Origin of the sequence: Glutamicibacter nicotianae (genome assembly GCF_002797775.1) — a bacterium.
Lineage (GTDB): Bacteria > Actinomycetota > Actinomycetes > Actinomycetales > Micrococcaceae > Glutamicibacter > Glutamicibacter nicotianae.
The window spans coordinates 3266734-3324404 of the sequence record NZ_PGEY01000001.1 but is presented as its reverse complement, the minus strand read 5'-3'; the positions used below and the strand labels follow the sequence as shown (position 1 = coordinate 3324404).

The following is a 57671-nucleotide window of genomic DNA, read 5'->3' as shown; positions in this document are numbered from 1 at the left end:
CCATCTGAACGGGCGCCTACGGCCCAGATTTCGGAGATATCGAGCATGGGTGTACCGGAGGCGTCTTCGGTGATGCGCCAAACGATGCGCCAATCCCGGTCGCCGACAACTAGCTTCCGAAAACCAACCAGGGCGCCAAGCAGGGGTTCGTCGGCTTCGGGTGACTTTTCCAGCAGCAGCATTTTCTTGAACACCGCGCGGACGATCTGGGGGTCTATCTTGTGAAGACGGTGCAGGTCGGCCACTGCGTCTTCAGTCAGCCGGACAATGCACAACCGGTCTTCAGATGAATTCACGAATCCTCTGACTTAGCTTCTTCGGCATTTTCCGCTTCAAGCTCTGCACGGTCTAAGTTGAAGAATTCCATGGCTTGATCGAGGGTTGAGCGTACGCCGCTATCGGTGGCGAAGCGGGCCATGACCAATGCAGCATCGCGAAGTGTCTCCCGGTCCTGGCGCAGCTGAGCGATTTCCTGGGCTGACACCACTTCGGCTACGACCTTGCCGTGCCGTGACAACGCCGTATCGCGCCCTTCTTCAGCTGCTGCCACCAACGCCGAAAGGCCGGAGCGCGAAGCTTCAGTGATACTCAGAGTAGTCATACAAAAACTATATAGATTTCTGCCTAGAATTCCAATCACGCCCGAGCTATCAGGCTCGCTCGTTGCACTCGACGGCACTTCCGCTCCCCTGGATTAGAAGCCGATAACCTCCGTTATGTAAAGTAGAACAGCAATTATTGCATCAGATGCACGATGGACCCCCGCCGCCGGTTGACCAACTGCGTCTCTTCACTTCTCTCGTGCATTGAGCAGCACGATATTTTAGAATGCGCAGGAATTAGCTGAATCAAAAACTTCCTGGGCTTCTTTCGATTCAAGTGAGGGAACTTGAACATCGGGATTACCTTGAAAACGTCGAAATTTACCCGAACGGTTTGACCGCACCGACATTTTCAGCCCAGACGCCGTCTTTTTTGCGTCAACTCGGATGCAAATATTATCGTCCACGTTTTTCCGGGCTTCCCACGACGACTCATCGGTTTGCTTCCACGAAGCAATTCTGACTTTAGAAAGAGCGAGATCCATATCTTTCGCGGAGGTGAAACGTTTGCTTGGATCACTTTGGAGTGTTTTTGAATAAACCCTTCGGAGAGCTTTTGGCGCCCATAGGGGTAGTCGGAGATCTTGCGATGACAGAGGAATCTTACCCCGCTGCAGAGCATTGATTACTCCTTCGCGCGTGTATTCTTCATAAGGGAAACGCCCCCCGACAAGCTCGCGAAGAACCAGACCCATCGAAAAAAGGTCACTCCCTGCAGTTAGAATACCTGTCGTGAAAAGTTCAGGTGGACTGTATAAAGTGGGATTATTTACAGCCTCAACTTCTCCATTTAGGTCGAAAAGTCCTGCCACTCCTAAGTCTGCTATTAAAGAATGTATCGGCGGCTCAGTCAGAAGTATGTTTCCGCTCTTAATGTCCCTATGACAAATCCGATGCTTCGTATGTAACTCTCGTAGGCCACTAAGAGCATTACGAACGATAGCTACCGCTTCGCCTCCCGAAAAGCTGTCTCCTCTCAACAGCGCATCTGTAATACTTCCTCGCGGATAATAGTCCGTGACTATTTCGATAATCCGCATCGTGGGGTCATTCACATATCCGTCTACATGCGATGCGCTACGGACTGTCACCACGTTGGGATGAGAGATGCTCTTGAGCGTACTAGCTTCTGGCAACGTTTTTTCGTCAACCATCGAAAGATCAAGGCGTTTTCCGACCACCTCACAGTTTAGGATTTCATCCCGGTATAGGCGTACCTCGTTGATTCCCTCTGGCATACTGACTATTGCTTCGTAAGGAAGTCGATGCACTACACCAGACATTTCAGCCTCCCATGGGTTTTGATGAACTTTGCTGTAAACACACTGAAGCGACAGCAAACGCTTCACCCAGCCCTGCGCTCCAGTACGTAGGTTTTTCAGTGAACCCGAAAATCTGAGGATCGATGGAATCGAGTTTCGGTGAACTTACTGCGCGACCAACAGCTGATGGTTTTACCACATTGTAGATAACAGCTTCCTCAGCGCATGCGATCATTAGTGCGCCAATCGACAGGATCCGGTTTTGTGCATGGGAGTATGTCCATTGCGAATACTTTGCTGTGTCTAGCAGTGTCACCGCAGTCGCGTCCCATTCTCGAATGTCCGCGCCAATGCGTTTCTTGGTATCGAGCAGCTGAACTTCGCCTGCAAGGTTTGTACTTGGGGATAATTTTCCAAATGATCCTGGCAACGCACTTTGATAGTGCCCCTCCTCCTTTGAGTAGGTGATGGCCGCCAAGTACAGATCTGAACCTTTAATGCTTACTCCGATTGAAATCATGACCACATCTTTTCAGCTCTTATGGATTAAAGGGTAATTTGGTGCCCGATTTACTCGAGGATCATTCCCTGTTCAATACAGCCATTTCTTGTGGTAACCACGGCCTTTCGAGATAGGTAAGACGGCGACGGGTACCGCTATCACGGTGGCCGCGAGTGTAATCTTGCGTCTTCGTGGACACCGGATCTCGCCAGACCGTAGGCAAGCGACCTCAGTACATTGTGTTTGGTCACCCGTCGTGATGTTCCAAATCGTCGTGGTTAAATCTTGCATCTCAAGGGTTGCGATACGTTTCGAGATGGTATCTAAAACGTTCGTTTGTGACACACCATCCTGTCTTCTGGGCGGAAAATCTTCGAGAGTTGAAAACTCAACGGATTTCTAGTGCCACTTCGTCGCAAAACTCAGTCTCACAAACTATGCATCGAAACTATGACCGCGAGACGAGTATTGATACATTTCAAACCATGGGATACCTCCTCGGATACGCCAGAGTCTCCACAGGTAACCAAGACGCGCAACTTCAGCTCGGCGCACTCACCAAAGCCGGTTGTTATCGCATTTTCACCGACACCGCTTCCGGCGCCCTCAAATCTCGGCCCGAGCTAGATTAGCTCGTGGAAGGCCGGATGTAGCAGATATAGCTTGCGGCAAGATGTGGCCACCGCACTTGGCAATAGAAATATGAGGTACTCCTTTATGCGAAGAGACCGGGCTTCCACACCTCTGGCATTGGTCATAGCAATGAAAAATGTCAGGGCCATGCAAGCGGCACTTGCACCGTCGAAGGCTATTGTTCAACATGACAACTTGGCGACGCACCGTGCTCTGCTGGAAGAAATCAATCCCAACATCATGAGGCAATAGGGCGACCAGCAAGTCTGGATTGACGGAGGGAATCTAAGCCCTCATGCAGCCCAGTCCGTTCCCCCGCATCATGAGCGAGTTGCCGAACTCATGGACGACTTGGTTAAGTTCGCCAATCGTGTCGATCTTCCAATCCTCGTGCAGACAGCAATCGCTCATGCCCAGTTCGAGACGATTCACCCGTTTCCTGACGGCAACGGCAGGGTTGGCCGGGCGCTGATCCAGGCAATACTGCGCGGTACGCAATTGACGCGCAGTGTCACCGAGCCGGTCTCTGCCGGCTTGCTCCACGACACCACCAGCTACTTCAACGCACTGGATTCTTACCGTTCCGGAGACATCGCGCCGATAGCAGCAGCAGCCGCCAACGCTTCTTTCGCGGCGATCAGCAATCGCCGGCTTCTGGTAAACGATCTTGACACTGTCCAGAAGCAATGGCGAGAACAGGTCAAAGAACGACGGGATTCGGCAGCGAATCGGCTAGTGAGCATCCTGCTTCGCCAACCAGTCATCGACAGCTCATCCGCTGCCGCAGAACTTGGGATCACGACCGTCAATGTGCAGATTGCTATTAACCACCTGGTTGATGCCGGGATCCTCGTGCAAATCACGAACAGGAAACGCAATCGCATTTGGGTAACCAAGGATGTTGTGAGGGGGCTAGACGAATTCGTGGCCAGAGCTAAAAGGCGCCGGTAGAGGAAGCGATTGAGCATCCACGCCGGCAGTCCAGTTTCATCGATTTCAGGGCTACTGGCGGCATCAAGCGGCAATTTTCGCTTCCCCGAGACTTGCAGGAACCACGACGCGAATTTGCACCGTATTCGTTTGAACTAGTGAAGTCCCCGAACTGTCGAGTCCAGAACGTAGTATCGATTCCATGAGTGATGTGCTTTCCCGGTTTGGTGCGGCCACCCGCAAGTGGTTCACCGACGTCTTCTCGGCGCCCACGGTGGCGCAGAGCGGCGCCTGGGAATCCATCTCCGACGGGAAGCACACGCTGGTCATCGCCCCCACCGGGTCAGGCAAGACCCTGGCCGCGTTCCTCTGGGCCCTGGACCGGCTGCACCATGCGGAACCCGACGCGCCGGCGCTGCCCGGCATGGAATCCGATGCCGACCATCCGGCAGGCACCGGAACCAAGGTCCTCTATATCTCTCCGCTGAAAGCCCTGGGCGTTGACGTGGAGCGCAACCTGCGCTCACCCCTGGCCGGCATCCGCTCCACCGCCCACGAGATGGGGCTCTCCCAGCCATCGGTCACCGTGGGCGTGCGCTCGGGAGATACCCCGGCCAATGACCGGCGCAAGCTGCTCAAGGACCCACCCGACATCCTGATCACCACGCCCGAGTCGCTGTACCTGATGCTCACCAGCCAGGCCCGCAAAACCTTGGACCAGGTGCATACCGTCATCATCGACGAGGTCCACGCCATCGCCAATACCAAGCGCGGCACCCACCTGGCCCTTTCCCTGGAGCGGCTCGACGCGATGCTTGCTGCCCCGGCCCAGCGCATCGGGCTCTCGGCCACTGTGGAACCGCCCGAAGAAGTCGCCCGGTTCCTGGCAGGCTCGGCACCAGTAAATATCGTGCGCCCGAAATCCACCAAGAAGTGGGAGCTCGCGGTGCGGGTCCCGGTCGAGGACATGACCGACTTGCCGTCGGCGGCCGGCGCCCACGACCTGGGACCCGGTTCCTCCCCGGCGGCCTCAGCCAGCATCTGGCCGCACGTGGAAAACCAGCTGGTGGATCTGGTGCTGGAGAACCGCTCCACGATCATCTTCGCCAACTCCCGTCGCTTGGCCGAACGCCTGACCGGGCGGCTGAACGAGATCTATGCCGAACGCGAGGGGTTCAGTGCCGAGGATACTTCCACATCCACCCCGGCAGTGCTGATGGCCCAGGCCGGATCCACCGCCGCCGCGCACCCTGAGGCACCGCTGCTCGCCCGAGCCCACCACGGCTCGGTCTCCAAGGATGCCCGCGCGGCGATCGAAGAGGACCTGAAACTGGGCAAGCTGCGCGCCGTGGTGGCCACCAGCTCGCTGGAACTGGGCATCGACATGGGCCTGGTGGATCTGGTGATCCAGGTCGAATCACCCAATTCGGTCTCTTCCGGGCTGCAGCGCGTGGGCCGTGCCGGTCACCAGGTCGGCTCGGTCTCCCAGGGCATCTTCTTCCCCAAGCACCGCGCGGACCTGCTCTCTACCGCACTGGTGGTCACCCGCATGCGTGAAGGCAAGATCGAGAAAATGGCCATGCCGGCCAACCCGCTCGATGTCCTGGCCCAGCAGACCTTGGCCGCGGTGGCCATGGAGGACCTTGAGGTCGAAGCGTGGTACGACACCGTGCGCAGGGCCGCGCCCTACCAGCAGCTGCCGCGCAGCGTGTACCTGGCGACCTTGGACATGATGGCGGGCAAATACCCGTCGGACGAGTTCGCCACCCTCAAGCCGCGGCTGATCTGGGACCGCGATGCCGGAATGCTCAGCGCCCGCCCCGGCGCCCAGCGCCTCGCGGTGATTTCCGGTGGCACCATCCCGGACCGCGGGCTGTTCGGCGTCTTCCTTGCGGGATCCGAGGATGACAAGGCCCCCAAGCGGGTGGGCGAGCTCGACGAGGAAATGGTCTACGAGTCCCGCGTGGGCGACGTGTTCGCGCTGGGCGCCACCAGCTGGCGCATCGAGGACATCACCCACGACAGGGTGCTGGTCACCCCGGCCTTCGGCCAGCCCGGCAAGCTGCCCTTCTGGCACGGCGACGGGCTGGGCCGCCCGGTGGAACTCGGAGCGGCGCTGGGCGAATTCACTACCGGGCTGCTGGCCGGCGAGCGCAGCGCCTCCGCCGCCGCGCTGCGCGAGCACGGGCTGGATCCCTTCGCGGCCGAGAACCTGCTGAACTACCTGGGCGAGCAGCGCCAGGCCACCGGGCAGGTGCCCAACCACCAGAACTTCGTAGTGGAACGCTTCCACGATGAGCTGGGCGACTGGCGGGTCATCCTGCATTCGCCCTTCGGCCTGGCGGTGCACGCCCCGTGGGCGCTGGCCATCGGGGCGCGCGTGCGCGAACGCTGGGGCCTGGACGCCTCTGCGATGGCCGCGGATGACGGTATCGTGCTGCGCATCCCGGCCATGGATGATGAGCCGCCGGGTGCCGACCTCTTCGCCTTCGAGGCCGATGAGATCGTGGACGTGGTCACCTCGCAGGTGGCCAACTCGGCACTGTTCGCCGCGCGATTCCGCGAATGCGCGGCCCGCGCCCTGCTGCTGCCGAGGATCAACCCGACCAAGCGCACCCCGCTGTGGCAGCAGCGCCAGCGGGCCAGCCAGCTGCTGGACGTGGCCCGCAACTACCCGGATTTCCCGATCATCCTGGAGACCGTGCGCGAGTGCCTGAACGACGTCTACGACCTGCCGGCCCTGACCGAGATCCTGGGCCAGGTCTCCTCCCGCGCCATCCGGCTGGTGGAAGTCACCACCGAGCTTCCCTCGCCCTTCGCCCAATCGCTGCTCTTCGGCTACGTGGCCCAGTTCCTCTATGAGACCGACGCCCCGCTGGCCGAACGCCGCGCCGCCGCGCTGAGCCTGGACCCGGTCCTGCTCGGCGAACTGCTGGGCCGCAACGATGTGCGCGAAATCCTCGACCCGCAGGTCATCGCCGCCCTCGAACAGCAACTGCAGCACCTGGCGCCGAAACGCCGGCTATCCGGGATGGAGGGCGCCGCGGACCTGTTGCGCCTGCTCGGCCCGCTGAGTGCAGAACAATTGGCACAGCGCCTGCGCTCCCCGGACGATGAGCAGCAAGCCCTTGATGCCGAGTCCGCACGGGACCATGCAGAATCCCTGGTGGCCACCCGCCGCGCCTTCACCCTGCGGGTGGCCGGGCAGCTGGCCTATGCGGCCATCGAGGACGCGGGCAAGCTGCGCGATGCCCTGGGCACCCCGCTGCCCACCGGCATCCCCACCGCCTTCCTTGAACCGGCGGCACAGCCAATCGAGGACCTGGTGTCCCGCTTCACCCGCACCCATGCCCCGTTCACGCTGTCCGAGCTGTCCGCCGCGCTCGGCCTGGGCGTCGCGGTGCTGCGCCCGGTGCTCGACCAGCTGGTGGCGGCCGGCCGCCTGTCGCTGGGGGCGTTCCGTCCGGTGGAGCTGATCCCGCCTGGAATCAGCGGGGATGAATACTGCGATGTTTCGGTGTTGCGCACCATCCGCACCCGTTCGCTGGCCGCGTTGCGCGCCGAGGTGGAGCCGGTGGACCAGCCAACGTTCGGACGTTTCCTGCCCGCCTGGCAGCAGGTGGGGTCCCGGCTGGAAGGCAGCGACGGGCTCTACGAGGTGCTGACCCAGCTGGCAGGGGTTGAAGTTCCTGCCTCGGCGCTGGAATCATTCATCCTGCCCGCCAGGTTGCACGGCTACCAGGCATCGTGGCTCGATGAGCTGACCAGCAGCGGGGACGTGCTGATCTGCGGGGCCGGGGCCGCCGGCGGCAAGGACGGCTGGCTTTCGCTGCACACCGCAGAGTTCGCCTCGCTGAGCCTGCCAGCCCCGGACATATCCCAGCTGGAGTCGCTGGCCCGCCGGGTGCTTGATTCCTTCGACGCTACCGGGGCCTACTTCGTGCAGGAACTCGCCGCCCGGCTGCACTCGGAAGAGGGGCTGCCGCCCACCGAGCAGGAGATCACCGAGGCCTGCTGGCAGCTGTTCTGGGCGGGGTTCATCTCCCCCGACACCCTCGCTCCGGTGCGCGGCTACCTGGCTGGCGGCACCACCGCGCACAAGATCGCCAAGCCGGCGCCGCGTGCCCGTGCCGCCCGGCTGAATCGGCTATCCGGGCTTACCCGGCTAGCCCGGGAACAGACGGCCGGACAGCTGGCACGCAACACCCGCGGCTCGGCCCGCTGGTCGCTGCTGCCCGCCCCTGCGCTGGACCCGACCATCGCAGCGCATGCAACCGCGGAAATCATGCTTGAACGCTACGGGGTGCTCACCCGCGGTTCGGTGGCCGCCGAATCCGTGCCCGGCGGCTTCGGCCAGCTCTACCGGGTGCTGTCCAAGCTGGAAGAGGAGGGCCATGCCCGCCGCGGCTACTTCATCGAGAAGCTCGGCGCCGCGCAGTTCTCCACCGCCAACACCATCGACCGGCTGCGCACCTTCACCCTGCCCGATGACCCGCAGCGCCAGCCGCAGGCTGTGGTGCTCGCCTCCACGGACCCGGCCAACCCCTACGGCGCGGCCCTGCCGTGGCCGGCCACGCAGACCGGGCACCGCCCGGGGCGCAAGGCCGGGGCGATCGTGGGTCTGCTGGACGGAGAATTGGCGCTCTACCTGGAGCGCGGCGGGCGCACTGTGCTCGCTTTCGGCGAGCCAAGCGAAGAGTCATGGCGGCTGCTGGCAGGAAATCTGGTGGCCGTGCTGCGCACTGCGACAGTGGACAAGCTGGCCATTGCCACGGTCAACGGCGAGCCGGTCCTTGAGCACCCCCTCGCCCACGCGCTGCTGGCGGCCGGATTCTATTCCACCCCGCAGGGGATCCGCTTCCGGCGCTAAGCTGCAGCGCAGTCAAGCACCGGCGCTACTTGCGCGCCCTGCCCCAGATCCAGGCAGCATTGGTGACCTCGAAGAGAACCTGCCCATCGCAGCCGAGCGAGCCATGCAGAGTCACCAGGGCCCGGTCCTCGCGCTTGAACTGGATATCGGTGATTTCCAGTTGCCCGTGCAGTTCCATGCCGGGACGCACCGGAGCATGGAACTGGATATTCTCCATCGCCCTTCCGGCCACCACCCACCAGTGCCGGTAGGCTCCCAGCACTGCCAGGCGCTGGAAGATCGCCAACGAGTGGATGCCGCTGGCGATGATGCCGCCGAAATGCCCCTGCTGCGCGAACTCCGCGTCGGTGTGGAAACGCTGCGGATCCCACTGCATGGCGAACGCGTGCAGATCCTCGTCGGTCATCTTGTACGAGCCCAAATCAACTACGTCCCCGACTGCCAAGTCCTCGGCATAGATGGTCGGTTCGGTCGGCTCGATCTGTTCTGTTGCTGCAATGCCCATGCGCCCAGCGTAGGCGACGGCTACGGCGAACTGCGCTTCGTTACGTCCGCACCGTACGATGGGTTCCTGGATTGATTCGAGGGAGGATGCATGCCAGAAGGAGATTCCGTCTACCGGGCCACCGCCCGGCTGCACCGCGCGCTGGCCGGAAAAACCATCGTTCGCTCGGACTTCCGGGTTCCGTCGCTGTCCACCGTGGACCTGGCCGGGTACATGGTGTCCGAAGTCGTCCCGCGCGGCAAGCACCTGCTGGTGCGTCTGCATCCGCCCACGGACCCAGACCCTGCCTTCAACCATCCTCCCCTAACCCTGCATTCGCACCTGTTGATGGAGGGCCGCTGGGACCTCTACGGCTCCGGCGACCGTTTCAAGCGCCCCGCCCACACTGCCCGTGTGGTGCTGCAATTCACCGGGATCACCGCGGTCGGATTCGACATCGCCCAGGTCAAGCTCGTGCCCACCGCCGACGAGCAGGAACTTGTTGGCCATCTGGGCCCGGACCTGCTCGGCACGGATTGGGATGCGCAGCAGGCGGCCGCGAACTTCCGCGCGCAGCCGCAGCGCGGCATCGGCGAGGCGCTGCTGGACCAACGGCTGATGGCCGGGGTCGGCAACATCTACCGCAGCGAGGTCCTGTTCCTCACCCGGCTGCATCCGCTCACTCTGGTGGGGCAGGTGGTGGGCCTGGAGAAAGTCATCGAGATGTCCCGGCGCCTGCTGGAGGTCAACAAGGACCGGCCGCGCCGGGTCACCACCGGCCTGGCGCGCGCCCGCGAACCCTATTGGGTGTATGGACGCGCCAGCAAGCCCTGCCTTCGCTGCGGCACCACCATCCAGGTCTTGAAGATCGCCGCCGAGGACTCGGGGCTGGAACGCGACTGCTACCTCTGCCCGTCCTGCCAGCCGGCACCGCGCAGCTGAGGCCGCGGATCAGCGTGCTCCCGGCAAAGATGGGAGAATATCCCATATGGCTATGGAATCCCCGCTTCCCGTTCGCAACGGCGTCAATGCAACTCGGCTTCGACTCCCGCGGACCGGTTCATGGGCAACTGTCGCCGATTATCTGCTCGAACGCTTTGGCCATGTCGATCCCGAGGGCATTCTGCGCCGCTTCGATGAGCAGCAAATCGTTGGCCTGGGCGGCACTCCGCTCACCCGCCAGACTCCCCTGGGCGAGCATGAATTCATTTGGTACTACCGCTCCTTGCCGGAAGAAACCCCGATCCCCTTCGAGGCCAGAATCCTGCACCAGGACGAACACCTGCTGGTCGTGGACAAGCCGCACTTCCTCCCCACCACACCCGGTGGACGCTTCATCCAGGAATCCGCGCTGGTGCGCTTGCGCAACCAGACCGGCATCGACGACCTGGTGCCGATGCACCGGCTGGACCGTGCCACCGCCGGCGTCATTCTTTTCGCGGTGAATCCGCAGACCCGAGGTGCCTACCAGATGCTTTTCGAGCGCCGGGAAATTGCCAAGCGCTACAAGGCGGTCGTCGCCCTGCAACCCGGTGAAGGACTGGAAACCGGACGCGTGCTGCAACCCAACGGCGGGCATTCGGAGGTCAAAACCGAAACAGAACTGCGCGATCTGCTGCAGCGCATGCCGCTCGTTTTCGAAAACCGGATGTCCAAGGTCAAGGGCCAGCTGCGTTCAATTGTGGAAGAAGGCGAGCCGAATGCCCAGACCCTGATCAAGGTCGAGACCATTGGAACCAGCCATGGTTTCCATTCCGGGACCGAGGTTGCCTTGATGGATCTGGAACCGCATTCGGGCAAGACCCATCAGTTGCGGATCCACTTGGCTTCCCTGGGCCTGGGCATCATCAATGATGCGTTCTATCCACGGCTGTGGGATCTGGCTCCTGATGACTACCGGCGCCCGCTGCAGCTGCTGGCGCACACCATTTCCTTCACCGATCCGTTGACCGGCGCCGAACGCAGCTTCAGCAGTGAGCAACGGCTGGCGGAAGCCCCTTCAGTTCAATAACCCCTTCTCATGTGGGAGGAACTGGCCTAAGCTGGTGCCCAATATCCCGTGACACATAAGGATGAAGGCAAGATGGCCGAACACGAGTCGACCCCGCAACTTGATTCCCTCGTGGCCTCGGCCCGTTCCGCCATGGCATCGGCCAGCGAACGGACCTCCTTCGAGTTGCCCTATGCACCTCCGGATCATTGCCCCAACCCTGTGGTGGAGCCCTTCGACAAGATCCGCGGATATCTGCTGGGCGCTTCGGGCCTGCTGCTGTTGCTGACCACGTTGGCGTTGTCTTCCGGATTGCATGCACGAGCCCAAGCCAGCTTGCTGGATACCAGCCTGGTGCACTCGGTGCTGTGGCCGGCACTTGCCATCGCGCTGGTCCTCAGCGCAGCGTTCTCGCTGCGCAGCGACCAGCTGTCGGCCCGGCGCCAGCGGATCATTTCCATCTACTCGATCCCGGCAACAGCGTTGATGGCGTGCGCCATCACCCTGGCGTCCGGCTTCATGCCCGTCGGCGCTGCCATCCTGGCGACCATCGCTTCGCTGCTCTCCCTGTACGGCGTACTGCAGCTGAACAAGAATACTGCGCGCAACCGCTTGGAGCGTTGGGCCACCGACGCCCCGATCAGCTTCTTTGCAGGTGCCAGCATGGTTTACGCCCTGCAGCTGTGGTTTGCCGCGGCCGGCTGGCATGACGGCGAGCACGGAATCCAGGCCGCCCTGATAACTGCCGGAATCTCGGTGGCCGCCGGCGCTTTCGCCCATTCGGAGCGCGGCCGCCATGCGCTGGCCAGCGGCTACGGGATCTGCATGATTGCTGCCGCCATCCAGGGCTGGCTGAAAGATTCAGCGCCGCTGTGGGTCTGCGCGGTCTGGATCTTCATGGCCCTGCTGGTGTTCCTGATGGCCGAGAACCGCCGGTTCCAGATCAGCCATGCCGAGCACCGGGCGCAGCGCGGCAAAACCGTAGAATTCTAGGTTCTGCCACGCCCGCCACAAATGCTTAACGCGGTGCCATGCGGATGGCGCCATCAAGGCGAATGGTTTCGCCGTTGAGCATCGGATTGGCCACGATATGCTCCACCAAAGCCGCGTATTCTTCCGGACGTCCCAAGCGCGATGGATGCGGCACCTGGGCACCGAGCGAGTCCTGGGCTGCCTGCGGCAATCCTGCCATCATCGGCGTATGGAAAATGCCCGGCGCGATGGTCATGACGCGGATCTGGTGGCTTGCCAGCTCTCGGGCCAGGGGAAGGGTCATCGCGGCTACGGCTCCCTTGGACGCCGCGTAGGCGGGCTGTCCGATCTGGCCGTCAAAGGCGGCCACCGACGCGGTGTTGATGATGACGCCGCGTTCGGTGGTTCCCTGCTCGTCGTTCAGCGCTTCGCTATGCGCCATGGCTTCTGCGGCCAGGCGGATCACGTTGAAGGTGCCGTTGACATTGATGTCCAGCACCTTGGCGAAGCGTTCCAGCGGCAGCACCCCGTCACGGCCCAGCACCTTGCCAGGTGTCGCAACGCCGGCGCAATTGACCAGCACGCGCAGGGTGCCCAGTTCCTTGGCACGTTCGATGCCGGCGGCCACCTGCTGCGCGTCGGTGACATCGGCAGGCACGAAGCGGACATTCGACCCGATCTCAGCCGCAATTTCATCGCCGTCCTCGCGCGGCAGGTCGAGCACCACCACGTGCTTGGCCCGGGCGGCCAGCGTGTGCGCCGTGGCACGCCCCAATCCCGACAGGCCGCCGGTGACGAGAACGACTGAATCCTGCAACTGCATGCTTGCTCCTTCGTAGACAGTGAACCTGTGATCTACATTACTGGCCAGTTGCGCCCAGGCGAAGAAGCTTGCCAGCAGGCACGGAGAAACCGCTGGATCCCATGATGGGATCCAGCGGCTCTCGTACGCTTCCGCTGCCTAGTGGCTCGGAACCTTTGCAGGTTCGGCTTCAGCGGCAACGGACTTGTTCTTCCCGCCGAGCAGGAAGCCGATGACCACGATGCCCACGCTGCAAGCAGCACCAACCAGGAAGCCAGGCTGGAAGCCTTCAACCGAAGCGGTTAGCGGGTCGACGCCGTCCGCGATCTTCGAGGCGGTGGCCGCGGCGACAACGCCAACGAGCAGCGCGGTCCCCATGGCGCCAGCCAACTGCTGCAAGGTGGACAGCAGGGCCGAACCATGCGAGTGCAGGCTGTGCGGCAACGGGTTCAGCGCAGTGGTGAACGCCGGGGTGAAGATGAAGGCCAGGCCCAAGCTCATCACCAGGTGCATGACAACCAGCAGCCAAATCGGGGTATCCGCGTTCAGGATCATGGCGTAACCAAGCAGGGACACCAGAAGCACCACGGCGCCGGGAACGATCAGCGGACGGGCGCCGACCTTGTCGTAGAGCTTGCCGACCATCGGTGCCAGGATGCCCATCAGCAGTCCGCCCGGAAGCATGATCAGGCCGGTGGTCAGGGTCTCAATGCCCAGCACGCTGGTGAAGAACATCGGCAACAGGATAATCACGCCGAACAGCGAGATCATCGAGAACATCATCAGCACCAGCGAAAGGGTGAAATCCTTGTAGTTCAGCGGACGCAAATCCAGCAGCGCCTTGTCCTCCTTCTGCAGGTTCAGCTGCAGGAAGACGAAGGCGACCAGGCACAGGACCGCGCCGACCAGGATGCCCAGGTTCAGCGGGGTGATTCCTGCCGAGAGGCCGCTCAGTCCGTAGACCAGGCCGCCGAATCCAGGGATCGCCAGGATCAAGGAAGGAATGGACAGCGGAGCCGAGGCGCCGTCGACGTCCTTGGACAGCCGCGGGGTACCAATCAGCAGGGCTGCTACCGCAATCGGGATGATCACGATGAACATGAAGCGCCACGAGAGGAACTGCAGGATCAGGCCGGAGAGCGTCGGGCCGATGGCCGGAGCTACGGAAATCACGATGGAGACGTTGCCCATCAGCACGCCGCGGCGCTCGGCCGGGACCAGATGCAAAATGGTGGTCATCAGCAGCGGCATCATGATGGCGGTGCCGCTGGCCTGGATGACACGGGCCAGCAGCAGGACGCCCAGACCCGGCGCGAGTGCAGCCAGCAGGGTGCCGAGGGTGAATAGGCCCATCGCCAAGACGAAGACATTGCGTATGCTCAGCCGCTGCAGCAAGAAGCCGGTCATCGGAATGACCACGGCCATGGTCAGCATGAAGATGGTTGACAGCCACTGGATTGCGTCAGCGGTGACATTGAATTCAACCATGAGCACAGGCAGAGCCACGTTCATGATGGTTTCGTTCAGGATGACCACGAAGCTGGAAACAATCAGCACCGCAATCGTGGTGAAATTCTGTTTGCTCAGTCGTTCTGGAGCGTTCGTCACGGCAGGAATCTGCTTCCACGAGGATTCGGAAAAAGGAAATGCCATTTGATGCCTGCAGCTGTTCGCCGGACTAGAAATTCAAATAGCTCTACCGATTTTATCGCTTGGGAATGCGGCGCACTAGGGTTGCGGGAAATCCGCATCAGTGAGTTCGGCAACACAGATCCAGCCTCATGGAATGTCGAGGGTTTGTGTACCAAGATAGAACCATGAACGTGCGCACACCTGACCCATACCCTGGATGGCTCTCCGAGGAAGACCTCTACGAGGCACGCCAGCGCCTGCCGATGCTCTACGTCGAGGCCATTCCCGTGCGCCTGGATCCACTGGGCTATGTCAACGAGGTGGGCCTGCTGCTGACCGGCGATGACGATGGCCGCATGCTGCGCACCTTCGTTTCGGGCCGGGTGATGTACCGCGAGACCATTCGCGCAGCGTTGATCCGCCACATCGAAAAGGATCTGGGCACCATGGTGCTGCCGCAGCTTCCGGCCTCACCGGTGCCATTCACCGTTGCCGAGTACTTCCCGGCGCCGAGCGAAACCGGCCTGACCGATGATCGCCAGCACGCAGTGTCCATGTGCTACATCGTGCCGGTCCGCGGCGAGACCAGCCCGCGCTCCGACGCCTTGGAACTGACCTGGCTTTCGCCAACCGAAGCGCTCAGCTCGGATATCCAGGGCGAGTTCGCGGGTGGCCGTGAAAATATTCTCCGTCAGGCATTAGCCCACGTCGGAGTGAATATCTAGTTCTGTTTTCCGCCCTTGGGGACGATTCCCTGACGACGCTTGAAGATCGATCCGACCCAGCTTCCCAAGAGCACGCCGAGCATGCCCACGATGCAGCCGATCAGTGTTTCGACCACGCGGTCGTACATCACCGAGCCGCTCAGGCCTGTGGCCAGCGAGACGCCGACAAGCGCCATCGGGGTAATGAAGACCTGCGCCAAGAAGTAGTTGCGCATGACCAGCAGCTCGGCCATGAACTGGCAGAAGCCGATGAAGGCAAGCAGGATCCACACCTGCGGATTCAGGAAGATCAAGATCGCCATCAGGATCACCCCCACCAAGGTGCCGAGCATACGGTGCACGCCGCGCCGGATGCGCAGGCTAGTGGTGTGCCCAACCAGGGGAACCACCGCAGCCACCATCGCCCAGTAGTTGTGCCCGGCTTCCAGGCTGTTGCCCAAGGTATTGGCCAGGGCACCGGCGACGCCGGCCGTCAGGATATAGAACAGCCCTTCCCACCAGATGGCTTTGCGGACGTTATCCGACAGCGGCGGCAACGGGGTGCGCTTCCACAGGCTGGTCCACTGCCCGAGCGCCCCGGCAGCGCCGATGGCTATCGACAGCAAGATCGTTAAGCCCGCCACGAGCAGGGCCTCGCCAAAGGGCGCGGGCCCAGGAATCGAGGCAATCGCCGCAAAAGCGAAGATGTGGAACAGCGAACCGCCAGGCCGCAACCGCATGAAACCGACCAGCACCGAACAGGCACCGGCAACGAGGGTCGTCGCGCCAACGACTTGCCACTGCTTGATCCCGGGGTCCGAATGGTCGATCCACCAGTGGGAAACGGCCAGCGCCAAGGCAATCACCGCGAAGAACAAGGCACCGGAACGGACCTGCATCCGCAAGCGGTTCCAGTAGCCATCCACGCGCCCATACACGCCGGTGAAGGCACCGAAAACGGCAAAGACCACCAGGTCCAGCCGGTCAATCGCGAAAAGGGCAAGCAGTGGCGCAAAAACACCTACGCCAGTGCGCAAGCCGATCCAGTGGTCTTTGCGGGCAGGCCCCAGCGTCACCAGCGCCTTGGCGGACTCCTTCAGATTCTGCAGGGCCACATCTTCCTTCCGTCGCGTTGGACACAACACGTATGCCCATTATTCGCGCTTTGCCTTGTGACACGTTAGGTTTTGGCGCACATTGACCCTGTCGTTTTCCTCACCGCGCAATTAATACGGCAAACTTGTTACGTGCCCGAAAAGAACTTTGACCCCAGTGCCCCGCATGCCCGCCAGAACGAATTCGGCTTTGAAGTCGGAACCCGGCTGACCGCTGAAGACGGTTCCCCGATGCTCGGGCGTACCGGCGTGATCCGTACCCCGCACGGCGAAATCAAGACGCCAGCGTTCATTGCCGTAGGCACCAAAGCCACCGTCAAGGCGGTCACCCCCGTTCAGGTCGAGGAGCTTGGCGCGCAGGCAGTGCTGTCCAATGCCTACCACCTGTACTTGCAGCCGGGGGCGGACATCCTCGATGAGGCCGGCGGCCTGGGCAAGTTCATGGGCTGGGAAGGTCCAACCTTCACCGATTCGGGCGGATTCCAGGTCATGAGCCTGGGTTCGGGCTTCAAGAAGGTCATCGACATGAAGTCCGTCGACCAGTCGGGTCCGGATGATGCTGTGGCTCCGGGCAAGGAACGCCTGGCCAATGTGGATGAGGACGGCGTCTGGTTCAAGTCCCACCTCGACGGCACCAAGCACCGCTTCTCCCCTGAGATCTCCATGGGCGTGCAGCACCAGATCGGCGCGGACATCATGTTCGCCTTCGACGAGCTGACCACCCTGCAGAATTCCCGCGGCTACCAGGTCGAGTCCCTGGAGCGCACCCGGCGCTGGGCCGAGCGCTGCATTGCCGAGCACTTCGCCCTGACAGATTCCCGGGCGGGCAAGGATTACCAGGCGCTGTTCGGAGTCATCCAGGGCGCCCAGTACGAAGACCTGCGCCGCAAGGCCTGCCAGGATCTGGGAGCCATGGCCTTCGACGGCTTCGGCATCGGCGGCGCCTTGGAAAAGGAGAACCTGGGAACCATCGTCGGCTGGTGCGCCGAAGAACTGCCCGAGAACAAGCCACGCCACCTGCTGGGCATTTCCGAGCCGGATGACATCTTCACCGCCATTGAGAACGGCGCTGACACCTTTGACTGCGTCTCGCCCACCCGCGTGGCCCGCAACTCGGCGTTCTATACCCCCTGGGGCCGCTTCAACCTTTCAGGTGCACGCTACAAGCGCGACTTCACCCCACTGGTGGAAGGGTGCGAGTGCTATGCCTGCAGAAACTTCACCCGTGCCTACATCCACCACCTGTACAAGTCCAAGGAACTGCTCAGCCACACGTTGATTTCCATCCACAATGAGCAGTTCACTGTTTCGCTGGTCGAGTCCGCGCGCCAGGCCATCGAAGACGGAACCTTCTTCGAACTGAAGGACAAGGTGCTCTCCAGCTACTACGCTGGCAAGCCCGATCCGCAGGGCCAGCCGGTTACCCAGTAGGCAAGGACTGCAAGAACAGCCAAGGCATCGGTTCTCCACGCGTCAGCTAGCGCACGGAAAACCGATGCTTTGGTCTTTTCTAAGCTGGAATGCGCTGCCCTGCGCGGATCATCGGCAAATGCATGATCCCGTCGTCGTCATAGTCTTCCCCGGAACGCTGGAACCCGAACTTCCCGTACCAGCCCTCCAGCTGGGTCTGGGCGCTGAGCTGGAACCGGGATAGCCGATAGCCAGGCCCCTGGTTTCCAGCTCGAATGTGTCGTCTTGACCTGCCTGCATATCCTCGACTCTAATGTCCGGATACAGCTGCGGGCATCGCTCTCACGGATGATGCCCACAGGATGATCAGCTTTCGACAGCCGTTTGGCTGTAGCCGGGCTCGCGCTTCTTGAACCATTTGATGACCATTGAGGTCACCGGAACGAACAGGATTTCCACTGCAGTCTTGTAGATGAAGCCCACCACCACATAATTGATGAAGCTCGGTACATCGGCGATGCCGATCACCGGCGCGGCAATGGCGCAGAAGATCAGGGTATCCAGGAATTCTCCAACACCGCTGGAACCGATAAGCCGGAGAATCAGTCCACGCTCGCCGGAACGTTCCTTGAGTTTGACCAGCACCCATGAATTGGCGAACTGGCCCACCAGGAAGCCGCAGGCCGAGGCGACGACGATCTGCCAGATCGGGCCCAGCGTGCGTTCAAGAGCTTCCTGCCCGTCGTAGAACTCGGCTGCCGGCAGCTGGATCATGATCCAGAAGCAGAACACCGCGAAGAATGCCAAGATGAACGTCACGAGGATCGAACGGCGGGCTGCCTTCAATCCATACACTTCCGAAATGACGTCGCCCAGGATGTAGGCCAGCGGGAAGAGGAAGAAGCCGCCATCGGTGATGAGCGGTCCGAAGCTGACGCCTTTGGAGGCGCCGATGTTCGAGAGAATCACGACAGCGCCCATCAACGTGAGCACAGTGGAGAAGTAGGGGGAACCCGAAGAAGCGAATACCGCGTTCTTGGTTCGGATCAAATTGTTGCCGGCGGTGGAATCGCCCATGAAATTTTCCTTGTCAAAGTGGTTCGCCAGAACATCGTCCTCATGGCACGGCCCGACCCATGAATCAACAGGGTGGGGTTGCATGCCTACGCACTGTCCCGCTGTATTAGCACTTACGCAACAAGTATCCCACGCACAGCTGGGGCCAAGTTCTCACCTGTTGCCCGCCAACCATGTTTCGAGAATCAGGATTTTCTGAAATTCATATCTCACTAGCCACTCTTCGGACTATGAATTCGAGGAAACAAATGGAGCAGTGACCGCTCTCCCGTACTTGAGCGTTAAATTTTTCCTTTTTTGAACGCGTTCAAATAATTGCTAGAATCGAATCCAACCGCTTTCCGTTCAAAGGCCCTATGACAACGCAACCCCGCACCGAAAAAGGTCAGCAGACCCAAGCCAAGCTCTTGGCTACTGCTTTGGAGTGCTTTGCCAAGGATGGGTATAAGGCCTCGAGCATGCGTGCCATTGCCGCGAAGGCAGGGGTTTCCCTGTCACATGCCTACTACTACTTCAAGTCCAAAGAGGACATCGTTGCCCAACTGCTGCTCAACCTGCGCAGGGAGCAATATGAGCAATGTTCGGGAATGCTCAATGAAGGCAACACGCTCGAAGCCAATATCCGCGCCGTGCTCGATTCGGGCGTCGAAGCGTTGGCCCAGTATCACGATTTCGGGCCGGCATTCCTGCGCTTGATACTCTCGCGCGACATGGGCAACGACGAGATCTCGCGCATCGAGTTGGAGCTCTGGGAGAAAGTCGTTGCCGGATCCCGCCCATTGCCGCCAATGGGCATCCGACGGGATCTGCCGAAGTTCCTGCTGCTCGTCTCCCGCCAGATCTTCTCCGCATGGGCCTTCGACCAGTCGCCGCAGCAGCGCCGCTCCAGGCTGCTGATGAAGAATATGGCACCGGTTGCCGCCAAGTTTGCCGTGCTCTGCCGTTTGCCCGTGGTGCGCTCGCTCTTTGAAGATGTCCTCGCACTGATGGATCCCGAACCAGCAGAACTCGCCGCGGCAGCCGAGTCGACGCCTGCCCAGCTAAGAAGGCCCAAGGCCTCCTGAAATGCTGCGCATCGCGCTAGCTGGCAAACACCCAGACACAGAGTTCCGTATCACCGCGGGTTAAGGCGTAAAGTCAAAGATGCCGATAGGTGATCCCTAGCGAACCAAAGGAGAGCGCAGCACTATGAGCGCAACGGCACGAGCACTGCCAAGCTGGACCCACGACTACGCCACGCTGCGTGATCGCATTGCTTCTTTCCCGAACCAGCATGAGATTCGCTCGGTCAACCAGGACGGCGAGGACGTGGAAATCCTCCGCTACTGGCCTGATGCTTCCTGGGCAGTGCCAAAGGATGCGCAGCGCTTGATCCTCTTGGGCCCGCCCAACGACAGCACCGCTGCAGAACTCGCCAAGGCAGGCTGGCAGCAAAGCACGACCATGCACCTGCTGGCCGGCAAGCCTGACGATGTCGAGCAGGTAGTCAAGCTCGCCGACACATCCGGGCTTTTCGAAGCTCCCATGGACAACTACGACGTCGTCGAGGTGACCGACTTCGACCGCCCGGTAGCCCGAGGACGCATGCGCTACGGCGAGAACTACGGCTTGCTCACCGACCCGGACCTTTTCTCTCCTGCAGATCCCGATACGGCCCGCCGTGCAGTGCTGGCAAACTTCGCTGGCGCCGCGTTCGGCCATGGACTGCCTTGGCTGCTGCTGGTGGCCACCGCAGAACATGCCCAGCAGCTTCCAGAAGGCTGGTCCAAGGCAACAACGCTCAGCTTCTGGCAGCACGACTAAACCCATTCCCTGCCCGCACTACCCGCAATTGAGACAATGACTAATACAAACACCGCTTCTCCAGCAATGACCCTGACCATCGCCGGTTCCGAAGCCACTGGCGGCGCTGGCGCCCAGGCCGACCTGAAGACCTTCCAGGAACTGGGAACCTACGGCATCGTGGCCTTGACCTGCATCGTCTCCTTCGACCCGAAGGATTCCTGGAACCACCGCTTCGTTCCAGTTGACCAGCAGGTCATTGCCGATCAGCTCGAAGCCATCCAGGCCTGCTACGAGGGCAAGCTCGGCACGGTCAAGCTGGGCATGATGGGCTCTCCAGCAACGATCAACACCGTCGCCACTGCGCTGAAGTCCCGGGACTGGGAGAACGTGCTGCTGGATCCGGTGCTGATCTGCAAGGGCCAGGAACCAGGCCACGCACTGGACACCGACGAAGCGCTCAAGTCCACCCTGCTGCCGCTGGCCACGTTTGTCACCCCGAACCACTTCGAGGCCGAGCAGCTCTCGGGAATCAAGATCACCACCGAAGATGACCTGGTCGAAGCCGCCAAGAAGATCCACGAGGCCTCCGGCGCAGCGGTCCTGGCCAAGGGCGGTGTCCGCATCGCCGGCGAAGACGCCGTGGACGTGTTCTACGACGGCAGCACCCTTGAGGTCCTGCGCGAGAAGAAGATCGGCGAAGTCGCGGTCTCCGGCGCAGGCTGCTCGCTGGCCGCCGCCGTCACTGCAGAGCTGGCCAAGGGCGCGACCCCGCTGGAAGCTGCCCGCACCGCCAAGGCGTTTGTCACCGAAGGCATCCGCAACCGCGTGTCCGGCAAGACCCCGTTTGACGCACTGTGGCAGGGCGGCCGCCGCTAGGCCCCAGCCGCTGGACTTGTTGCTGGCCAGTGCCGTTCACGACAGTGGCCAGCAAACTGCTTTAAGCGTGATCACAGTCGTTGGCCTAAGCCCACCGCACTTGTTATCGGTATTTCGGAAGTGCTCGAAATCAATGCGTGGAGAACCACAGGAAGGGGCGGTCGGCTATGCAAGCCACTTTGACGCTCTGCCCGTTCGTCTGCGCATCGAACGGGGTTGTCAACGCATTTTCCGCTTAGGGCACCTGCCTTGGGCGTTGTTCTAGCGCCCCAATTTCTCGATGTCTCGCAGACCTCAAAACCTTTGACGATTAGAGACTCCGCGCGCCGGTAAAATGCCCGCGGACCATTTGAGGATTTCCCATGCAGCCATTGACCGAAAAAACCATCCGCTCTTCCTTCATCAACGCCAGCCGCCAGGAAGCGAAGAAATTGACCCTGCCCGAAAACTTCGACTCCCTCGATTGGGATTCGCTCGATTACCTGGGATGGCGCGACCCGAAAATGATGCAGCGCGGCTACCTGCTCCACACCGATGGAACGGGCCGGACCCGCGGCATCCTGCTGCGTCCCACCGACGGTGGCCGCAAGCCGAATAACGCCACCATGTGCGAGATGTGCCGCGATGTGAATATCCCCTGCGCAGTAGGCATGTGGACGACCAAGCGCGCTGGCCAGGCCGGGCGCGACGGCAACACCTTGGGGACCTTGATCTGCCTGAGCTTCGAGTGCTCCCGCAACGTGCGGATTCCGCCTCCGAAGAATCCGATCTATCCGGATCCGATGGTCGTCGTTGCCGAGCGAATCCAGCTGCTCGACGAACGCGTGCATAGCTTCCTGAACCGCCTCTAGAAGGCAGGAGGAGCCAAGCCGATTCCGGCTCAACCCGCCCAGCAAGTAGTGAACTGATGAGTAACAAAGCGTCTAAAATTTTCTCAAGGATTAGCGCGCTCATCAGGCCTCGCTGGGCGGGTTTGTCGCAGTGGTTCGCGGATTTCATTATGAAATTCCCAAGCCAGCTCGATATCCGGCCAAAGGTCACTATTCAATAACCCCTTGATATATGAGCTGGGTCACCTAAGATTCCAGCTAGGGGTATACGCACTAGCGGACGTTTACCCCGGACGATCATCAAGGCTCGCACTGCTTTAATGTCGCCCGCCCATGACGGGAGCAGTACCGCTATCCAGCCCAGCTAGGAGAATCATGGTCACTCGCCGCACGCAGAGAGTGCCGCGCCTGATTTTGGGATCAGCCACTGCACTTGCATTGGCCGTTACCCTCTCAGGACCGGCAAGCGCAGCAGGAATCCCCCAACCAGGCGACGGCGAAAACGCCGCTTCCCTGCCAATCACCAATTCACCAGCGCTCTCCAATTTGAAAGTCTCCGGACCGCTTGCCAAAGCTACTGGCGAGGTGTCGGTTTACGTTCAGCTCCAAGGCAATGGCGCCTTCGAGACGGTGAAGAAGTCCGGCAAGAAGAAGGATGCCGCCAAGGTCAAGAAGATGGACAAGGAGGTCAAGGCCAAGGGCAAGAAGCTGGCCGCCGAGTCCAACTCGAAGGTCATCTACACCACGCATAACGCACTGCAGGGTGTCGCCCTGACCGGCGATGCCGCAGACTTGCGCAAGCTGGCCGAGCGCAGCGACGTTGCCAAGATCAGCTCCATCGTTCCCAAGAAGCCTTCAAACCGCAGCTCGGTAGTTGACACCGGAGCCCTGGAATCCTGGAAGGCCCTGGACAAGACCGGCGAAGGCGTCAAGGTGGCCGTGCTGGACACCGGCGTGGACTACACCCACGCCAGCTTCGGCGGCCCGGGCACCCTGGAGGCCTACAAGGAAGCCCAGGCCTCTGAAGAGCTGCCCAGCGCAGACTCCGGCCTGATCGACCCCGACAAGTTCATTGGCGGCTGGGACCTGGTCGGCGACGACTACAACGCAAACTCCGACGACCCCACCTACCAGCCAATCCCCCATCCGGACCCAAACCCGCTTGACTGCCAGGCCGCCGGGCACGGCTCCCACGTTGCCGGCACCACCGCAGGCTACGGCGTCAACGCCGATGGCTCGACCTTCACCGGGGACTACTCCTCGCTGGACGCCGACGCACTGGCGAAGATGAAGGTCGGCCCTGGCTCGGCTCCTGACGCACAGCTCATCGGCATCCGCGTCTTCGGTTGCGGCGGCTCCTCCGCCGTCGTCGGCCAGGCGCTGGACTACGTCCTCGACCCGAATGGCGACGGCGACTTCTCCGACCGTGCCGACGTGGTCAACATGTCCCTCGGGTCGGATCATTCCCCGGCCAATGACCCTGAAAACGACATTGTCGATGCCCTGAGCGCAGCCGGCATCCTCTCGGTTGTCGCTTCCGGCAACGCCGGCGATGTCACCGACGTGGGCGGTTCCCCGGGCAACTCCCGTTCCTCGCTGACCGTCGCCAACTCCGTCGGCTCGCACGTCACCTTGGACAAGATCCAGGTGGACGCTCCAGAAGATGTTGCCGGCTCGGCCTCGGGCCAGTACTCGGCAAACTTCAACTACACCAATGCTGATCCGGCTGCCCTGTCCGGAGAAGCTGTGATGGCTCCGGCCGATAACGCATTCGGTTGCGAGGCGTTCGAAGAGGGTTCGCTGGAAGGCAAGTGGGTTTGGCTGCAGTGGAGCGAAGGCGGCGAGTTCCCTTGCGGTTCCGGCGTCCGCTTCAACAACGCTGAAGCCGCCGGTGCCACCGGCGTCCTCTTGGATGCAGAAAGCAACCTGTTCGATGCGGGCATCGCCGGCAACGCGACCATCCCGGGTGCGCAGTTCACCTTGGACGAGTCGAATCGGCTGCGTCCAGCAGCTGAAGCGGGCACGCTGAAGGTGACCCTGTCCCCTGAATTCGTTGGCGGTTCCTCCAGCGAGTCCGGCGTTGGCGACACGTTGAATTCTTCCTCCTCGCGTGGCGTCCACGGTTCCAACGGCGTGGTCAAGCCGGATGTGGCTGCCCCAGGCACCCAGATCGGCTCGGTTGGCGTCGGCACCGGTACCGGCACTGCCGTGATGACCGGTACCTCTATGGCGACCCCGCTGGTCGCCGGCATCGCCGCGCTGGTGCTGGAAGACACGGACTACACCCCGTACGAAGCCAAGAGCATCATCATGAACACCGCGGCCACCGACATTAAGGACGCCGACGGCGAAGCCTACGGTCCTAACCGTGTTGGTTCCGGTCGCGTCATGGCCGATGCGGCACTGCAGACTCCTGCCTTCGCCTACGATTCCGAAGCAGCGGACCTGACCAGCGTGGTCTTCGGCGTCATGGAACTGGACGGCAAGAAGCCGTTCACCGCGAAGCGGGAAATCACCATCGAGAACACCAGCGGCAAGGCGCAGACCTACGATGCCAACTACGTGGCAGCTACCGAGATCCCGGGTGCAACCTTCACCCTGGATCGCAGCAGCGTCACCGTGCCGGCCGGCGGCAGCGCCAAGCTGAATGTCACCCTGAAGGTCGACCCGAAGCAGTGGGCCAAGACCATCGATCCGACCATGGCTACCAGCCAGTCCGGATTGGCCCGTGCCTGGGTCGCCGATGCAACCGGCCGTGTCGAGCTGACTGCGAACGATGCCCCAACCCTGCGCATTCCAGTCCAGGCAGCACCAAAGCTGGCTGCTGACATGGAAGGCAAGCTCAAGAAGCTGAAGAAGGGCGCGGACACCACCAGCCTGAGCCTGAAGGGCAAGGACATCACCGCAGGCGAGGGCGCTACCTCGGTCACCTCGCTGCTCGGCGCTTTCGAGCTCGGCGCTTCGAGCGCACGCGGCGATGACTCGCTGGACAGCATCCCAGCTGCCCGCTCGATGGACCTGCAGCATGTTGGCGCTTCGAGCACCGCAGGCCGCACCGGCATCGCTGACGGACTGCTGAATATCGGCATCTCCACCTGGGAAAACTGGGCCCACCTGGCCGGCGGCACCGAGCTGGATGTCGAGATCGATACCAATGGCGACGGCAAAGCCGACTTCGTGACCTTCAATGCGGCATTCGATGAAGTGGACCTGGACCTGGCGGCGACCTTCAATCTCGCCACCGGCGAGCAGGTTGACCTGCAGCCGGTGAACGGCGTGCTGGGCGATGTCGATACCAACACCTTCGACACCAACGCGGCGATCTTCCCGATCTCTCTGGCGGCACTGGGACTCGATGAGGATTCGGCAGAGATCTCCTACCGTGTTCTGGGCTACTCCTGGTACAACACCGATGAGAACGGTGCAATGATCCCGGTTGACCAGACCGACTGGATCGATTTCAACGTGGCGACGCCACAGGTTGATTTCGGTGCGGAGGGGACCCTGTTCACCGATCTATCCGGAACCAGCATCCCGGTAACTGTCGCTGACAGCTCCAAGGCATCGAAGGCGCTGCTGCTGCACCTGCACAACGGCAGCGGCGACCGCGCCCAGGTTCTGGACGTGACTGACGGAAAGACGAAGGGCAAGAAGTAGGCCTTACGTCTCCCAAAACCAGGCCCGGGGCACTTCCTAGCGAGTAAGGAAGAGCTCCGGGCCTATCTCTTTTAAGATTCCGTCCTATGGCCTATTGGCTGCGCAGCTTCTCTTCCAGGACTAGCACCGCCGCTTCCCTGACTTTGCCCGCGAATTTGCTGTCGGATTTCGCTTCGGCAGCCAGCGCCTTCGCCATGGTGATGGCCGGAGCCGAATTCACGCATAATGGAACCGTTCCGCCAGCGGCAATGAATTTCACGGCACGCTCGCCCACCGGCACGTGGCCGACCTGCTTGGCTTCGCAGAGATCATCGGAAATCACGATACCGTCGTAGCCCATTTGCCCACGCAGCAAACCGGTGATGATCTTCGAGGAGAACGGCGCATCATTTTTCGTATCGAGCCGGGCATAGCGGGCATTGGAGACCATGACCCAGGACTTACCCTGCTCGATAGCCTGCTCGAATGGCTGCAGATCGCTGGAGCCCGCACCGATCTTCGTATCTGTCACCCCGGTATTGGTATCAGTATTCTCGGCAACCCTGCCCAGTCCTGGGAAGTGCTTGACCACCGGTTGCACCCCTTGGGCGTGCAGCGCTTCATTGACCATTACGACGGCTTTGGAAACACCGGCGGCGTCATGGGCGTACTCGCGGCCGAAGTAGCCGATGGGTGCGTTGCTGGTGCCGATGCTGGATGGAACTACGTCAGCCACCGGAGCCAGATTGACGTTGATGCCGGCTTCAGCCAGCTGCTTTCCGGCGGTTCCCACTTCGCGTTCCAGCTTTGAGGTGGACCACTGGCCCTGCTTCAACGCCGTGGGCAGTTCGGCAAAGCCTGCTCCCTGGAGCACCCGGACAAAGCCTCCCTCCTGATCGGTGGCCACCCAGACCGGCAGCTGCCCGGGAATGCTGGATTCCAGGTCCTGGGTAATTTTTCGGACCTGGGCAGCAGTCTGCTTGACCGCCAGCTGGGAACGCCCGCGCAGGAAGACATTGGAAATCCCCTGCTTCTTCATCGCTGAAATTTCCGCGGCGGATGCGCCGGTTGCCGGAACACCCGCCATCACCAGGCTCGCTGCCTGTTCGCTGGCGCTCAACTCGTCAACCAATTCTTCGGCTTGCTGGCGCAGCGAACGTTCTTTGCTCTGGCTAGGGGTTGAACTCTCCTCAACGCCGGCAGTGCTCGACGGGCTTGGAGAGTCCCGCTGCGCGGGCGCACTCGTGCCGCTCGGGCTGCTGTCGCTGGGGGCGGGCGTGCTTGGAGCTGGTTCTCCGGCATTCGGCGCACTGCAGCTGGCGAGCATCGCTGTCATCAGGATTCCGGCTGACATGATCTGCATGGCACGGGTCATCATGAATTCATCCTCCCACCGGAAACTGCGAAGTTCCCGTAGAGCCGCCATTTTTTGCCGTTGGCCGGCCTCAGGCGCGCACCACCAGCAGCTCGTCCCAGTCGGTGGTGTAGCGCTGCGAGATATGCTCCCGTTTCATCGACCATTCGGGACTCCTGGCCAATCCAGCATGCCCCAGGCCGATGGACTTGGCGCCGAATCGAAGCGAAATGTCCTGGACAACCGAGGAGACATTTTCCTGTTCCTGCGCAGCTGGGTCAACGTTCTGGCCAAAGAGATCCAGCTGCTGCTCGCCGGGGGTGTCGCTGAGCCCGGAGAGGATCACTCCCCCGCGGACGTAGTCCATTCCCGGTTGCATCAGATCCCGCATCGCGGCGATGGCCAGCTTGCTGAGCAGGATCGGATCCCGGGTCGGCCGTGGCAGTCTCACCTGGGCACTGGGGAATGACGCCTCTCCGCGCGCGAAGCGGCTGGTGCCTGCGGTGACGGTGAGCAGTGAAGCGTAGCGGCCTTCGCTCGCCAATCGGCTGGCGGCCTTCTGCGCATAGATGGACATGACTTCCTCCATCGCCTCATAGGTGCGCACCGGCGTGGAGAAGGAGCGTGTGAACATGACTTGGCCGCGGTCCGCGCGTTCTTCCACCGGACCGATGCAGCGTTGCCCATTGAGCTCGAATACCGTGCGCTGCAGGACAACCGAAAATTTCTTGCGGATCGCCAACGGGTCAGCCGCTTGGAGGTCAGCGATGGTTTCAATGCCCATGGCCGCAAGCTTGGCACCGGTTTTGCGTCCTACGCCCCAGACATCGGTCACCGGGACCCGGTTCATGATGCTGCCCAAAACCTCGGGATCCATGAGCTGCTGGACGCAGACGCCGCCAAGTCCCGGATTGTGCTTGGCGATGTGGTTGGCCAGCTTCGCCAGGGTCTTGGTGGAAGATACGCCCACGCAGACCGGCACGCCAATCGTCTTGTCGATGGCGGCACGGATCTGGGCGGCGGTGCTGCGCACCTGCTCCAGGTTGCCTTCCAGCCCGACGAACGATTCATCGATGGAATACACCTCATGCCAGGTCCCGAAGCGCCCGAGCAGCTCCATGACCCGGGCGGACATGTCGCCGTACAGCTCATAGTTGCTCGACCGCACCGCAAGGTTGTGCGAGTCCATGTAGCGCTGGATCTTGAAGAACGGCTCGCCGGTGGGAATGCCCAGGTCCTTGGCTTCCTGCGAGCGCGCCACCACGCAGCCGTCGTTGTTCGACAGCACCACTACCGGGCGATTGCGCAGCGAGTAGTCGAAGGCCCGCTCGCAGGCGACGTAGAAATTATTGACGTCCACCAGGGAGACGTGATCAGCGGACATGATGCAAGCACCTGGTGATGACGCCGAAGACGCTGACTTCATCGCCTTCGGCCAAGATGACCGGCAAGGGCGATTCATCGCTGAGCAACCCGACCTGCTGGCCGTCGATCTGCCAGCGGCGCACCAGCATCTGGCCATTCAGGTTGACGATGACCACCGATCCGTGGCGCACGGAAAGGGACCGGTCCACAATCACCTCATCGCCATCGAAGATCCCCGCTGACTGCATGGCATGGCCCGAGACGCGCATGATGAAGGTGGATACACGGTCGCGGACCAGCAACCGGTTCAGGTCCAGTCCGCCGTCGAAGTAATCGCGCGCTGGCGAGGGGAAACCCATAGCCGAAACCGCTTGCACCGGCCCTTGGGTTGCTCCCGGAGGCATCAGCTCCTGATCTTCAGCCACACCCCACCACCTTCTAGTACAAATATTCGAATACTTGAATTGTAGCGCGTTAACCAGCGTCATGCTTCCGGCGAGCGCCTACCCCACGGACTCGGCCACGGCGCGCTGGCGGCGAACGCCGCCCCGCGCCGTGCGGCCCAGGAGCACCGCGGACAGGATGATCGCCAGCAGCGTCACGGCACCGGAGATTACGATGATCGTGCGGGCGGGGCCCACGAGCAGTCCCGGGGTGCCGATCAGGTAGCCCAGGGCAACCATGATGTTGATGAGCATCCGCAGCTGGGCCCAGGCAGCGCCATGGCGGCTTTCCGGCACATGCTCGTAGATGGCAGTGCGCACACCGGTGTTGTGCAGCCCGTTGCCCAGGCCGCCGGCCAGGAACACCATCGCCAAGCCGACCGCGTTGGACCAGAGCCCTTCGATGAGGATCGCTGCACCCACCAGCCCGCCACCGAGCAAAATCGGCAGGGAGCTTCGGGCACCGAAGCGCCGATTGCCTCCCAACAGGGAACCGAGCACCGCGCCGACGGACCAGGCAGCGAGCAACACCGCATATCCCGTGTCGCTATCGGTGATCTCGCGCAGGTAGAACACCCCCGCAACCCCTTCTGCTGCGGTAAACAGGACGATCGCCGCTACTGGCAGCAGCAGGATCCGCAGTCGCGGATGGCGTACAAGCGCGGCACCGCCACCAGTAATCCTGGCATTGGGAGCGGGCCCAGAACCTGTCTGAACCTCATGCCCTCTGGCTGCCAACGAGCGCGACAGGACCACGGCCGCCATTGCCAATCCCAGGAATCCGGCAGCCGCGCACCACAGCACCGCACCGATCCCTGCCCTCGCGAAGGCGATCGAAGCGATTGCCGGCGCAATAATCCCGGCCAGGGAGGTAGCCACGACAAGGAAGCTGCTGGCACGGGCAAGGCTGAAGCCACCGCGGATGCGCGGAATGACCTTGAAGACCACCGCACCGTTGATCACCGCGCAAACACTGGCCACCGACATCAAGGCAAGGCTCAGGAGAATATTGGAGAAAATAGCCATCACCGCAAAAATTCCGATATGCACGCAGAGGTTCAGGATCCACACCCGGAACAGGGCAGCACCGTCGACCCAACGCCCAATGGCGGGAGCAGCAAGGATCGGCGGAACCAGGCCAATCAAAAATAATGCTGTCACGCCCCATGACCCCAGCTGGTCCGCGGATTCAAGGGTCAAGGCAAAGAGCGCCATCCCCTCACCAAGCATGGATAGCAGCGCAATCACGCAGAACAGGACGCAACGCACTGACGACCGCACCCGCACCCCGCCCCTTCGCACACGCCGCATGGATCTGGAGGTTCTATCCTATGGGTAGGAGGATCCGCCTCCAAGGACATCTCTCACCCAAGGAGTCTCGTGAAAGTTTTACTTGTCAGTTGCGGAGATGTCGCCACAGAGGCCGGACTGCGCTTCGAGCAGGCGGGCCATCGCATCACCGCTTGGCGGCGCAACAGCAGCAAGCTGCCCGCCGGATTCGACGGACACAGCGCAGATCTGCTCGATGCGTCCCAGTGGCCAAGCATTGATCCCGGCACCGAGATCGCCGTACTCACCCCCGTACCGGCAACCCGCGATGCCGAGGGCTACACGCGTAGCTATCTGCAGGTCGCCCAGGAACTGGTTTCCCGGCTGGAAACGCAATGCCCCGCTCTTCGCCGGCTGATCTATGTCTCCTCCACCGCGGTCATGGGCGGCGGCAACGGAGAGCTCGTCGACGAATCGGCGCCGCTGTCACCAGCCACCCCCACCGCGAAAGTCCTTGCGCAAACCGAGGAGGCGCTCGCCGGAAGCGGCCTGCCGGTCACCATCCTGCGGGCCTCCGGGATCTACGGTCCGGGTCGCACGCGCTTGATTGACCAAGTCCGCGCGGGCACCGCTCAACTGCCTACGCAGTCCCACTGGACCAACCGCATCCACCGCGATGATCTGGCAGCGGCGATTGTCCACGTCGCGGGGCTGGGCGAGCATGCTGCCGGGCTCTATCTGGCCAGCGACAGCACCCCCGCCCAGTTGGGCGAGGTCTACCAGTTCCTGGCCAAGGAACTTGGTCTTCCGGAGCCGGACATGGCGGGACAGGCCCCAGCTCGAAGGGCCGCCGACCGCAGGCTCGATAATGCCAGACTGCTCGCCAGCGGGCTTGAACTGCAGTATCCGGGATATGCAGAGGGCTACCGCGCGATCCTTGCCGGGACGTCAGTCCGACATCCGTAAAGGGCAATCAAGGACAGCAATAAAAGCAAACCGGCTTGCGGCGCATCTGCACGATGCACCGCAAGCCGGTTCCCTTATTTCGTTCCGGGTGTGGACCGAAACGCCTAGAAACCCTTGCGCAACGGGTTGAAGTGCCGGGCAATGCCGGGAACCTGCTGGCCGGCAATCTGGGCGGCCAGGATCTTGCCAGTCAGCGGGCCGAGGGCAACGCCCCACATGCCGTGGCCGCCACCGACCGAAACCCGCGAAGATGCGGTCTGGCCGATCAACGGCAGGCCGTCGGCGGTGCATGGGCGTCCGCCCACCCATTCCTCCTTGCGGTTCTCCCAGTTGATGCCCTTGTAGACCGGGGTCGCCGCGGCAACGATGGCCTCGATGCGCTTCGGCTCCAGCTTGTGGTTGGCGTCGCGGAACTCCATGGTTCCGGCGATGCGGAAGCGATCGCCCAGCGGGGTGCAGGCAACGCGCTGGGTCGGGAAGTAGATCGGATGCGTTGGCATGTCCTCTGGCTCAACGGTGAACGAGTAGCCGCGGCCCGCCTGGACCACGACGTTCACGCCGAACTTGCTGGCCATGTCGGTCATCCACGCGCCGGTTGCCAGCACCACGTGATCCGCGGTGATTGCACGGCCTTCGGAACCGATGACGGTGACCGAGCCGCCGTTGTCGCGCACATCAGTGACATTGAACGCGCCAATGATGTCGCCTCCGCGGGCAATCACGGACTCGGCCAGCGAATCCATGAACTTCGGCGGGTTGATGTAGCGCTGGTTCTTGATGGCCACACCGGCAGCGACCTTATTGGACAGGGTCGGTTCAATGCCGCGCAGCTCATCGCCGGTGAGCAATTCGTACTCGACATTGCCGCCGGTCTTCTCGATCATTTCGAATTCGTGCAGCAGCGCATCACGGTCGCTGAGCGAAGTGAAACCGGTCAAGAATGGTTCAGCGGGCTTGGTCAGCTCCTGCACGCCAGGTCCTGCTGTGGTCGACTGCGCGATTTCATCAAAGGCATCCAGACCGGTTGCGCCGATTTCCGAGAAGACCCGCATGGCTTCTTCCCACTTCTTCGGGGTCGAGTGCCATGCGAAGCCGATGAGGAAGCGCAGCAGCTTGGCGTCGGCTTTCAGCGGGATGTAGAGCGGCGATGCAGGGTCAAGCATCATCTTCAGGCCGTTCTTGAAAATCGACGGCTCGGCGATAGGCAGGGTCAGGGCCGGGGTCAGCCAGCCGGCATTGCCCCAAGAGGATCCGGATGCGACGCCGCCACGGTCCACAACGGTGACTTTAATGCCCGCTTCCTGCAGATACCACGCGGTCGACAGTCCAACAAAGCCGGCGCCCACAACAACTACATGATCTGGCACGTTTCCTCCAGCCATGATCCACTCTCCTAGCATTTCGGCGGGCTCTCCACACGAGCCCGCATGTGTTCACTGTCGCGCGATCCCCAGGGAAAATCAACGCGTGCTGACGATTCGACGGTGAGCGCCACCACAGTGGCGCCAAGTTCGCTCTTTTTGCGGAAAATTATGGCTTACCCCGAATTTCCAACAAAGACTTGGCCGTGCATGACAACTTTCCCCATTGACTGCGTCACCATGGCGCATCGGGAACTTTTGCCGAATCGCGTACTGCGTAGACTGGAGGCAAGCGATTTGCCAACCCTGCCGATCAGCCATTTCTAAGGAACCGCACCACACTTATGGCCTCACGTAAACCAGCCAAGAAGAAGCCTGCCCAGGGCCACCCAGCCCGCCGTACCGGCGCCAGCAACGTGCCTTTCGAGTCGGAAGTGCGCCAAGCTCTTCAGCCATTCAAGTCCTCGCTCTTCCGCCACTTCCATGAAGAGGGCCAATCAGCCAGCGAGACCCGTGCAGCGCTGGAAGGCCTGACCACCCTGCTGACCGTTCATGCCCAGCTGCGCAAGAGCGTTGACGTCAAAACCCTGGATCCGACGATTCTGGGCGAGCAGCTCGGCCACCTGACCTCGCTGGGCAAGGAAGTTTCGGAAGCCAGCGCTGCGATCCTCAAGCATTACCTGACCTTCCTGGGCACGACCGCTAATTTCGGCGGAAGCGTGGATGAGTTCAAGCAGACCTTCGAGTTCCTCTCCCGCATGGCTGGGGATTCGCCAATTGTGGCCCCTTACCTCGAAGATGACGAGGCCAACGGCAACCTCGAAGCGATGCCTTTCGTTTTCGCGGCTCGCGAATTGATCGACTGGGTTGGCGAAGGCAAGCCAACGACCCCTGCTGGAGTGCTCACCGGGGAGACCTTGCAGGATGCAGCCGGCGCACTTGGCTTATTCGTCAAGGTAGATGAGTCAGCCGGCATTCCAGAGGATTCCCAGTGGGAGCCGGAAGACGGCACGGTTGTTTCGTCGCTGGCCGACGTTCCACGCCTGTCGGCATATTGGGATGCCTTGATCGGCACGGCCATGCTGCGCTACGAGGCACCGAACGCGACCCCCACGGAGTCGCTCAGCGATGCACTGCTGGCATCCAGCGGGCAAGGCGCACGCCTGGTCAAGGAGCTGATTGCCGAGGTTCTCTATTCGCATATCCTGATCAACACCTTGGAGGAGCCGGGCAAGGCGCAGATCGCCGAGATGGTAGCCGGCGTATTGAGCAATGCCGCATCATCAACCCCGCCGCGTGCCGAGTTTGCGTTGCAGGTTCCAACCGAAGAAGACCTGCCCGCCGAGCAGCATCACCTGATTGCCAGCCTCGAAGAGGTGGTCCCCCAGGTCGAGTCGCTGCTGCGGGTTTTCGAACGCGAAGGCCTTGTCGAGATCAACGACGAGATCACGGTTCCCGTTGTCTTGCGTTCTTCGCTGGAACGCGCTCTGGCCAAGGTTTCGGATCACGTCTTGAAGGGCGCCGAAGAAGCAGCAAATCCTCAGGCTTAGGGCTCCAAAAACGACCAAGGTGCGGGAACGATCAAGTTCCCGCACCTTCGTCGTTGAATCATCGATCAGATGCTGCGCGTCGCCAACTCGGAGTCATGCCGTGGCAGGCGATCAAACCATGGGTTCTCGCCCGGCTTGCCAACATTGACGACCAGGAAGGACTTATGGTTGTTGTCTGCGTTAATCGCGGCATCTACCGCATCGCTGTCAAAGCCACCCATCGGGCCAGCCGCCAGACCAACTGCGCGGACAGCCATGATGAAGTAGCCAGCCTGCAGCCACGCATTATTGCTGCCCACTGCGGTGCGGACTCCAGCGTCCTGGAACATCTCCTTGCGTTCCGGAGCGTGTGGGAAGAAATTCGCGAATTCCTCGTGCCACTCGGTATCGAACGATAGAACAGCCAAGGCAGGTGCCGAAAGCGCCTTCGCGGCATTGCTTCCGGGCATGGTGCTCGCTACTGCCTGACGCGCTTCAGGACTCTTGATCCAGGTGATGCGCAACGGCTGATTGTTCATCATCGTCGGCCCCATTTTCATGGCCTCATAGATTGCGTCCAGCACGTCGTCGGTCACCGGTTCATCGCTGAACGAATTGGCGCTGCGGGCTTCGAAGAACAGCTGATCTGCGGCTGCCTGGCCGATAGCCATCGATTCGTAAAGGTTGGTTTCTGCCTGGACGCTCATGCGGACTCGCTTTCAAGACGGGAAGTTCTCTCCCTAGGCACAACGCCACGTCCTTCAAGCCAATTCCAAGCTAAGATGTGAGTCAGAGCACAGAACTGTGGTCTGGAGTTAAGTTATAAAAGGTACGTTGCATTACTGACAGACAGCGGCGTGCGATGGGGGCACAGCGCCGATGAAAGATCAGTCCGTTTACGCAATGCAACGTACCTTTTAATCACCCTTGGATCCTCAGTGATGCCACTCGCAAAACACCACCGAGTACCTTCTCGGTGATCGGTCTTCACCGATACATGTCTAACTTATCGCGTCCTGCAAAATTCCGAAATCATACTTTAGTAGGAGGGCAGGAGTCAGAACGGGATACTTGCGCGCAGTCTCCAAACACCATTTTTGGAATCGGTTGCAAACTTTCCACCGAATGCCCGCATTCTGTCACCCATGCCGATCAGCCCCGTCCCGCCCTCCGGAAGGCCACTCGCTTTCTTGCCAGAATTCTCTATCTGATTAGTAATTTCCAGGACAGCTTCAGCTCCGACGACCGTGAGGCGGAAAGTGCACTTCGCGCCTAAAGCCCCGTGCTTTATCACATTCGTTGTACCTTCTTGCATGACGCGGTAAATCGCAGTCTGGGCAGAACGGGGCAATTCGGAAATTTTCTCATCCGTGGTGGAGCTCACCTTGAAATTTGCATCCTTTAGCCTCTGGACAAAAAGTTCGGCGCCCTGAAGCGCATACACAGTTGTAGCGGCCGGCTTGTCATTGCTGCGGGACAAAGGATCAGCCATGGTTCCGTCGGCCCTCAGGACATTGAGCATCAGGCGCAGGTCATGCAAGGTTTCCGTACTCAGCTTGGCGATGATATCGAGCGCTTCAAGAGCCTTCTGCCCATCGTTGGCGAATTTCGCGGCCTTCGACTGCATGGCCACAACCGTTATGTCATGGGCGACAATATCGTGCAGGTCCCGGGCGATGTTCTTTCTCTCCCGGTCGACAGCAAGACGAGTCTGTTCCTCGACGGTTTGCATTTGCCGAAGCGCAAAAGCGTTCTTCTCGCGCAAAAGGTAGATGCTTCTGGTCACGACATAGGCCATCGCAGCCAAGGGAACCACCGCGATCAATAGCACCGCATCGCCATGCGCCTGGAATGCAAATTGCACGGCCCATGCAGCACAAAGCGTCAGGTAGGCAGCGCGGATGCTGCGCGCCGATGATGTGGCAGCCAGCGCGGAGAATGCCATGAAGGCCACAATGGTCCAGAAGAACATTGCGCCATTGGCCAGGAAAAAGAAAGCCACGGCAATGAAGAGCCCCAACGCCGCAGCTGTCCAGCGCAAACCCAGAGCGAGAATGATACACAGCCCGAGGCCAACCAAAGACCCTTGCACCGAAATCTCAGGTGAGCCCGCCAGGCCGTCTTGCAACAGCGTGATGACCTCGCTGCTGGACACTGCCAGCAGCACTACGATCCCTACCCAGACAATGACACCCCGGCCAGCGAATAGCCTGGCCAGGGTGCCTTTGAGTCGTTCATTCATATGCCGAATAATTCACGGCGACGTCAGTCAAGTCAAATGTCGATGCTCTAGGAGCAGGCCACCCCATAGTTCCTGCAGAACCAAGCGGCGAAGTCAGCTCCCCAACCAGCAGGCGTGGCAACCGAACCGCCGTTAATGGCCGATGTCGGAGCAGCGGAGGCCGGAGCAGCAACCACTGCTACAGGCGACAGTGCCAATGCGGCGATTGCCAGCATTTTAAGACCTTTCATAACAAACCCCCATCACGTCTACTTATATACTTTCAGGTGAGCAGGACGTCGCAGGGACTTCACCATCGATCAAAGGAATCAAGTGGAAAAGATCAAGGTTCTTATCGTCGATGATGAACCCCTTATTCGTCATGCGTTGGGCACAATCCTAGCAACAGATAGCGGAATTGTAACGGTTAATTCTGTTGAAAATGGGCTGGCCGCCGTCGATTATTGCAAGGAGCATCAAGTAGACGTTGTGCTCATGGATTTGCAGATGCCAATTATGGATGGAGTTAGTGCGACTAAAGCCATCAAATCCGTCGAAGACAGCCCATCAGTGCTTGCTGTTACCGCCTTTTCCTCCGATGAATATCTGGTTCCTGTTCTGAGCGCTGGGGCCAGCGGATACTTGGTCAAGGATTCTGAGCCGGATGAAATTATCCGCGCGGTTCATGCCGTTCATCAAGGAACGGCAGCCATTTCCCCGTCGGTTTCTTCCGATCTCGTTTCTGCCGTTCGCGAGGCTTACCGCGACAATTCCCAGGACATTCAAGATCTTGCCTATGATCTGGGAATCACCAATCGGGAATTCGAAATTCTAAAGTTGCTGGCCCGGGGTCTAAACAACACCGAGATTTCAAGAACTCTGGCTATTTCCGAGACAACGGTTAAAACCCACATGGCCAAGATTTTCGTTAAGCTGGATGTTCGCGACAGGGTCCAGGCGTTGGTTGCCGCCGCCCGCATGGGACTCATCGAAATCCCGAAGGACTAGCCGCTGGCTGCCTGCCATTTGTGTGAACTCAACCTCTTTGGCACCTCTCCCGCTTGGTCCGGGAATATTTGCGCGCCGTATGCGTTGAACATGAGCATAGACCGCTCAAGTTTCTATTAGGAGGCTCACTTGCCAGCATTCTTCGGCGCACCATCAGATGGCTCGTTTGAGGAATTCCTCTCTCGGTTCCTGTCGTCGCGAGCTCAAGCTGCGCGCCCCATCGACATCACGCGTCTGCTTTCTGCCCGTACCCACGAAGCGGTAGCCACCGCGGCGGCGATTTCCCAAGAGCACGGCCATGACGAGATCGATTCGCTGCATCTGCTGATGGCTCTGCTGCGCACCGAACCAGTTGGCGAGCACCTGACCGCCATGGGAATCGACATCGAGGCTTTGAGTGCCGACGCCATCGCACGCATGCCCAAGGCACAGGAGCGGGACGAGAAGCCGTCTCGCCTCTCGTCGGCAGCCCAGCGCAGCCTCTTTGACGCCTATCAGGTTGCCCGCAACTACGGCTCGACCTACATCGACCCGGATCACCTTTTCCTGGCCTTCGTCTTCAATCCGGAATCGCCGGTCAGCCAGCTCTTGGCCCAGCATGGCGTCACCGGACAGTCGCTGCAACAAGCTGCCATGGAGCAGGCTCAGCGGGGCAGCAATGATGCCCAGAACCAGAACGATGCCGAGTCCGACGTGTCCATGCTCGAACGCTACGGAACCGATCTGACCTTGCTCGCGGCCGACGGCCAGATCGATCCGGTGATCGGCCGCAAAGAGGAACTGGACCAGGTAATCGAGATCCTGGCCCGCCGCACCAAGAACAACCCAGTGCTGATCGGCGAGGCCGGCGTGGGCAAGACCGCCATTGCCGAGGGCCTGGCCCGCGCCATCATCGACGACGAGGTTCCAGCGCAGCTGCGCAATGCGGCCCTGATCTCGGTGGACCTTCCGGGCATGCTCGCCGGCACCCGCTACCGCGGCGATTTCGAACAGCGGCTGACCGGCCTGCTCGACGAGGTAGCCGCCGCCGAAGGCCAGGTGCTGCTGTTCATCGATGAGATGCACCTGCTGGTCGGTGCTGGTTCCGGCGAGTCCGGAAACATGGATGCCGCGAATATCCTCAAGCCGCGCCTGGCGCGCGGCGAGCTGCACATGATCGGCGCCACCACGCTGGATGAATTCCGCAAGGTGGAGAAGGACAGCGCGCTGGCACGGCGCTTCGGCAAGGTCACTGTCGCCGAGCCATCGGAGGAAACCGCGTTGGCCATCTTGGAAGGGCTGCGCGAATCCTACGAAGAGCACCACCAGGTGCAGTACACCCCCGAAGCGCTCAAGGCCGCGGTCACGCTCTCTGCCCGCTACCTGAGCGACCGGCAGCTTCCGGACAAGGCCATCGACCTGATCGACATCGCCGGCGCCCGCCGCTCCATCGCCGCGGGAGATGCCGAAGACGTGCAGTCCTTGCGCGCCGAATTGGTGGATGCCGAACGCGAGAAGTCGCGCGCCATCGGCGAGGAGCGGTTCGAGGACGCTGGCGCATGGCGCGACCACATCGCGGAAATGACCGCGCGGATCAAGGCCGCCGAGGAATCCGGCGATGCCGAAGTGACCCGCGTGGTGGACGAAATGCAGATTTCGCAAGTGATCTCCCGCTCCACCGGCATTCCGACCTCGCGCATCTCGGGCGACGACAAGGCGCGGCTGGCATCACTGGAAGATTCGCTGCATGCTTCGGTCATCGGCCAGCACGATGCCGTCGCCGCGGTGGCTCGCGCCGTTCGCCGCAACCGCACCGGAATGTCCCCGGCTGGCCGCCCGATCGGCTCGTTCCTGTTCCTGGGTCCAACCGGTGTCGGCAAGACCGAGCTGGCCAAGGCCCTGGCCGCAAACCTGTTCGGCTCGGCTGATTCGCTGGTGCGCATCGACATGAGCGAATACGGGGAGAAGCACACCGTGGCACGCCTGATCGGTGCGCCTCCGGGCTACGTCGGCCACGACGAGCCCGGCCAGCTCACCGAGAAGATCCGCCGCAACCCGTACTCGGTCGTCCTGCTCGATGAAATCGAGAAGGCCCACCCGGACGTGTTCAATGTGCTGCTGCAGGTGCTCGATGACGGCCGGTTGACCGATTCGGCCGGCCGCACCGTCGATTTCTCCAACACGCTGATCCTCATGACCAGCAACCTCGGCGGCGAGTACCTGGCCAACAAGGCCGGGAACTTCGGCTTCACTTCCGCGAATGCGGCCAGCGAAGCCGGCGAGATCCGCGCCAAGGTCATGGGCAAGGTGCGCGAGTTCATGCGTCCGGAGTTCCTGAACCGCCTGGACGAGGTGCTGCTGTTCTCCAAGCTCTCGCCATCGGAAATCGGCCAGATCGTCAAGTTGGTCATCGCCGAGACCGAGGCGCGGCTGGCAGACCAGGAGCTGAAGCTGGAGGTGAGCGACGCTGCCGTGCAGTGGCTGGCTGGCGAAGGCTACGATCCCGAGTTCGGCGCCCGCCCTCTGCGCCGGCTGGTGCAGCGCAAGGTGCAAGATGCCATTGCGGACCTGCTGATCAGCGATGCGCTTGCCGCGGGCGATACTGTGTCGGTGGACTATGTCGCGGACAAGCTGAAGGTGCAGAAGAAAGTCGACCTGCCGACGCCACCTGCCCACAGCGAGCATGCGCCAAGCTACTTCGATAGCTGAGTCGGCGTCGCCAGTTGAGGCGCTGGTTTGGCTGGGACTGGAATCCCAGCCAAACCAGCGCCTTTTGCTTTCCGCATTTGGCCTCGTCGACCCGCGGATTGCAGGCGGCCTCTAGCTAAGCGGAGAGACTGGCGGTACCTTTGTCAGCATGGCGAACATTGGAATGATCACCCTCGATGCCCTTGATGAACGGTCAGCGTCTGCCTGGTGGAGGGCGGTCTTGGGCGGGCAATATCTGGGCCAGTACCCGGGATTCACGATGATCAGCGTCCCTGGCTTCAGCGCGCGACTGGGGTTCCAGAAAGTCGATGAGGTAACCGCAGGCAAGAATCGCGTCCATCTGGATTTGGAAGCCGGCTCGAGCCGTGAACAGGAAGTCGCCCGTTTTGTTGCCGCCGGCGCAACCCGCGTTGAGGACCATACCGACGATCCCTCTTTCGGCTGGACCATACTGCGTGATCCCTACGGCATCGTCTTTTGCGTTTCAGACCCGCACGAGGATTGACGCCATGTCGCTGTTCGCCAGGAAAACATCAGAAGCCTCAACGCACCGGGTGCACATCCATTTTGCCCAGCCAATGACCGAACGGCTGCGCAAAGACCATGAGGCGGGCCTGATCGATACGCTGCTGCCCGCATGCAACTCTTCCGGGTCCATCACCAACGCCAAGTCCACGCTGGACGCTGCCGAAGAACCGATCTCCAGCGACATTGAACTCGAAGTGACCACCTCCGATCCGAAAAAGCTGTTTGCCAAGATGCTCTCTTCGCTCACCGCGAGCGGGTTGGGGCGGGGTTCCTGGCTGATTATTGATGGCCAGCGCACCGATGTGGGCAGCAGCGAGTACGTTTTGCTGAGAACCAGGCTCGCAGGCGAATCGGATTCGCACTTGGAGCCAACTGTCCGGGCCCTGCAGCATGCCTTGGGCGACGGCAACATCGGATGGCATGAGGATGTCTATTACCGTCACGATGGCCCGGTATTCGTCTACAACGGCGACTCCGCCCAGGCCATCATCCAAACCTTGGAAGCCGAACTGGTCAAGCATCCGCTGCTCAGGAAGGCCGAAATCGTTTCGGTTTCCCCTCAGCATTAAAAGGACTCGATGGAACTTTCTACCACCAAGGTGCCTTCCGAAGAAGAAGTGCTTTCGCTCTATAACTCAGTTGGCTGGAGCGCTTACACAGACCAGCCAGAAGTGCTATTCGAAGGCCTGAGGAATTCGGCCTGCGCGATCTATGCCTACGATGACGACCACCAGCTCGTTGGCCTTGTGCGCGTGGTCTCCGATAACGCCACCATCTGCTATGTCCAGGACATCTTGGTGCGTCCGTCTGCGCATCGCGCTGGCGTGGGCCGCGCTTTGTTCTCTGCCGTTCAAGCGAAGTACGGGCATGTGCGCCAGCTGGTTCTGATCACTGATGATGAGCCCGTCCAACGGGCTTTCTACGAATCCATGGGACTCACCGAGGGGTCGGACTTCCGTCCCGGCGTCATTCGGACCTTCGCCAAATTCTCTTAACAGATCGTTCCTCGCTGCCTGGCCTGTATAGACTGGCCATTCATCACTTGTGACGAGTTATTCATGCGCGCCAGGTCGGTTATTGCCCTATCATCGTTGGCGTTGCTTGCAGCTGGGTGCAGCGCCGCTCCTGAGCAAGCAGCGCCCGCTGATTCGACGGTATCTGCGGTCGCTGAATCCAGTCCAGCTGCGAAACCCACGGCAGCATTTCGTGAAACTGCTGAATCTGCTGAAACCAGTTCTGCTACCGTCGCTGAAGCCGACGCCAACGTTAATTCAGGACAAGCCTGGGCAGATTCCAAGATTGAGATGTGGAAAGAAAACTCCGGTATCAAGTCCACCAAGGGCTTCTCGTATCCCTACAACCTCATGACCTCCTGGACCTCGCCCGAACCGGGCGTGATCGACATCAAGCTCCCCAACCACATGGTCTTCAACCGCGACGGCATGCAGGAGCCTTACCAAGGACCCGAGGACGAGCTGCGCACGATGGGACGAGTCATGTTCGAGAACATCGGCGAGGCTTCGCCGGAGCTGGAATCCGTCACTTTCGCGACTGAGAACGGCAAGCATTCCGGAACTTATACGCGTGCCCGAACCGGCGCCGACCCTACTGACCGCGAAGCCTGGGCGAACGAAATATATGTCCAGTGGCTCAGCGGCATGAACGATATCTACGAGTCAATGTGCCATGCGACGATCACCAAGCTGGAGGTCTATCGCGACTGCATACCGTCGGACCCGCATGCCTATGTGAGCAAGGTCGAGTCCCCGGCGCCCGGCGAACTCGTAGTGACCTTGGGCGACGGGCCGTGGATCGACGGGGAATACGACTCCTCGCAGATTCCGGGCCTCGACTTCGTTGCGGGAAACATGATCCTCAAGATCAACCAGAAGGCCCATGGCGACGAACAAGTCAAGAAAATCACCGTTACCGCGAAGGACGGCAAGGAATCGGACACCGAGCTCCGCGAGAACTGGCAGCAGTAACAGTTCGCGCCATTTCGCCGGATGCCTCCGACGGACCTACGCTAGGTCCCATGAGCACGCCCTACTCCATTCCGTACAACGACTCCGAGCTCAGCGCCCTCTGGGACCGCGCAGAGAATGCGAAAGCTGTTGTGGTGCTCGCTCACGGTTCAGGTGCCGGCAAGGATCACGACTTCATGGCTGGCTTTGCGCTAGCCGTTGCGAATCTCGGTGCCAGCGTCCTGCGTTTCAACTTCCCCTACATGGATGCCGGAAAGAAGTTTCCCGACAAGTCTCCCGTAGCGGTTGCAGTTTGGCACCAAGTCCGCCGTTGGGTGGAAGAAAACCTTGCTGAGGGCCTGCCCATCTTCACTGCAGGAAAGTCCTTCGGCGGACGCATCGCCTCGCTTGCAGTTGCCGAGGGCATGCCATCGGCAGGCTTGATCTTCCTGGGTTACCCGTTGCATGCGCCGAAGAAGGAAGAGAAGCTGCGCGATGAGCACCTTTACCCGCTTGAAGTGCCGATGCTCTTCCTCGAAGGCACCCGTGATCCGTTTGCCAACCCCGAAAAGATGGAGAACGTGGTCAGCAATCTGAACTCGCACAGCGAACTTTCCTGGTTCGAAGGTGGCAACCATTCCTTCAAGGTCGCCCGTTCCGGCCGCACTGTGTCCCAGGACGGCGCATGGCTCGCGGATCCTGCTCTCGACTTCATCGCCAAGCACACCGCGTAGCCCAGCAGCCCTAGTCCACCTGCTTTTCCAGGAATCGATAGACCTCGGTTTCATCCACGCCGGGAAAGGCACCGGTCGGCATGGCCGCCAGCAGGTGCGTATTGGCACGCGTTGCAGGCCACGCATTGCCGAACCATTGGCTGGACAGGTCGGCAGGTGGTCGGCGGCAGCAATTCTCGTCTGGGCAGGTGGACTGGCAGCGTTCCTTGGTATCGCGTCCCCGGAACCACTTCACGTGTTCAAAAGGCACGCCAATGGATAATGAATACAGTCCCGAAGAGTGGCGCTCGGTGCGTGCGGTGCACCAGAAGGTTCCATTGACGGTATCGGTGTACTGCTCGAAGGAGCGGAACTTGTCCATCTGCTCGAACACCACTCGGCTTGTCCAATAGCGGCAGATGGTCTGCCCTTCAATGGCACCGGTGTGGTCGGCCGGGAAATTCACCCGATCATTTTCATAGGCCTTGTGCAGAATGCCTGATTCGTGGACTTTCTGGAAGTGGCAGGTCATTCCCAGATGCTCGGTGGCAAGGTTGGTGAAGCGGTGGGCCGCGGACTCATAGGACACGGCGAAGGCATCGCGCAGATCCTCGACGGCCAATTCACGATTGTCTTTGGCGCGCCGCAGGTACTCCACCGTGGACTTCTCCGGCATCATCAATGCCGCTGCAAAATAATTGGTCGCCACTCGCTGCGAGAGGAAATCGAAATAATCGGTTGGCGGCTTATGCCCCAATACATGATGCCCTAGCGCCTGCAACAGCACCGAGCGGGGATCATGTTCCGAGCGGTTGGTCTGGGTCAGGTAGATGCGCTTGTTCTTCTGATCAGTCACCGAACGCGTGGAATGCGGAAGATTGCCCACGAAGCGCAGGCTGAATCCCAGATGCTCGGCAATATCCGCTGCTCGATGATGCGAGAGCGGGCCTGCATCGTGCCCAACTGCCGCGAGGACTTTGGCGGCTTCCTGCTCAATGTCCTTGAAGTAGTTATTGCGCTGGCGCATCTCATGGCGCAACGCGGTATTGGCCCGCCGCGCTTCCTCAGGGGTAGCGGCCTGCTCATTCAAACGGCGTTCCAATTCATTCTGCAAACCCACCAACGACTCGAGAACATCCATCGGCAGGCGTGCGCCAACGCGCACAGTCGGCAATCCCAAGGAAGCGTACAAGGGGCCGCGCTGGGCACGTTCCAATTCGATCTCCAAGGCAGCGCGTCGCGATGGCGGTTCGGTCCCCAGAAGATCATCGACGCCGACTCCCAAAGCGCCTGCCAAGGATTTGAGCAAAGAGAGCTTCGGTTCGCGCTTTCCGTTTTCAATCAACGACAGTTGGCTCGGCGCGGTATCGACCAGGGCCGAAACATCATCCAAGGTCAGTTGCTTACTTTTGCGCAGAAAACGGATTCTCCGGCCTAGGGCGATGGAGTCGAGTTCCGTATCTTCGCTGCCAGCGTCGTTGCCCGCTGAGTTCACTGAGCGATTCCATGTGGTTGCAGTCACATATCAAGATTAGGCCAAGAACCAGGAAATTTTCCAGATCTTCCTGCTTTTGACGTTAATTCTTTGACTCATCCTGAGTTCGGCATCAAAACTTTCCAGTTCTTCTTTCATGCCGGGACGAGCTTCTCTCATCAAACACACAGCCGTTCCGCGGAATCATCGTTGCCGCACACACGTTGAAACTTCAAAGACGCTTTCCGAGGAGCAGCATGCACGCAATTTCCACCAGCCCGCTACCCGTCACGAGCCCTGCCCACGACCCACCCCAAACATTGGTCATCGTCGGAACGGATGGCGCAGGCAAGAGCACCAGCATCGATGCCCTGGTGCATCAGTTGCGCAACGAACGCATTCAAGCACGCAAGCTCGCAAACGTCGCCGCCCGAAGCTGGCTGACCAAATTCTCCCGCGCGGCGGGAATCGCCTTCCCGACCTTCATCCAGGATTTCCTCGAAACGTCCATCCGCTGCTTCAACGTTGCACGCAACACGTTCATTGCCGCGCATTCCCCCGGGCTCAGCGTGATGGACCGCCACCTTTATTGCCAGCTGGCGCTGCGGCGCCTGCGTGGACATCCTGACGGATTGCTCCTGCCCTGGCTTGCCCGGAAAAGTACCGAGGAGGCGAGAATTGTCCTGCTCGATGTGGATCCCCACCTTGCCTTCAAGCGAATCAATACCCGCGGCACAGATGAAGAGAGCTTGGAGTACCTTGAAGCGAGCCGAGCTGAATACCTCCGCCTGGCGCAACATCATGGCTGGATCATCCTTGATGCCTCGATGCCCACACCTCAATTGGTTGAACAGCTTCGCATGATCGCCGGCAAGTAGACTCATCCTATGAGCGAAGCACAGGCATCTCTAGCACCAGGTTCCATCCTCGAATTGGCGCAGAGCACCAAGAAGCAGTGGGAGCTGGGCCAGGTCCGGCTCATTGCCAGCGGCACCTTGGCGCAGGACGGAACTTTGCAGCCCAGCAGCCTGCACGAAGCCACCTGGCAGCTGTCGATTCGTTCCATAGAGAAAGCCGCAAGCTTCACGCCGGCGCTTTCGGCTCAAGTGTTCACCTTGATCGCCGGCGACTTCGCGCAATTGGAAGTTGATGGGCACCAGCACGGACTGGAACCTCTGCGCCCCCTGAAGTTCGACACCGGCAAGCCCGTCGAGGCGAGCCAGCCCACCGAGGAATTGCTCATCGTCCACGTGGCTGCCGAACCGGCGCAGGTGCGGGCCACCGTTCGCATTGTGGAACTGTCCAAGAAACGCGAGCAGTACCTCTTTGACGGGCAGCTGGGCATCATGGTTCAAGGTTCTGCCAAGCTCTTGCTCGGCGACAACGAACAGCAGCTGAATCTGCGCGACACCGTCGTAGGCTCCGATGCCGCTGAACCACGCATCTCGGGCCGCGGTTTCATGGCCGTAGCCTCTTTCGACCAGCGTTAGCCTATTCCGGCGCTCGCATCCGTTTTCGCAAGATCCGTAGATCTTCGCGCCCCGCCATTCGCTGTTCCGGCCAGCAATGCCTGGGCATAACAGCAATCCCGGTTGTTCACCCGGCAGCGACCGCGACCCGTCCGAAACTCGAACATTTCACATTTCCTGGCTCGTTCCACGGCGACCTAATGGGCGAGCCAGCACCTGCGGATTGCCGGAAATGCCAGCTCACCGGCGATTCATGGGCTTCTGCGAAGGTCCGTTTTGAGAGGCCCTTCACCCTTCAGCTGCCCGAGATTTGAGTTAAATTTCATTCTTCTTCGCAGCCGAATCGGTCACTTTCACTAACTTTCCATGTTTTGGCTCACAAACACCGCAAGAACCCGAAAATTTTCATTTTCGCGAAGAACCGCAAATCTTAATTCAAAAAACCTCTGGTGAACCCCTTACCCCTGCGGAAAAGTAGTTGTCACGAAGAAGTTCACAAGATCACCTTCCGATCAACATGAACCCGCAGCTTGTGCGAAGGAGCCAAGGCAATGACTACCGAGAACACCAACGAAACCTCGATCGACAACCGCATCGCAGCCATCGAAACCGACTGGGAAAACAACCCCCGCTGGGCCGGCGTCACCCGCGATTACAGCGCCGCAGACGTTGTGAAGCTCCAGGGCCGGGTCCAGGAAGAGCACACCCTGGCCAAGCGCGGATCCGAGAAGCTGTGGAAGCAGCTCACCGAGGAAACCCCTACCGGCGGCTACACCAACGCATTGGGCGCACTGACCGGCAACCAGGCAGTGCAGCAGGTCAAAGCCGGCCTGCGAGCCATCTATCTTTCGGGCTGGCAGGTGGCGGCAGATGCCAACCTCTCTGGCCAGACCTACCCGGACCAGTCGCTGTACCCGGCGAACTCGGTGCCGCAGGTTGTCCGCCGCATCAACAACGCCTTGCAGCGTGCCGACCAGATCGAATTCTCCGAAGGCATCCAGACCGTCGAGGACTGGATGGTCCCGATCGTCGCCGACGCCGAGGCAGGCTTCGGCGGCCCGCTGAACGCCTACGAGCTGATGAAATCCATGATCACCGCCGGCGCCTCGGGCGTCCACTGGGAAGACCAGCTGGCATCCGAAAAGAAGTGCGGCCACCTCGGCGGCAAGGTGCTGATCCCGACCCAGCAGCACATCCGCACCCTGAACGCGGCCCGCCTGGCTGCCGATGTGGCTGGCACCCCTTCGGTGGTCATCGCCCGCACCGACGCCGAAGCGGCAACGCTGATCACCTCGGATGTCGACGAACGCGACCAGGAATTCATCACCGGCGAGCGCACCCCCGAAGGCTTCTACAAGGTCCGCAACGGCATCGAGCCATGCATCGCCCGCGCCAAGGCCTACGCACCGTATTCGGATCTGATCTGGATGGAAACCGGCACCCCTGACCTGGAGCTGGCCCGCAAGTTCGCCGAAGCGGTCAAGAAGGACTTCCCGGACCAGATGCTTTCCTACAACTGCTCGCCATCGTTCAACTGGAAGAAGCACCTGGACGACGCAACCATCGCCAAGTTCCAGCGCGAACTCGGTGCCATGGGCTTCAGCTTCCAGTTCATCACCCTGGCCGGCTTCCACGCCTTGAACCACTCGATGTTCGATCTGGCCCAGGGCTACGCGAAGGACGGCATGAGCGCCTACGTCGAGCTGCAGGAACGCGAATTCGCATCCGAGGCTGCCGGCTACACCGCCACCAAGCACCAGCGCGAAGTCGGCACCGGCTACTTCGATGCAATCTCCACGGCGCTGAATCCCAACGCCTCCACCCTGGCCCTGGTGGGATCCACCGAAGAAGGCCAATTCCATTAGACCCTGATGGGTCGATGGTGCTAGCCGGCAAAGGCGCCGGCTAGCACCAACACCATTTACAAGTTTTTAAGGACGCTGCCATGAACTCCCCCATCACCCTGAACAACATCACCATTACCGCTACCCCCGTTCGCTACCAGGAGCAGATCCTGACCAGCGAAGCCCTGGACTTCCTTTCGGCCCTGCACACCGCATTCGAACCGCGCCGTGCCGAACTGATGCAGCGCCGCCAGGTCAATCGGGCCCGCATTGCCAACGGCCGCGATCCGAAATTCCTGGACGAGACCCGCGCAATCCGCGACGATGAATCATGGCAGGTGGCCCCGATTGCACCGGGGCTGGAAGACCGCCGGGTGGAAATCACCGGCCCGATCGAACGCAAGATGGCCATCAATGCGCTGAACTCCGGCGCCAGGGTCTGGCTGGCCGACATGGAGGACGCATCCTCGCCGACCTGGCAAAACGTCATCAAGAACCAGGTCAACCTGATCCGCGTGCTGGATCAGGAACTGGACTTCACCGCACCTGATGGCCGCGAGTACAAGCTGAACACCTACGACTTGAAGCAGCTGCCGACCATCGTGGTCCGCCCTCGCGGCTGGCACCTGCCGGAGAAGCACCTGCTGGTTGCCGGCACGCCGATGTCCGGTGCGCTGGTGGACTTCGGGCTGCACTTCTTCCACAACGCCAAGCGTCTGCTGGCCGCCGGACGCGGTCCGTACTACTACCTGCCGAAGCTGGAAAACCACCTGGAGGCGCGGTTGTGGAACGACGTGTTCAACCTGGCCCAGGACCTGATGGATATCGATCGCGGCACCATCCGTGCCACCGTGCTGATCGAGACCATCACCGCAGCCTTCGAGATGGAGGAAATCCTCTACGAGCTGCGCGAGCACTCCTCGGGGCTGAATGCAGGACGCTGGGACTACATCTTCTCGATCATCAAGAACTTCCGTTCCCGCGGACCGCGCTTCGTCTTCCCGGATCGCGACACCGTCACCATGACCGCACCGTTCATGCGGGCCTACACCGAGCAGCTGGTGCGTGCATGCCACCGCCGCGGCGCTTCGGCCATTGGCGGGATGAGCGCTTTCGTTCCGAACCGCAAGGACGCCTCGATCAACGAGATGGCCTTCGGCAAGGTCCGCGAGGACAAGGCCCGCGAAGCCGCTGACGGTTTCGACGGCTCCTGGGTGGCCCATCCGGACCTGGTGCCGGTGGCCCGCGAGGTGTACGACGAGGTGCTGGGCGAGAACCCCAACCAGTTGCAGCGCACCCGCGAAGATGTGGAGGTGTCGGGTGCTGCCCTGCTGAACGTGGAAAGCGTGACCGGCAAGATCACCGAACGCGGCATCCGCGACAACATCGAGATCGGCATCCGCTACATCGAGTCCTGGCTGCGCGGCAATGGCGCGGTGGCCCTGCGCAACCTGATGGAAGATGCCGCCACCGCGGAGATCTCCCGTTCGCAGCTGTGGCAGTGGATCCACCAGTCGGCAATCACCGACGAGGGCGAGATCATCACCCGCCGCTGGGTGCAGGAACTGACGGAGGAAACCATGGATTCCCTGGAGCGCTTCGAAGGCGATCGCTTCGAGGAAGCTGTGGAGATCTTCGAGGCTTGCGCACTGCGCGACGACTTCCCGACCTTCCTGACCAAGAACGCCTACCTGCGCTACCTGGACGCACCAGCGCGCACCTTGGAAATGGCAGGCTAGGCAACCGCCAGACCTGGCCGGCAAGAAACAGTCGTCCCTGAACACCGGCCGCGGGAAACGGCATTCACCAGTTGGCAACCGCTCCAACGGGTGAGTGCCGTTTTTCGTGCGCAAAAGTGGATACGCTATACCCATGGCCTTCCAGTTCAAGAACCCGGCCGAGGACCTGTGGCAGCCAGACCTGCTTGGCGAGGATTTCTCGCAACGGCCGCTGCCGATGTCCGATGGTTCCACCGCGACTCTGGTCAGGCACCGTCCGCGCAGATCGCTGCGCTGGCCGCCTCCGTTGCGCGGAATCGCGGTGCTCTATGTGCATGGCTGGTCCGACTACTTCTTCCAGTCCGAGCTGGCCGAGTTCCTTTCCGAGGCCGGCGCGGATTTCTACGCCCTGGACCTGCGCCACTATGGGCGGAACCTGCCCTTGGACCGGGCCACGGGCATCGCCGAGCACAGCAGCCCCGGCTTCACCACCGATCTGGAAGAGTACTTCGAGGAGTTCGACGCGGCCCATCGGATCATTTCCAGCGCGCATCCGGGAACCCGCTTCGTGCTGCTCGCCCATTCCACCGGCGGGCTCAGCGCATCACTGTATGCGGCAGCCAACCCGCAGACGGTCGATGCGCTGGCGTTGAACAGCCCGTGGCTGGAATTCCAGGCCAGCGAGATCGGGCGCACCGCGTTGGCCCGGATCGTCCAGGCTGCCAGCAACCGGAACCCGCACCGCCTGTTGCCCACCGTGGACCCCGGGTTCTACACCCGCACGGTCTCCAGCCAGTTCTCCGGGGAATGGGACTACGACCTGGGCTGGCGTCCAGCCAACGGCTTCAAGCTCACCGCAGGTTTCATTTCTGCGGTCTTCGCAGCGCAAGCCAAGGTGAAGAAGGGGTTGGACCTGCAAATGCCCACGCTGGTGATGCTCTCGGCGGAAGACTACCTGCTGCCCCGCTGGCATGACACCGCTACCCGCGCCGATGTGGCGCTGAATGTGCAGGTCGTTGCCCAGCGCAGCATTGATCTGGGCCGGGAACTGCATCTGGTGCGCCTGCCCGGCGCGCTGCACGATGTGTTCCTCTCGTCGCCGAAGATCCGCTCCAAGGCCTACATGGCGCTGGGTTCATGGCTGGCGGTGGTCAAGAACCGCCAACGGGATTCGCAGCTGGCCGCCGCAATCCGCCGGATCCTTCCTTCCGGCAGCTAGCATGGCCTAGCCCGCCACCCGGTTGGGCACCTGGTCGTTGACCAGTTCCAGCTGCCAGGACCCGGACTCATTGCCAATGATTGCTACCGAGCCATTGTGGATGGTGTCCAGCTTGTAGCCGGCGAAGTGCGAGAGCGTGTAGCGGATAATGGTGCCGTGGCAGATCACCGCGACGTTCTTGCCAAGGTAGTCGGCGGCAATCTGCTCGATGGCGCGCAATCCGCGCTCGACCACCGAATCCAGCGGCTCGATTCCGCCGCCGTGCTTATCCGGCCACAGAGCCAGCGCCTCGGTTTCCACCATGCCCTCGCCCTGCGCGTAGTCGCGCTCGATCAGCAAGTCATAGCTCGGGCCCAATTCAAGACCAAGCCCGTCGGCGATGATCTGCGCGGTCTCGCGCGCACGAGACAGCGGCGAGGAGACGATGGCATCCCACTGGCCGGGCTCCAGCACGGAGACGGCCTCGCGGGCCTGGGCGCGCCCGGTGTCGTTCAAGGGGATGTCGCTTGAACCCTGCAAGCGGCCTTCGAGATTCCATTGCGTCTGTCCGTGGCGGACGAATCCAAGTTTCATGAGCCTCATTCTTCCACCCTGTCCAGTGACCCGTGTACTGGCTGGTGGCAAAGCTCACGATAGATCTGCAACACTTAAGTGCGTCAAAAATCCTGGGAACACATAAGATTTTCACGGCTGCGCCCTGCCATTTGCACGGGCCCGCCCCATCGAACGCACCCCTTACAGGATCCGAGCATTACTATCGTGAACGAAATAAAGGCGTCTCTCGCCCGCGGGCTGACTGCCCGCCACATCCGCTTCATGGCCCTCGGCTCAGCTATCGGAACGGGCCTTTTCTACGGCTCCTCTTCTGCCATCCAGGCTGCTGGCCCTGCCGTTCTCTTCGCGTACATGATTGGCGGCGCTGCCGTTTTCATCGTGATGCGCGCCATGGGCGAGATGGCTGTCAAGCATCCGGTGTCCGGATCCTTCGCTCACTACGCTTCGCGCTACCTTGGCCGCTTCGCAGGCTTTGTCACCGGGTGGACCTTCGCCTTCGAGATGGCCATTGTCGCGATTGCTGATGTCACCGCGTTCGGCATCTACATGGGATTCTGGTTCCCGCAGGTCGCGCAGTGGATCTGGGTCCTGGCCATCGTCTTGCTGATCGCCGCGATCAACCTGATGAAGGTGAAGGTCTTCGGCGAAACCGAATTCTGGCTGGCCATCGTCAAGGTGACCGCGATTATCGCGATGATCGTTGGCGGCGCGGCGCTGATCATCTTCGGCTTCAATTCCCCTGAGACCGAAACGGCTACCGGCTTCGCCACCCTGATGAGCGCCGGCACCCTGTTCCCCAATGGCTTCGTGGGCCTGCTGCTGTCCTTCTCCGTGGTGATGTTCGCCTTCGGCGGCATTGAAACCATCGGCATCACCGCAGGCGAAGCTGACGATCCGGCCAAGTCGGTTCCGGCTGCCATCAACACCGTGCCGTGGCGCATCCTGCTCTTCTACGTAGCTTCGCTGGCAGTGGTCATGATGCTTTTCGACTGGCGCCAGATCGACGGCTCGGCGTCGCCGTTCGTGCAGATTTTCGACGGACTGGGCATCCCGGCCGCGGCCCACGTGCTCAATGCCGTGGTGATCACCGCGGCCGTCTCGGCGATCAACGCCGATACCTTTGGCGCTGGACGCATGCTCTTCGCCATGTCCGAAATCGGCCATGCCCCGAAATCGTTCGGCCGGATCTCCCGCAACGGCGTGCCATGGATGACCGTGGTCGTCATGGCCATCGTGCTGCTGGTCGGCGTGGTGCTCAACGCCCTGCTGCCCGAAGCGCTCTTCACCATCATCGCTTCCATCGCCACCTTCGCCACCGTTTGGGTGTGGATCATGATCCTGACCTCGTACCTGTCGATGCGGCGCAAGGAAGCCGCGGCGGGCCGTGGACCGGGTGTTGCCCGCGAGTATGCGGTGCCCGGCGGTACCGTAGCCGCGTGGATCGCGTTAGCCTTCATGGTCTTCGTCGTTGTGCTCCTGGCCCTGAGCCCGGCTACACGCGTAGCCCTGTACACCGGCATCGCCTGGCTCGTACTCCTGGCCGTGCTCTTCAAGCTGCTGGTTCGCCCTGCGGCTCCGGTCAAGCAGGACAGCGACTCGCTGCTGGGCTAACCACCGAGAAATAAAATATGCTTGGCTTCGCATATAGCAAAGCCAAGCATATTTTTTCTTCTTACTCGATCTCGGTCAGGGATCCGTTCCGCGGTCCCGGGGAAGCATCCGGGCCCTTGGATGCGCGCTGCTCCTGGATTAGCGCCAAGCTTGCCCAAGCAAGCATGCCGGCAGCAACTATCCACAGGCTGCCCAAACCCAGCCGCAGATAGGCCAGGACGCCACCCAGCGATCCGATGGTGATCATCAGCCACAGCAGTGCGTAGCGTGCCCATAGCATTCGGTAGCCGCCACGATCCGAGCCGGTGGCCAGCCCGATGATTGCTCCGCCCAACGCCTGGCCGAGCTTGACCAATGTGCCGGTCATATATGTCAGGCCCAAGGCAACCTCGCCCGAACGGGTGTAGGAAACATTCACCGCTCCCATGGCGGCGGCCAGCAGCAGCGCCGTCAGCTGCGGCAGGGCCTGCCCTGAAATGGCCGCAGCGAGCAGCAGTACCGCACTGAAGTACATGGCCACTGGCCGGCGCAGCTTCTCCAGCCGGAGAGTCAGCAGGGTTGCGAGGATGACGCCGCCAACGAAGCAGCCGACCAGTGACATGGCCAGGGCCCATCCGGCAAAATCTCCTGTCATCAGAGCTGCGGAGGAACGGGTGGAGTTGCCTGACATGAACGACAGGAAGTAGCCGCCGAAGTGCACGAATCCGACACCATCGACGAACCCTGCCATCGCCGTAATCGTCCCGGCGAACAGGATCCCGCGCCATCGAAGATTCTTTGCCACCTGTCTCGCTTTCTCTCGCCATCGCCGTTGTCCCCATTCCGCAGGAACCCTCCCATTATCTCTAGCCGGAGTCGGCAACCACGGATGCGGAATGCCCGGGGAGCAAAAGTTGTTACCTCAAGCATGAGTGAAAATACTGCTGCCCCATCCCTGGAAGAAAAGCGCATCCGCGTCGATATCTTCTCCGACATTGCCTGCCCATGGTGCTTCATCGGCAAGCGCCGCTTCGAGCGGGGTGTCGAAGCGTTCGAATACTCCCAGAACGTGGACGTCTACTGGCATTCGTACCAGCTGGATCCAAGCCTGCCAGAGAACTACGACGGCAGCGAAGCCGAATACCTCTCCAAGATGAAGGGCTTGGGCCAGGATCAGGTGTCCCAGATGCTTGATCATGTCACCGCCCAGGCAGCTGGCGAAGGCCTGGACTACGACTTCGCCAATCTGAAGGTCGCTAATTCCTTCACCGCGCTTCGAGTTCTGGAATATGCCAAGCAGCATGGCGCTGGAAGCGAAATGAAGGAAGCGCTGCTTTCTGCGCACTTCGAAAAAGGCCTGGATACCGGGGATGAAGAAACCCTGCTACAGCTGGCCGGATCGCTAGGCTTGAATACTGGCGAACTCCGCTCAGATCTGGCTTCCGGCGCCTATGCCGAAGAAGTCAACGCAGATATCGCCCAGGCCCGTGAGCTGGGAATCAGCGGAGTCCCCTTCTTCATCATCGATGGGAAGTACGGCATTTCCGGCGCGCAGCCAGCCGAGGTCTTTGCCAACGCCCTGACCCAGGTCCACTCCGGAAACGTGCAGAGCCGGTAGCGGGCTATTTAGCGCAGACGAGCTTGCCATCCGAAGTATCGAGCTTGCGTTCTTTTACGAGGCCTTCGAACTTCTCCCCCAGCGCCAGGTCCACCCGGCTTCCCCACTTCGTCTCGTCGTAGATGAATACGATGCCGGGGATCTGGCGCTGCACGGTGAATGCCTGGGCATAGCCATCAGGTCCGGCAATGACTGCACCGGAGGTATCGGAGAGCGATTTCCACCCGGAAGTCAGCGAAGAAATCTTGAAGCCGCGCTTTTCCAGTGCCTTGGCGGTGTCACCGGCAAGCCCTGGAATGCTGGTCGTATTCAGCACGCGTATTTCTACTTCTGCAGGCGTCTGGTACTTGAAGTCGATGGCCGGGCAGTTTGGATTCTCGATTTCTGCTTCGCTTGGCTCCGGGCTCTCAACTGCGGCGGGTTCGGCACCCAATTTGATCGTTCCATTGAAAACCAGCACGGCGCCGACCAGTACCGCGATCACCAGCAGGGCCATCACGGAGAAAACAATATGCTGGCGTCTGCGGGCACGCTTCTTTGCTTGTCCATCCGAGCTGAAACTCAATTCCTGCTCGTCGACAATATGCGCACCGTGCCATTGCCCCGGATCATCGCGATCACGCATCATTCCACCTTGCTCTGGTCAGCCTTCGGCAGCCGCTGGCCTGAAGGAGACCTCATCGTCATCCTCGTGGCGCTAGCTTATCTAACTGGCGTCCAGATCCAATACGCGCGCGTGTATTACGGAGCGATGATGAAGCGCCGAACGCAGCGCACGGTGCATCCCGTCTTCCAGATACAACACGCCCCGATAGCGCACCACGTGCGGGAACAAGTCGCCGTAGAAGGTGGAATCCTCGGAGAGCAATGTTTCAAGATCCAGGGTCGCTTTGGTGGTGACCAGGTCGGCCAACTTCACCTGCTGAGGGGGAAGGCCGCTCCAATCACGCGTCGACGAATAGCCGTGGTCTGGGTATGGCCGGCCCTCACCGACCGCTCGAAAAATCACTATTCAAGCATACGGACAAACTCTTGCGAGCCCCATATTTCCAGATCAGTGAGGGGTTCGCGGTTGCGGGAGACACCGGTTCCGAAGGCGGTGCGGGCTGGCCGCCAGCACCCGGGCTCGGCCCCCGAACGCCGGGAACATAATACAAGTGAATGCGAATAATCGGGCACGCAATGGGAAAATGCAAGGATTGTTACGCTGCGGGAAACGTGGGGGAACCGGGCGTAACTTTAGCTAGTAACAATCGCGTCATAAGGTGCACTCTAGGTTTATGAATAACGTAGTCACCGAGATCCCACTGCTCGATATTTCTACCGCGCGCAATGCTGACGGCTCCTTCAACGAGGAATTCGTAACCGCGCTTCGCGATGCCGCACACCGCGTCGGGTTCTTCCAGATCGTCGGCTACGGCGCGTACGCCGGCCAGGACCAGGAGCTGCTCGACACCATCGCGGAGTTCTTCCGCAAGCCGGTCGAGCAGAAGGTCAAGCTCGATAACCGCAACAGCGCCCAGTTCCGCGGCTACACCCGCATGGGCACGGAAATCACCCGCGGCCGCGCCGACGCCCGCGAGCAGATTGACTACGGACCGGAACGCGAGACCCTGAGCGTCGTTCCCGAGGACAAGCCGTATTTGAACCTACAGGGCCCTAACCAGTTCCCTGCAGACTTCCCCCAGCTCGAAGAGCGCGCCATGGCGTGGGCCGAACTGATGAACAAGACCGGCCACGAGCTGCTTTCGGCCATCGCCGTAGGCCTGGGCCTGCCCGAAGACCACTTCGATGAGCCATTCGCCGATACCCCGTCATGGATGGGCAAGCTGGTGCACTACGTTTCGGGCGACGTTGTCCCGGAGTCGGGCAACCAGGGCGTTGGCCTGCACGCGGACTACGGCTTCGTCACCCTGCTGCTGCAGGACCAGGTTGGAGGCCTGCAGGTGCAGCCCTACGGCCAGGAAGAGTGGATCGAGGTGCCGCCTACCCCAGGTGCACTGGTAGTGAACCTCGGGGAAATGCTTGAAGTGGCCACCAATGGCTACCTGATGGCCACCATCCACCGCGTCATTGCTCCTCCAGCCGGTGTAGACCGCTACTCGGTGCCGTTCTTCTACTCCCCTCGCCTGGATGCAGTGATCGACAAAGTCGAGCTGCCAGCCGACCTGGCTGCCGACGCCCGTGGCGTTTCCGATGATCCAGAGAATCCAATGCTGGCTTCCTATGGCGCAAACGTGCTCAAGGGCTGGCTGCGAGCCCACCCGCAGACCGCGGCCATCCACTACCCGGAGCTGGCCAAAGGGCGCAAGAGCGCCTAGGCATTGAGCTCCTGCGGGGATCAGGAGCCCAACCGCGAATCCTGTTGGCGTCGAGCCGGTGAGAAATTGCCGACCCGGCGCCACAGGTCATTAATGCGGCTTGCTCATTCAAGGCTTGAAAGCACGCAGAATTCATTTCCCTCAGGATCAGCCATCACGATCCAGCTCTCGTCCTCTTGCTGGCCCACTTCGGCATAGCTGGCCCCCAAGGCAAGGAGACGGTCGACTTCTTCTTGCTGGCTGGAGCCTTGAGGACGCAGATCCAGATGGAGGCGATTCTTGACGCTCTTGGCTTCAGGCACTTGAGCGAACGTCAGCTTCAACCCGTGCTCGCCTTGGGCT

General features: G+C 61.0%; 53 protein-coding genes (2 of these 53 only partly in view). 30 read left to right on the top strand and 23 right to left on the bottom strand.

Features of this window, described 5'->3' with window-relative positions; all coding sequences use genetic code 11:
• The 4 genes from ATK23_RS15460 to ATK23_RS16420 form a co-directional block, all read right to left on the bottom strand.
• Window positions 1-296: the 5' portion of a type II toxin-antitoxin system RelE family toxin gene (locus tag ATK23_RS15460; RefSeq protein WP_066143873.1), read on the bottom strand. 292 nt of this gene lie to the left of the window's left edge; 296 of the gene's 588 nt are visible here — the first part of the coding sequence; the start codon lies at window positions 294-296; the stop codon falls past the left edge of the window.
• A complete protein-coding gene (locus tag ATK23_RS15455) occupies window positions 293-601 on the bottom strand; it encodes a type II toxin-antitoxin system Phd/YefM family antitoxin (protein ID WP_066143870.1) in 309 nt (102 codons plus the stop codon). The genes ATK23_RS15460 and ATK23_RS15455 overlap by 4 nt, the downstream gene beginning before the upstream one ends.
• Window positions 602-823: 222 nt before the next feature.
• The gene (locus tag ATK23_RS15450) at window positions 824-1885 is read right to left on the bottom strand and encodes a protein kinase domain-containing protein (RefSeq protein ID WP_083515690.1); all 1062 of its coding nucleotides are present in this window, start codon (window positions 1883-1885) and stop codon (window positions 824-826) included.
• A 1-nt stretch (window position 1886) separates the two neighbouring features.
• Window positions 1887-2384, bottom strand: a complete 498-nt coding sequence (locus ATK23_RS16420) for a hypothetical protein (RefSeq protein WP_157066423.1) — start codon at window positions 2382-2384, stop codon at window positions 1887-1889.
• A gap of 419 nt (window positions 2385-2803) precedes the next feature.
• On the opposite strand from ATK23_RS16420, the gene ATK23_RS15445 reads away from it, so the two are divergent.
• From ATK23_RS15445 to ATK23_RS15435, 3 genes are all read left to right on the top strand, one after another.
• Window positions 2804-2998, top strand: coding sequence for a recombinase family protein (locus tag ATK23_RS15445; RefSeq protein ID WP_322787553.1), 195 nt, complete (start codon window positions 2804-2806; stop codon window positions 2996-2998).
• 271 nt (window positions 2999-3269) lie between these two features.
• Window positions 3270-3950, top strand: coding sequence for a Fic family protein (locus ATK23_RS15440; protein ID WP_211286084.1), 681 nt, complete (start codon window positions 3270-3272; stop codon window positions 3948-3950).
• Window positions 3951-4131: 181 nt separating this feature from the next.
• The gene (locus ATK23_RS15435) at window positions 4132-8799 is read left to right on the top strand and encodes an ATP-dependent helicase (RefSeq protein ID WP_066143868.1); all 4668 of its coding nucleotides are present in this window, start codon (window positions 4132-4134) and stop codon (window positions 8797-8799) included.
• Between the two features lie 25 nt (window positions 8800-8824).
• On the opposite strand, the gene ATK23_RS15430 is transcribed toward ATK23_RS15435, so the two are convergent.
• Complete coding sequence (locus ATK23_RS15430) at window positions 8825-9304, bottom strand: MaoC/PaaZ C-terminal domain-containing protein (protein ID WP_066143863.1); 480 nt, start codon at window positions 9302-9304, stop codon at window positions 8825-8827.
• Between the two features lie 90 nt (window positions 9305-9394).
• Here ATK23_RS15430 and ATK23_RS15425 point away from each other — a divergent pair, with 90 nt between their 5' ends.
• From ATK23_RS15425 to ATK23_RS15415, 3 genes are all read left to right on the top strand, one after another.
• Window positions 9395-10225 (top strand): DNA-formamidopyrimidine glycosylase family protein, encoded by an 831-nt coding sequence (locus ATK23_RS15425; protein ID WP_066143861.1) that lies wholly within the window; start codon window positions 9395-9397, stop codon window positions 10223-10225.
• Between the two features lie 52 nt (window positions 10226-10277).
• Window positions 10278-11294 carry a pseudouridine synthase gene (locus ATK23_RS15420; protein WP_066143859.1) on the top strand — a complete coding sequence of 339 codons (1017 nt, stop codon included), beginning with the start codon at window positions 10278-10280 and terminating at the stop codon, window positions 11292-11294.
• A 72-nt stretch (window positions 11295-11366) separates the two neighbouring features.
• Window positions 11367-12266 carry a hypothetical protein gene (locus ATK23_RS15415; protein WP_066143855.1) on the top strand — a complete coding sequence of 300 codons (900 nt, stop codon included), beginning with the start codon at window positions 11367-11369 and terminating at the stop codon, window positions 12264-12266.
• Between the two features lie 25 nt (window positions 12267-12291).
• Here ATK23_RS15415 and ATK23_RS15410 read toward each other — a convergent pair whose 3' ends face one another.
• Together ATK23_RS15410 and ATK23_RS15405 are read right to left on the bottom strand one after the other, a co-directional pair.
• Window positions 12292-13068 carry an SDR family NAD(P)-dependent oxidoreductase gene (locus ATK23_RS15410; RefSeq protein WP_066143853.1) on the bottom strand — a complete coding sequence of 259 codons (777 nt, stop codon included), beginning with the start codon at window positions 13066-13068 and terminating at the stop codon, window positions 12292-12294.
• Window positions 13069-13206: 138 nt separating this feature from the next.
• On the bottom strand, window positions 13207-14655 hold the full coding sequence (locus tag ATK23_RS15405) for an MDR family MFS transporter (RefSeq protein WP_066144150.1): 1449 nt from the start codon (window positions 14653-14655) through the stop codon (window positions 13207-13209).
• Window positions 14656-14864: 209 nt separating this feature from the next.
• On the opposite strand from ATK23_RS15405, the gene ATK23_RS15400 reads away from it, so the two are divergent.
• Window positions 14865-15404, top strand: coding sequence for an NUDIX hydrolase family protein (locus ATK23_RS15400; protein WP_038992495.1), 540 nt, complete (start codon window positions 14865-14867; stop codon window positions 15402-15404).
• Here ATK23_RS15400 and ATK23_RS15395 read toward each other — a convergent pair.
• Window positions 15401-16498 (bottom strand): FUSC family protein, encoded by a 1098-nt coding sequence (locus ATK23_RS15395; RefSeq protein WP_066143851.1) that lies wholly within the window; start codon window positions 16496-16498, stop codon window positions 15401-15403. The two genes, ATK23_RS15400 and ATK23_RS15395, sit on opposite strands and share 4 nt — an antisense overlap.
• Before the next feature lie 132 nt (window positions 16499-16630).
• Here ATK23_RS15395 and tgt point away from each other — a divergent pair, with 132 nt between their 5' ends.
• Window positions 16631-17929, top strand: a complete 1299-nt coding sequence (tgt, locus tag ATK23_RS15390; protein ID WP_038992496.1) for a tRNA guanosine(34) transglycosylase Tgt — start codon at window positions 16631-16633, stop codon at window positions 17927-17929.
• A 79-nt stretch (window positions 17930-18008) separates the two neighbouring features.
• Here tgt and ATK23_RS15385 read toward each other — a convergent pair whose 3' ends face one another.
• Entirely contained in the window at window positions 18009-18119 is a 111-nt protein-coding gene (locus tag ATK23_RS15385; RefSeq protein WP_245858524.1) for a GNAT family N-acetyltransferase, read from the bottom strand.
• A 155-nt stretch (window positions 18120-18274) separates the two neighbouring features.
• Window positions 18275-18985 carry a queuosine precursor transporter gene (locus tag ATK23_RS15380; protein ID WP_066143848.1) on the bottom strand — a complete coding sequence of 237 codons (711 nt, stop codon included), beginning with the start codon at window positions 18983-18985 and terminating at the stop codon, window positions 18275-18277.
• Window positions 18986-19341: 356 nt separating this feature from the next.
• Here ATK23_RS15380 and ATK23_RS15375 point away from each other — a divergent pair, with 356 nt between their 5' ends.
• The 5 genes from ATK23_RS15375 to ATK23_RS15355 all read left to right on the top strand — a co-directional run bounded on the left by ATK23_RS15375 (window position 19342) and on the right by ATK23_RS15355 (window position 26133).
• Entirely contained in the window at window positions 19342-20049 is a 708-nt protein-coding gene (locus ATK23_RS15375; RefSeq protein WP_083515688.1) for a TetR/AcrR family transcriptional regulator, read from the top strand.
• 124 nt (window positions 20050-20173) lie between these two features.
• Window positions 20174-20788 (top strand): hypothetical protein, encoded by a 615-nt coding sequence (locus ATK23_RS15370; RefSeq protein ID WP_066143842.1) that lies wholly within the window; start codon window positions 20174-20176, stop codon window positions 20786-20788.
• 36 nt (window positions 20789-20824) lie between these two features.
• Window positions 20825-21646 carry a hydroxymethylpyrimidine/phosphomethylpyrimidine kinase gene (locus ATK23_RS15365; RefSeq protein WP_066143839.1) on the top strand — a complete coding sequence of 274 codons (822 nt, stop codon included), beginning with the start codon at window positions 20825-20827 and terminating at the stop codon, window positions 21644-21646.
• 362 nt (window positions 21647-22008) lie between these two features.
• On the top strand, window positions 22009-22497 hold the full coding sequence (locus ATK23_RS15360) for an FBP domain-containing protein (protein ID WP_066143835.1): 489 nt from the start codon (window positions 22009-22011) through the stop codon (window positions 22495-22497).
• A gap of 564 nt (window positions 22498-23061) precedes the next feature.
• On the top strand, window positions 23062-26133 hold the full coding sequence (locus ATK23_RS15355) for a S8 family serine peptidase (protein WP_245858461.1): 3072 nt from the start codon (window positions 23062-23064) through the stop codon (window positions 26131-26133).
• A 91-nt stretch (window positions 26134-26224) separates the two neighbouring features.
• Here the strand turns inward: ATK23_RS15355 and ATK23_RS15350 are convergent, their stop codons facing one another.
• From ATK23_RS15350 to ATK23_RS15335, 4 genes are all read right to left on the bottom strand, one after another.
• On the bottom strand, window positions 26225-27490 hold the full coding sequence (locus tag ATK23_RS15350; protein ID WP_157801667.1) for a glycoside hydrolase family 3 N-terminal domain-containing protein: 1266 nt from the start codon (window positions 27488-27490) through the stop codon (window positions 26225-26227).
• Between the two features lie 67 nt (window positions 27491-27557).
• Window positions 27558-28850: a Y-family DNA polymerase gene (locus ATK23_RS15345; protein WP_066143827.1), complete on the bottom strand. Its 1293-nt coding sequence runs from the start codon at window positions 28848-28850 to the stop codon at window positions 27558-27560.
• Window positions 28840-29256 (bottom strand): LexA family protein, encoded by a 417-nt coding sequence (locus ATK23_RS15340; RefSeq protein WP_083515686.1) that lies wholly within the window; start codon window positions 29254-29256, stop codon window positions 28840-28842. The genes ATK23_RS15345 and ATK23_RS15340 overlap by 11 nt, the downstream gene beginning before the upstream one ends.
• Window positions 29257-29334: 78 nt before the next feature.
• Window positions 29335-30585, bottom strand: a complete 1251-nt coding sequence (locus ATK23_RS15335) for an MFS transporter (protein ID WP_083515685.1) — start codon at window positions 30583-30585, stop codon at window positions 29335-29337.
• Window positions 30586-30654: 69 nt separating this feature from the next.
• Between ATK23_RS15335 and ATK23_RS15330 the strand changes: the two genes are divergently transcribed.
• Window positions 30655-31509, top strand: a complete 855-nt coding sequence (locus tag ATK23_RS15330) for an NAD-dependent epimerase/dehydratase family protein (RefSeq protein ID WP_066143821.1) — start codon at window positions 30655-30657, stop codon at window positions 31507-31509.
• Window positions 31510-31613: 104 nt separating this feature from the next.
• Here ATK23_RS15330 and ATK23_RS15325 read toward each other — a convergent pair whose 3' ends face one another.
• Window positions 31614-32891, bottom strand: coding sequence for an NAD(P)/FAD-dependent oxidoreductase (locus ATK23_RS15325; RefSeq protein ID WP_038992510.1), 1278 nt, complete (start codon window positions 32889-32891; stop codon window positions 31614-31616).
• 323 nt (window positions 32892-33214) lie between these two features.
• Between ATK23_RS15325 and ATK23_RS15320 the strand changes: the two genes are divergently transcribed.
• The gene (locus tag ATK23_RS15320) at window positions 33215-34420 is read left to right on the top strand and encodes a hypothetical protein (protein WP_066143817.1); all 1206 of its coding nucleotides are present in this window, start codon (window positions 33215-33217) and stop codon (window positions 34418-34420) included.
• 65 nt (window positions 34421-34485) lie between these two features.
• Here the strand turns inward: ATK23_RS15320 and ATK23_RS15315 are convergent, their stop codons facing one another.
• Together ATK23_RS15315 and ATK23_RS15310 are read right to left on the bottom strand one after the other, a co-directional pair.
• Entirely contained in the window at window positions 34486-35106 is a 621-nt protein-coding gene (locus tag ATK23_RS15315; RefSeq protein WP_066143814.1) for a malonic semialdehyde reductase, read from the bottom strand.
• A gap of 350 nt (window positions 35107-35456) precedes the next feature.
• Complete coding sequence (locus ATK23_RS15310; RefSeq protein WP_066143810.1) at window positions 35457-36641, bottom strand: sensor histidine kinase; 1185 nt, start codon at window positions 36639-36641, stop codon at window positions 35457-35459.
• A gap of 312 nt (window positions 36642-36953) precedes the next feature.
• On the opposite strand from ATK23_RS15310, the gene ATK23_RS15305 reads away from it, so the two are divergent.
• From ATK23_RS15305 to ATK23_RS15275, 7 genes are all read left to right on the top strand, one after another.
• A complete protein-coding gene (locus ATK23_RS15305) occupies window positions 36954-37628 on the top strand; it encodes a response regulator (RefSeq protein WP_066143808.1) in 675 nt (224 codons plus the stop codon).
• Between the two features lie 129 nt (window positions 37629-37757).
• On the top strand, window positions 37758-40316 hold the full coding sequence (locus ATK23_RS15300; protein WP_066143807.1) for an ATP-dependent Clp protease ATP-binding subunit: 2559 nt from the start codon (window positions 37758-37760) through the stop codon (window positions 40314-40316).
• 148 nt (window positions 40317-40464) lie between these two features.
• On the top strand, window positions 40465-40821 hold the full coding sequence (locus tag ATK23_RS15295; protein WP_038992519.1) for a VOC family protein: 357 nt from the start codon (window positions 40465-40467) through the stop codon (window positions 40819-40821).
• A 4-nt stretch (window positions 40822-40825) separates the two neighbouring features.
• Window positions 40826-41413 carry a hypothetical protein gene (locus ATK23_RS15290; protein ID WP_157066421.1) on the top strand — a complete coding sequence of 196 codons (588 nt, stop codon included), beginning with the start codon at window positions 40826-40828 and terminating at the stop codon, window positions 41411-41413.
• Window positions 41414-41422: 9 nt separating this feature from the next.
• Window positions 41423-41839, top strand: coding sequence for a GNAT family N-acetyltransferase (locus tag ATK23_RS15285; RefSeq protein ID WP_066143801.1), 417 nt, complete (start codon window positions 41423-41425; stop codon window positions 41837-41839).
• 309 nt (window positions 41840-42148) lie between these two features.
• A complete protein-coding gene (locus ATK23_RS15280; protein ID WP_245858460.1) occupies window positions 42149-42829 on the top strand; it encodes a hypothetical protein in 681 nt (226 codons plus the stop codon).
• A gap of 50 nt (window positions 42830-42879) precedes the next feature.
• On the top strand, window positions 42880-43542 hold the full coding sequence (locus ATK23_RS15275) for an alpha/beta hydrolase family protein (protein ID WP_066143795.1): 663 nt from the start codon (window positions 42880-42882) through the stop codon (window positions 43540-43542).
• A gap of 10 nt (window positions 43543-43552) precedes the next feature.
• Here the strand turns inward: ATK23_RS15275 and ATK23_RS15270 are convergent, their stop codons facing one another.
• Window positions 43553-45016 carry a helix-turn-helix transcriptional regulator gene (locus tag ATK23_RS15270; protein WP_174520622.1) on the bottom strand — a complete coding sequence of 488 codons (1464 nt, stop codon included), beginning with the start codon at window positions 45014-45016 and terminating at the stop codon, window positions 43553-43555.
• A gap of 236 nt (window positions 45017-45252) precedes the next feature.
• Here ATK23_RS15270 and ATK23_RS15265 point away from each other — a divergent pair, with 236 nt between their 5' ends.
• The 5 genes from ATK23_RS15265 (at window position 45253) to ATK23_RS15245 (ending at window position 51245) form a co-directional block, all read left to right on the top strand.
• The gene (locus ATK23_RS15265) at window positions 45253-45873 is read left to right on the top strand and encodes an AAA family ATPase (protein ID WP_083515684.1); all 621 of its coding nucleotides are present in this window, start codon (window positions 45253-45255) and stop codon (window positions 45871-45873) included.
• Between the two features lie 9 nt (window positions 45874-45882).
• Window positions 45883-46485, top strand: coding sequence for a HutD family protein (locus ATK23_RS15260; protein ID WP_066143785.1), 603 nt, complete (start codon window positions 45883-45885; stop codon window positions 46483-46485).
• A 530-nt stretch (window positions 46486-47015) separates the two neighbouring features.
• The gene (aceA, locus tag ATK23_RS15255) at window positions 47016-48329 is read left to right on the top strand and encodes an isocitrate lyase (protein WP_038993781.1); all 1314 of its coding nucleotides are present in this window, start codon (window positions 47016-47018) and stop codon (window positions 48327-48329) included.
• Between the two features lie 80 nt (window positions 48330-48409).
• Window positions 48410-50047: a malate synthase A gene (gene aceB / locus ATK23_RS15250; RefSeq protein WP_066143781.1), complete on the top strand. Its 1638-nt coding sequence runs from the start codon at window positions 48410-48412 to the stop codon at window positions 50045-50047.
• A 133-nt stretch (window positions 50048-50180) separates the two neighbouring features.
• Window positions 50181-51245, top strand: coding sequence for an alpha/beta hydrolase (locus ATK23_RS15245; RefSeq protein WP_066143776.1), 1065 nt, complete (start codon window positions 50181-50183; stop codon window positions 51243-51245).
• A gap of 6 nt (window positions 51246-51251) precedes the next feature.
• Here ATK23_RS15245 and ATK23_RS15240 read toward each other — a convergent pair whose 3' ends face one another.
• Entirely contained in the window at window positions 51252-51818 is a 567-nt protein-coding gene (locus ATK23_RS15240; RefSeq protein ID WP_066143773.1) for a histidine phosphatase family protein, read from the bottom strand.
• Window positions 51819-52004: 186 nt separating this feature from the next.
• On the opposite strand from ATK23_RS15240, the gene ATK23_RS15235 reads away from it, so the two are divergent.
• Complete coding sequence (locus tag ATK23_RS15235) at window positions 52005-53411, top strand: amino acid permease (protein ID WP_066143770.1); 1407 nt, start codon at window positions 52005-52007, stop codon at window positions 53409-53411.
• 61 nt (window positions 53412-53472) lie between these two features.
• Here ATK23_RS15235 and ATK23_RS15230 read toward each other — a convergent pair whose 3' ends face one another.
• A complete protein-coding gene (locus ATK23_RS15230) occupies window positions 53473-54195 on the bottom strand; it encodes a YoaK family protein (protein ID WP_245858457.1) in 723 nt (240 codons plus the stop codon).
• Window positions 54196-54318: 123 nt separating this feature from the next.
• On the opposite strand from ATK23_RS15230, the gene ATK23_RS15225 reads away from it, so the two are divergent.
• Window positions 54319-55008, top strand: coding sequence for a DsbA family oxidoreductase (locus ATK23_RS15225; protein ID WP_066143765.1), 690 nt, complete (start codon window positions 54319-54321; stop codon window positions 55006-55008).
• Between the two features lie 4 nt (window positions 55009-55012).
• Here ATK23_RS15225 and ATK23_RS15220 read toward each other — a convergent pair whose 3' ends face one another.
• Both ATK23_RS15220 and ATK23_RS15215 read right to left on the bottom strand, forming a co-directional pair.
• Complete coding sequence (locus ATK23_RS15220) at window positions 55013-55633, bottom strand: LytR C-terminal domain-containing protein (RefSeq protein ID WP_066143762.1); 621 nt, start codon at window positions 55631-55633, stop codon at window positions 55013-55015.
• Between the two features lie 81 nt (window positions 55634-55714).
• Entirely contained in the window at window positions 55715-56017 is a 303-nt protein-coding gene (locus ATK23_RS15215; RefSeq protein WP_038993786.1) for a type II toxin-antitoxin system VapB family antitoxin, read from the bottom strand.
• Between the two features lie 271 nt (window positions 56018-56288).
• On the opposite strand from ATK23_RS15215, the gene ATK23_RS15210 reads away from it, so the two are divergent.
• Window positions 56289-57329, top strand: a complete 1041-nt coding sequence (locus tag ATK23_RS15210) for an isopenicillin N synthase family dioxygenase (RefSeq protein ID WP_038993787.1) — start codon at window positions 56289-56291, stop codon at window positions 57327-57329.
• Window positions 57330-57433: 104 nt separating this feature from the next.
• On the opposite strand, the gene ATK23_RS15205 is transcribed toward ATK23_RS15210, so the two are convergent.
• Window positions 57434-57671 carry the 3' portion of a VOC family protein gene (locus ATK23_RS15205; RefSeq protein ID WP_066143760.1) on the bottom strand. It continues 128 nt past the right edge of the window, so only the last 238 of its 366 coding nucleotides appear in the window; the start codon falls outside the window, past its right edge — the gene reads right to left on this strand; it ends in the stop codon at window positions 57434-57436.

What these genes read in the sequence shown, in the direction of transcription:
- ATK23_RS15455 (WP_066143870.1), bottom strand. Translation starts at nt 601, where the DNA reads ATGACTACTCTGAGTATCACTGAAGCTTCGCGCTCCGGCCTTTCGGCG.
- ATK23_RS15450 (WP_083515690.1), bottom strand. Translation starts at nt 1,885, where the DNA reads ATGTCTGGTGTAGTGCATCGACTTCCTTACGAAGCAATAGTCAGTATG.
- ATK23_RS16420 (WP_157066423.1), bottom strand. Translation starts at nt 2,384, where the DNA reads ATGATTTCAATCGGAGTAAGCATTAAAGGTTCAGATCTGTACTTGGCG.
- ATK23_RS15445 (WP_322787553.1), top strand. Translation starts at nt 2,804, where the DNA reads ATGCATCGAAACTATGACCGCGAGACGAGTATTGATACATTTCAAACC.
- ATK23_RS15435 (WP_066143868.1), top strand. Translation starts at nt 4,132, where the DNA reads ATGAGTGATGTGCTTTCCCGGTTTGGTGCGGCCACCCGCAAGTGGTTC.
- ATK23_RS15430 (WP_066143863.1), bottom strand. Translation starts at nt 9,304, where the DNA reads ATGGGCATTGCAGCAACAGAACAGATCGAGCCGACCGAACCGACCATC.
- ATK23_RS15425 (WP_066143861.1), top strand. Translation starts at nt 9,395, where the DNA reads ATGCCAGAAGGAGATTCCGTCTACCGGGCCACCGCCCGGCTGCACCGC.
- ATK23_RS15420 (WP_066143859.1), top strand. Translation starts at nt 10,278, where the DNA reads ATGGAATCCCCGCTTCCCGTTCGCAACGGCGTCAATGCAACTCGGCTT.
- ATK23_RS15415 (WP_066143855.1), top strand. Translation starts at nt 11,367, where the DNA reads ATGGCCGAACACGAGTCGACCCCGCAACTTGATTCCCTCGTGGCCTCG.
- ATK23_RS15410 (WP_066143853.1), bottom strand. Translation starts at nt 13,068, where the DNA reads ATGCAGTTGCAGGATTCAGTCGTTCTCGTCACCGGCGGCCTGTCGGGA.
- ATK23_RS15400 (WP_038992495.1), top strand. Translation starts at nt 14,865, where the DNA reads ATGAACGTGCGCACACCTGACCCATACCCTGGATGGCTCTCCGAGGAA.
- ATK23_RS15380 (WP_066143848.1), bottom strand. Translation starts at nt 18,985, where the DNA reads ATGGGCGATTCCACCGCCGGCAACAATTTGATCCGAACCAAGAACGCG.
- ATK23_RS15375 (WP_083515688.1), top strand. Translation starts at nt 19,342, where the DNA reads ATGACAACGCAACCCCGCACCGAAAAAGGTCAGCAGACCCAAGCCAAG.
- ATK23_RS15370 (WP_066143842.1), top strand. Translation starts at nt 20,174, where the DNA reads ATGAGCGCAACGGCACGAGCACTGCCAAGCTGGACCCACGACTACGCC.
- ATK23_RS15365 (WP_066143839.1), top strand. Translation starts at nt 20,825, where the DNA reads ATGACTAATACAAACACCGCTTCTCCAGCAATGACCCTGACCATCGCC.
- ATK23_RS15360 (WP_066143835.1), top strand. Translation starts at nt 22,009, where the DNA reads ATGCAGCCATTGACCGAAAAAACCATCCGCTCTTCCTTCATCAACGCC.
- ATK23_RS15350 (WP_157801667.1), bottom strand. Translation starts at nt 27,490, where the DNA reads ATGATGACCCGTGCCATGCAGATCATGTCAGCCGGAATCCTGATGACA.
- ATK23_RS15345 (WP_066143827.1), bottom strand. Translation starts at nt 28,850, where the DNA reads ATGTCCGCTGATCACGTCTCCCTGGTGGACGTCAATAATTTCTACGTC.
- ATK23_RS15335 (WP_083515685.1), bottom strand. Translation starts at nt 30,585, where the DNA reads ATGCGGCGTGTGCGAAGGGGCGGGGTGCGGGTGCGGTCGTCAGTGCGT.
- ATK23_RS15325 (WP_038992510.1), bottom strand. Translation starts at nt 32,891, where the DNA reads ATGGCTGGAGGAAACGTGCCAGATCATGTAGTTGTTGTGGGCGCCGGC.
- ATK23_RS15320 (WP_066143817.1), top strand. Translation starts at nt 33,215, where the DNA reads ATGGCCTCACGTAAACCAGCCAAGAAGAAGCCTGCCCAGGGCCACCCA.
- ATK23_RS15315 (WP_066143814.1), bottom strand. Translation starts at nt 35,106, where the DNA reads ATGAGCGTCCAGGCAGAAACCAACCTTTACGAATCGATGGCTATCGGC.
- ATK23_RS15310 (WP_066143810.1), bottom strand. Translation starts at nt 36,641, where the DNA reads ATGAATGAACGACTCAAAGGCACCCTGGCCAGGCTATTCGCTGGCCGG.
- ATK23_RS15295 (WP_038992519.1), top strand. Translation starts at nt 40,465, where the DNA reads ATGGCGAACATTGGAATGATCACCCTCGATGCCCTTGATGAACGGTCA.
- ATK23_RS15290 (WP_157066421.1), top strand. Translation starts at nt 40,826, where the DNA reads ATGTCGCTGTTCGCCAGGAAAACATCAGAAGCCTCAACGCACCGGGTG.
- ATK23_RS15285 (WP_066143801.1), top strand. Translation starts at nt 41,423, where the DNA reads ATGGAACTTTCTACCACCAAGGTGCCTTCCGAAGAAGAAGTGCTTTCG.
- ATK23_RS15280 (WP_245858460.1), top strand. Translation starts at nt 42,149, where the DNA reads ATGTGGAAAGAAAACTCCGGTATCAAGTCCACCAAGGGCTTCTCGTAT.
- ATK23_RS15275 (WP_066143795.1), top strand. Translation starts at nt 42,880, where the DNA reads ATGAGCACGCCCTACTCCATTCCGTACAACGACTCCGAGCTCAGCGCC.
- ATK23_RS15265 (WP_083515684.1), top strand. Translation starts at nt 45,253, where the DNA reads ATGCACGCAATTTCCACCAGCCCGCTACCCGTCACGAGCCCTGCCCAC.
- ATK23_RS15260 (WP_066143785.1), top strand. Translation starts at nt 45,883, where the DNA reads ATGAGCGAAGCACAGGCATCTCTAGCACCAGGTTCCATCCTCGAATTG.
- aceA (WP_038993781.1), top strand. Translation starts at nt 47,016, where the DNA reads ATGACTACCGAGAACACCAACGAAACCTCGATCGACAACCGCATCGCA.
- aceB (WP_066143781.1), top strand. Translation starts at nt 48,410, where the DNA reads ATGAACTCCCCCATCACCCTGAACAACATCACCATTACCGCTACCCCC.
- ATK23_RS15245 (WP_066143776.1), top strand. Translation starts at nt 50,181, where the DNA reads ATGGCCTTCCAGTTCAAGAACCCGGCCGAGGACCTGTGGCAGCCAGAC.
- ATK23_RS15240 (WP_066143773.1), bottom strand. Translation starts at nt 51,818, where the DNA reads ATGAAACTTGGATTCGTCCGCCACGGACAGACGCAATGGAATCTCGAA.
- ATK23_RS15225 (WP_066143765.1), top strand. Translation starts at nt 54,319, where the DNA reads ATGAGTGAAAATACTGCTGCCCCATCCCTGGAAGAAAAGCGCATCCGC.
- ATK23_RS15220 (WP_066143762.1), bottom strand. Translation starts at nt 55,633, where the DNA reads ATGCGTGATCGCGATGATCCGGGGCAATGGCACGGTGCGCATATTGTC.
- ATK23_RS15210 (WP_038993787.1), top strand. Translation starts at nt 56,289, where the DNA reads ATGAATAACGTAGTCACCGAGATCCCACTGCTCGATATTTCTACCGCG.